At 74.0% G+C, this 54961-nt stretch carries 54 protein-coding genes (1 of these 54 cut by a window edge); 28 read left to right on the top strand and 26 right to left on the bottom strand.

Going from position 1 to position 54961, the window contains the following annotated elements; all coding sequences use genetic code 11:
• The 3 genes from ACZ5D2_RS33705 to ACZ5D2_RS33695 all read right to left on the bottom strand — a co-directional run.
• Window positions 1–552: the start of an FAD-binding oxidoreductase gene (locus ACZ5D2_RS33705; protein ID WP_371680681.1), read on the bottom strand. It extends 819 nt beyond the left edge of the window; 552 of the gene's 1371 nt are visible here — the first part of the coding sequence; the start codon lies at window positions 550–552; its stop codon lies beyond the left edge, outside the window.
• Window positions 553–750: 198 nt separating this feature from the next.
• Complete coding sequence (locus ACZ5D2_RS33700; protein WP_468934729.1) at window positions 751–993, bottom strand: hypothetical protein; 243 nt, start codon at window positions 991–993, stop codon at window positions 751–753.
• Between the two features lie 178 nt (window positions 994–1171).
• Window positions 1172–2821 (bottom strand): Rossmann-fold NAD(P)-binding domain-containing protein, encoded by a 1650-nt coding sequence (locus ACZ5D2_RS33695; RefSeq protein WP_371680679.1) that lies wholly within the window; start codon window positions 2819–2821, stop codon window positions 1172–1174.
• A 359-nt stretch (window positions 2822–3180) separates the two neighbouring features.
• On the opposite strand from ACZ5D2_RS33695, the gene ACZ5D2_RS33690 reads away from it, so the two are divergent.
• From ACZ5D2_RS33690 to ACZ5D2_RS33675, 4 genes are all read left to right on the top strand, one after another.
• On the top strand, window positions 3181–3705 hold the full coding sequence (locus ACZ5D2_RS33690; protein WP_371680678.1) for a cupin domain-containing protein: 525 nt from the start codon (window positions 3181–3183) through the stop codon (window positions 3703–3705).
• A gap of 128 nt (window positions 3706–3833) precedes the next feature.
• Window positions 3834–5324 (top strand): MFS transporter, encoded by a 1491-nt coding sequence (locus ACZ5D2_RS33685; protein ID WP_468934724.1) that lies wholly within the window; start codon window positions 3834–3836, stop codon window positions 5322–5324.
• Window positions 5321–5920, top strand: a complete 600-nt coding sequence (locus ACZ5D2_RS33680) for a TetR/AcrR family transcriptional regulator (protein ID WP_371680676.1) — start codon at window positions 5321–5323, stop codon at window positions 5918–5920. The genes ACZ5D2_RS33685 and ACZ5D2_RS33680 overlap by 4 nt, the downstream gene beginning before the upstream one ends.
• Before the next feature lie 124 nt (window positions 5921–6044).
• Entirely contained in the window at window positions 6045–6602 is a 558-nt protein-coding gene (locus tag ACZ5D2_RS33675; RefSeq protein ID WP_468934721.1) for a pyridoxamine 5'-phosphate oxidase family protein, read from the top strand.
• A gap of 19 nt (window positions 6603–6621) precedes the next feature.
• On the opposite strand, the gene ACZ5D2_RS33670 is transcribed toward ACZ5D2_RS33675, so the two are convergent.
• On the bottom strand, window positions 6622–7509 hold the full coding sequence (locus tag ACZ5D2_RS33670; protein WP_371680674.1) for a LysR family transcriptional regulator: 888 nt from the start codon (window positions 7507–7509) through the stop codon (window positions 6622–6624).
• 124 nt (window positions 7510–7633) lie between these two features.
• On the opposite strand from ACZ5D2_RS33670, the gene ACZ5D2_RS33665 reads away from it, so the two are divergent.
• Complete coding sequence (locus tag ACZ5D2_RS33665) at window positions 7634–8119, top strand: cupin domain-containing protein (RefSeq protein ID WP_371680673.1); 486 nt, start codon at window positions 7634–7636, stop codon at window positions 8117–8119.
• Window positions 8120–8182: 63 nt separating this feature from the next.
• Here ACZ5D2_RS33665 and sigJ read toward each other — a convergent pair whose 3' ends face one another.
• Window positions 8183–9133 carry an RNA polymerase sigma factor SigJ gene (sigJ, locus tag ACZ5D2_RS33660; RefSeq protein WP_371680672.1) on the bottom strand — a complete coding sequence of 317 codons (951 nt, stop codon included), beginning with the start codon at window positions 9131–9133 and terminating at the stop codon, window positions 8183–8185.
• Between the two features lie 167 nt (window positions 9134–9300).
• A complete protein-coding gene (locus tag ACZ5D2_RS33655) occupies window positions 9301–9861 on the bottom strand; it encodes a SixA phosphatase family protein (RefSeq protein WP_468934716.1) in 561 nt (186 codons plus the stop codon).
• Window positions 9862–9967: 106 nt separating this feature from the next.
• On the opposite strand from ACZ5D2_RS33655, the gene ACZ5D2_RS33650 reads away from it, so the two are divergent.
• The 8 genes from ACZ5D2_RS33650 (at window position 9968) to ACZ5D2_RS33615 (ending at window position 15639) form a co-directional block, all read left to right on the top strand.
• Window positions 9968–10363 (top strand): hypothetical protein, encoded by a 396-nt coding sequence (locus ACZ5D2_RS33650; RefSeq protein WP_468934713.1) that lies wholly within the window; start codon window positions 9968–9970, stop codon window positions 10361–10363.
• 50 nt (window positions 10364–10413) lie between these two features.
• Window positions 10414–10800 (top strand): VOC family protein, encoded by a 387-nt coding sequence (locus tag ACZ5D2_RS33645; protein ID WP_371680669.1) that lies wholly within the window; start codon window positions 10414–10416, stop codon window positions 10798–10800.
• A gap of 135 nt (window positions 10801–10935) precedes the next feature.
• Complete coding sequence (locus ACZ5D2_RS33640) at window positions 10936–11610, top strand: YoaK family protein (RefSeq protein ID WP_371680668.1); 675 nt, start codon at window positions 10936–10938, stop codon at window positions 11608–11610.
• A gap of 39 nt (window positions 11611–11649) precedes the next feature.
• Entirely contained in the window at window positions 11650–12204 is a 555-nt protein-coding gene (locus ACZ5D2_RS33635; RefSeq protein WP_371680667.1) for a hypothetical protein, read from the top strand.
• Between the two features lie 112 nt (window positions 12205–12316).
• Window positions 12317–13054: an ArsR/SmtB family transcription factor gene (locus tag ACZ5D2_RS33630; RefSeq protein ID WP_468934708.1), complete on the top strand. Its 738-nt coding sequence runs from the start codon at window positions 12317–12319 to the stop codon at window positions 13052–13054.
• Window positions 13055–13125: 71 nt separating this feature from the next.
• Window positions 13126–14109 carry a DMT family transporter gene (locus ACZ5D2_RS33625; RefSeq protein ID WP_468934705.1) on the top strand — a complete coding sequence of 328 codons (984 nt, stop codon included), beginning with the start codon at window positions 13126–13128 and terminating at the stop codon, window positions 14107–14109.
• Window positions 14106–15038, top strand: coding sequence for a 2-dehydropantoate 2-reductase (locus ACZ5D2_RS33620; protein ID WP_468934699.1), 933 nt, complete (start codon window positions 14106–14108; stop codon window positions 15036–15038). The genes ACZ5D2_RS33625 and ACZ5D2_RS33620 overlap by 4 nt, the downstream gene beginning before the upstream one ends.
• Before the next feature lie 94 nt (window positions 15039–15132).
• The gene (locus ACZ5D2_RS33615; protein ID WP_468934696.1) at window positions 15133–15639 is read left to right on the top strand and encodes a hypothetical protein; all 507 of its coding nucleotides are present in this window, start codon (window positions 15133–15135) and stop codon (window positions 15637–15639) included.
• Between the two features lie 95 nt (window positions 15640–15734).
• Here the strand turns inward: ACZ5D2_RS33615 and ACZ5D2_RS33610 are convergent, their stop codons facing one another.
• Window positions 15735–16082 (bottom strand): STAS domain-containing protein, encoded by a 348-nt coding sequence (locus tag ACZ5D2_RS33610; protein WP_371680662.1) that lies wholly within the window; start codon window positions 16080–16082, stop codon window positions 15735–15737.
• 365 nt (window positions 16083–16447) lie between these two features.
• On the opposite strand from ACZ5D2_RS33610, the gene ACZ5D2_RS33605 reads away from it, so the two are divergent.
• Together ACZ5D2_RS33605 and ACZ5D2_RS33600 are read left to right on the top strand one after the other, a co-directional pair.
• The gene (locus ACZ5D2_RS33605) at window positions 16448–16915 is read left to right on the top strand and encodes an ATP-binding protein (RefSeq protein ID WP_371680661.1); all 468 of its coding nucleotides are present in this window, start codon (window positions 16448–16450) and stop codon (window positions 16913–16915) included.
• 184 nt (window positions 16916–17099) lie between these two features.
• Complete coding sequence (locus ACZ5D2_RS33600) at window positions 17100–17336, top strand: chaplin (protein WP_371680660.1); 237 nt, start codon at window positions 17100–17102, stop codon at window positions 17334–17336.
• A 61-nt stretch (window positions 17337–17397) separates the two neighbouring features.
• Here the strand turns inward: ACZ5D2_RS33600 and ACZ5D2_RS33595 are convergent, their stop codons facing one another.
• From ACZ5D2_RS33595 to ACZ5D2_RS33585, 3 genes are read right to left on the bottom strand one after another with little or no spacing between them, the layout of a single operon-like run.
• Window positions 17398–17751: a UBP-type zinc finger domain-containing protein gene (locus ACZ5D2_RS33595; protein ID WP_371680659.1), complete on the bottom strand. Its 354-nt coding sequence runs from the start codon at window positions 17749–17751 to the stop codon at window positions 17398–17400.
• The gene (locus tag ACZ5D2_RS33590; protein WP_371680658.1) at window positions 17748–19205 is read right to left on the bottom strand and encodes an ATP-binding protein; all 1458 of its coding nucleotides are present in this window, start codon (window positions 19203–19205) and stop codon (window positions 17748–17750) included. The genes ACZ5D2_RS33595 and ACZ5D2_RS33590 overlap by 4 nt, the downstream gene beginning before the upstream one ends.
• Window positions 19202–20878: an NAD(P)/FAD-dependent oxidoreductase gene (locus tag ACZ5D2_RS33585; RefSeq protein ID WP_371680657.1), complete on the bottom strand. Its 1677-nt coding sequence runs from the start codon at window positions 20876–20878 to the stop codon at window positions 19202–19204. The genes ACZ5D2_RS33590 and ACZ5D2_RS33585 overlap by 4 nt, the downstream gene beginning before the upstream one ends.
• Window positions 20879–21181: 303 nt before the next feature.
• On the opposite strand from ACZ5D2_RS33585, the gene ACZ5D2_RS33580 reads away from it, so the two are divergent.
• The 4 genes from ACZ5D2_RS33580 (at window position 21182) to ACZ5D2_RS33565 (ending at window position 24631) form a co-directional block, all read left to right on the top strand.
• A complete protein-coding gene (locus ACZ5D2_RS33580) occupies window positions 21182–21916 on the top strand; it encodes a DJ-1/PfpI family protein (protein ID WP_371681405.1) in 735 nt (244 codons plus the stop codon).
• A 164-nt stretch (window positions 21917–22080) separates the two neighbouring features.
• Window positions 22081–22812 carry a GntR family transcriptional regulator gene (locus tag ACZ5D2_RS33575; protein WP_371680656.1) on the top strand — a complete coding sequence of 244 codons (732 nt, stop codon included), beginning with the start codon at window positions 22081–22083 and terminating at the stop codon, window positions 22810–22812.
• Window positions 22813–22864: 52 nt separating this feature from the next.
• Window positions 22865–24091, top strand: a complete 1227-nt coding sequence (locus tag ACZ5D2_RS33570) for an amidohydrolase (RefSeq protein ID WP_371681404.1) — start codon at window positions 22865–22867, stop codon at window positions 24089–24091.
• A 111-nt stretch (window positions 24092–24202) separates the two neighbouring features.
• Window positions 24203–24631, top strand: coding sequence for a hypothetical protein (locus tag ACZ5D2_RS33565; RefSeq protein WP_371680655.1), 429 nt, complete (start codon window positions 24203–24205; stop codon window positions 24629–24631).
• 56 nt (window positions 24632–24687) lie between these two features.
• Here the strand turns inward: ACZ5D2_RS33565 and ACZ5D2_RS33560 are convergent, their stop codons facing one another.
• Together ACZ5D2_RS33560 and abc-f are read right to left on the bottom strand one after the other, a co-directional pair.
• Complete coding sequence (locus ACZ5D2_RS33560) at window positions 24688–25593, bottom strand: virginiamycin B lyase family protein (RefSeq protein WP_371680653.1); 906 nt, start codon at window positions 25591–25593, stop codon at window positions 24688–24690.
• Window positions 25594–25652: 59 nt separating this feature from the next.
• Window positions 25653–27320: a ribosomal protection-like ABC-F family protein gene (gene abc-f, locus ACZ5D2_RS33555; RefSeq protein ID WP_371680652.1), complete on the bottom strand. Its 1668-nt coding sequence runs from the start codon at window positions 27318–27320 to the stop codon at window positions 25653–25655.
• 124 nt (window positions 27321–27444) lie between these two features.
• Here abc-f and ACZ5D2_RS33550 point away from each other — a divergent pair, with 124 nt between their 5' ends.
• Both ACZ5D2_RS33550 and ACZ5D2_RS33545 read left to right on the top strand, forming a co-directional pair.
• Complete coding sequence (locus tag ACZ5D2_RS33550; RefSeq protein ID WP_468934685.1) at window positions 27445–28155, top strand: TetR/AcrR family transcriptional regulator; 711 nt, start codon at window positions 27445–27447, stop codon at window positions 28153–28155.
• Between the two features lie 159 nt (window positions 28156–28314).
• On the top strand, window positions 28315–29169 hold the full coding sequence (locus ACZ5D2_RS33545; protein WP_468934682.1) for a 2OG-Fe(II) oxygenase: 855 nt from the start codon (window positions 28315–28317) through the stop codon (window positions 29167–29169).
• A gap of 22 nt (window positions 29170–29191) precedes the next feature.
• On the opposite strand, the gene ACZ5D2_RS33540 is transcribed toward ACZ5D2_RS33545, so the two are convergent.
• The 9 genes from ACZ5D2_RS33540 to ACZ5D2_RS33500 all read right to left on the bottom strand — a co-directional run bounded on the left by ACZ5D2_RS33540 (window position 29192) and on the right by ACZ5D2_RS33500 (window position 40967).
• Window positions 29192–29854, bottom strand: a complete 663-nt coding sequence (locus ACZ5D2_RS33540) for a spherulation-specific family 4 protein (protein WP_371680649.1) — start codon at window positions 29852–29854, stop codon at window positions 29192–29194.
• Window positions 29851–30768 carry an NAD-dependent epimerase/dehydratase family protein gene (locus tag ACZ5D2_RS33535; RefSeq protein WP_468934679.1) on the bottom strand — a complete coding sequence of 306 codons (918 nt, stop codon included), beginning with the start codon at window positions 30766–30768 and terminating at the stop codon, window positions 29851–29853. Before ACZ5D2_RS33535 ends, ACZ5D2_RS33540 begins: the two co-directional genes overlap by 4 nt.
• A gap of 7 nt (window positions 30769–30775) precedes the next feature.
• A complete protein-coding gene (locus ACZ5D2_RS33530; protein ID WP_371680647.1) occupies window positions 30776–31489 on the bottom strand; it encodes a nucleotidyltransferase family protein in 714 nt (237 codons plus the stop codon).
• A 93-nt stretch (window positions 31490–31582) separates the two neighbouring features.
• Window positions 31583–32584 carry a GDP-mannose 4,6-dehydratase gene (locus ACZ5D2_RS33525; RefSeq protein ID WP_468934676.1) on the bottom strand — a complete coding sequence of 334 codons (1002 nt, stop codon included), beginning with the start codon at window positions 32582–32584 and terminating at the stop codon, window positions 31583–31585.
• A gap of 51 nt (window positions 32585–32635) precedes the next feature.
• Window positions 32636–34096, bottom strand: coding sequence for a hypothetical protein (locus ACZ5D2_RS33520; protein WP_468934673.1), 1461 nt, complete (start codon window positions 34094–34096; stop codon window positions 32636–32638).
• Window positions 34093–35811 carry a GT4 family glycosyltransferase PelF gene (gene pelF, locus ACZ5D2_RS33515; protein ID WP_468934670.1) on the bottom strand — a complete coding sequence of 573 codons (1719 nt, stop codon included), beginning with the start codon at window positions 35809–35811 and terminating at the stop codon, window positions 34093–34095. The genes ACZ5D2_RS33520 and pelF overlap by 4 nt, the downstream gene beginning before the upstream one ends.
• Window positions 35812–35913: 102 nt before the next feature.
• On the bottom strand, window positions 35914–38058 hold the full coding sequence (locus tag ACZ5D2_RS33510; RefSeq protein WP_468934667.1) for a hypothetical protein: 2145 nt from the start codon (window positions 38056–38058) through the stop codon (window positions 35914–35916).
• 414 nt (window positions 38059–38472) lie between these two features.
• Window positions 38473–38997: a hypothetical protein gene (locus tag ACZ5D2_RS33505; protein WP_371680641.1), complete on the bottom strand. Its 525-nt coding sequence runs from the start codon at window positions 38995–38997 to the stop codon at window positions 38473–38475.
• A gap of 395 nt (window positions 38998–39392) precedes the next feature.
• A complete protein-coding gene (locus tag ACZ5D2_RS33500; RefSeq protein WP_468934761.1) occupies window positions 39393–40967 on the bottom strand; it encodes a purple acid phosphatase family protein in 1575 nt (524 codons plus the stop codon).
• A gap of 299 nt (window positions 40968–41266) precedes the next feature.
• Here ACZ5D2_RS33500 and ACZ5D2_RS33495 point away from each other — a divergent pair, with 299 nt between their 5' ends.
• The 4 genes from ACZ5D2_RS33495 (at window position 41267) to ACZ5D2_RS33480 (ending at window position 43703) form a co-directional block, all read left to right on the top strand.
• Window positions 41267–41641, top strand: coding sequence for a hypothetical protein (locus ACZ5D2_RS33495; protein WP_266844762.1), 375 nt, complete (start codon window positions 41267–41269; stop codon window positions 41639–41641).
• Between the two features lie 241 nt (window positions 41642–41882).
• Window positions 41883–42284, top strand: coding sequence for an ArsR/SmtB family transcription factor (locus ACZ5D2_RS33490; RefSeq protein WP_371681402.1), 402 nt, complete (start codon window positions 41883–41885; stop codon window positions 42282–42284).
• Between the two features lie 105 nt (window positions 42285–42389).
• Window positions 42390–42950, top strand: coding sequence for a DinB family protein (locus ACZ5D2_RS33485; RefSeq protein WP_371680639.1), 561 nt, complete (start codon window positions 42390–42392; stop codon window positions 42948–42950).
• Window positions 42951–43343: 393 nt separating this feature from the next.
• Window positions 43344–43703 carry a subtilase-type protease inhibitor gene (locus tag ACZ5D2_RS33480; RefSeq protein ID WP_371681401.1) on the top strand — a complete coding sequence of 120 codons (360 nt, stop codon included), beginning with the start codon at window positions 43344–43346 and terminating at the stop codon, window positions 43701–43703.
• Between the two features lie 96 nt (window positions 43704–43799).
• On the opposite strand, the gene ACZ5D2_RS33475 is transcribed toward ACZ5D2_RS33480, so the two are convergent.
• Window positions 43800–44639 (bottom strand): class I SAM-dependent methyltransferase, encoded by an 840-nt coding sequence (locus ACZ5D2_RS33475; protein WP_468934756.1) that lies wholly within the window; start codon window positions 44637–44639, stop codon window positions 43800–43802.
• A gap of 151 nt (window positions 44640–44790) precedes the next feature.
• On the opposite strand from ACZ5D2_RS33475, the gene ACZ5D2_RS33470 reads away from it, so the two are divergent.
• On the top strand, window positions 44791–45408 hold the full coding sequence (locus tag ACZ5D2_RS33470; RefSeq protein ID WP_371680638.1) for a TetR/AcrR family transcriptional regulator: 618 nt from the start codon (window positions 44791–44793) through the stop codon (window positions 45406–45408).
• A 74-nt stretch (window positions 45409–45482) separates the two neighbouring features.
• Here the strand turns inward: ACZ5D2_RS33470 and ACZ5D2_RS33465 are convergent, their stop codons facing one another.
• A complete protein-coding gene (locus tag ACZ5D2_RS33465; protein WP_371680637.1) occupies window positions 45483–46259 on the bottom strand; it encodes a PE-PPE domain-containing protein in 777 nt (258 codons plus the stop codon).
• 204 nt (window positions 46260–46463) lie between these two features.
• Between ACZ5D2_RS33465 and ACZ5D2_RS33460 the strand changes: the two genes are divergently transcribed.
• Window positions 46464–48974: a helix-turn-helix domain-containing protein gene (locus tag ACZ5D2_RS33460; RefSeq protein WP_468934661.1), complete on the top strand. Its 2511-nt coding sequence runs from the start codon at window positions 46464–46466 to the stop codon at window positions 48972–48974.
• Here the strand turns inward: ACZ5D2_RS33460 and ACZ5D2_RS33455 are convergent.
• The 3 genes from ACZ5D2_RS33455 to ACZ5D2_RS33445 all read right to left on the bottom strand — a co-directional run bounded on the left by ACZ5D2_RS33455 (window position 48949) and on the right by ACZ5D2_RS33445 (window position 52865).
• The gene (locus ACZ5D2_RS33455) at window positions 48949–50925 is read right to left on the bottom strand and encodes a PE-PGRS family protein (RefSeq protein ID WP_468934658.1); all 1977 of its coding nucleotides are present in this window, start codon (window positions 50923–50925) and stop codon (window positions 48949–48951) included. The genes ACZ5D2_RS33460 and ACZ5D2_RS33455 overlap by 26 nt on opposite strands.
• Window positions 50926–51061: 136 nt before the next feature.
• A complete protein-coding gene (locus tag ACZ5D2_RS33450; protein ID WP_468934655.1) occupies window positions 51062–51949 on the bottom strand; it encodes a TIGR03619 family F420-dependent LLM class oxidoreductase in 888 nt (295 codons plus the stop codon).
• A gap of 100 nt (window positions 51950–52049) precedes the next feature.
• Window positions 52050–52865: a DeoR/GlpR family DNA-binding transcription regulator gene (locus tag ACZ5D2_RS33445; protein WP_468934652.1), complete on the bottom strand. Its 816-nt coding sequence runs from the start codon at window positions 52863–52865 to the stop codon at window positions 52050–52052.
• A 451-nt stretch (window positions 52866–53316) separates the two neighbouring features.
• Here ACZ5D2_RS33445 and ACZ5D2_RS33440 point away from each other — a divergent pair, with 451 nt between their 5' ends.
• Window positions 53317–54843 (top strand): NPCBM/NEW2 domain-containing protein, encoded by a 1527-nt coding sequence (locus tag ACZ5D2_RS33440; protein WP_371681399.1) that lies wholly within the window; start codon window positions 53317–53319, stop codon window positions 54841–54843.
• The last annotated feature ends 118 nt before the right edge of the window (window positions 54844–54961 follow it).

Raw genomic sequence — 54961 nt, 5'->3', positions numbered from 1 at the left:
CCAGTAGAGGTCCTCGTTCTCGTCCTCACTGGCGACCACCAGCCGGCCGTCGGCGGTCACCACGTCCGCGGAGATCAGGTTGTCGCAGCTCAGGCCCTGCCCGCGGCAGAGGTAGCCGATGCCGCCACCCAGGGTGAGACCGCCGACACCGGTGGTGGATATGATCCCGCCGGTCGTCGCCAGGCCGAAGACGTGCGTGGCCGCGTTGAAGTCGCCCCAGGTCGCACCGCCCTCGGCGCGCGCCGTCCGGTCGCCCGGGTCGACGCGGACTCCCCGCATCCCGGACAGGTCGGCGACGACGCCGTCGTCGCAGGTGCCGAAGCCGGGCACGCTGTGACTGCCGCCGCGCACCGCGAGGTCCAGCCCGTTCTCCCGGGCGAAATCGACCGTCGCCATGACGTCGGCGGCGCCCGCGCAACGCACGACGACCGCCGGCTTCCGGTCGATCATGGCGTTGTAGACCGTGCGCGCCTCGTCGTAGGCCGCGTCCTGGGGTGTCACGACCGCGCCGCGCACCCGTTCGCGCAGCTGGTCCAGGGAAATCTTTGCCATGGCCGACGCTCCTCGCAGCACCCGCGCGCACACCGGCGCCGACCGCCGGGGTCCCGGGCGTCTCTTTTCACGCTACGCCGATGGGGCCAGCCCTCAAGCCGGGCCGTGATCGGGGGTTCGGTGAACGGCCCGGAGCACCGTCCGACGGGCGGGTGTTCCGAAGGGCCGTGCGACCGGCTCCGCGCGGGCCGGGACGCCTCACACCCGGGCGGGCGGCCCGCCGAAACACTGCGCGTACTGCTCGTTCGAGAGGACCAGCGGTTTCCCGGCGTCGTCCGGGCAGGGGTCGTCGGCCCCGGCCGGCGGCCGGAACGACGCCGCGGACAGGAAGACGGACAGGCAGTCGGCCAGGCAGAGCGCCCCTACTGCCGCCGTCGGAACGGTCCTTCGGCGGTTCCGGCGGGGCCGGACGCCGTGTGCGTGCGAACGGAAGGGGATCACAGGACGGTTGTAGCCGTCTCCCGCGCGCGGGCGCGGAGGACCTGCCGCCGCGTCACCCGCCCGGCCGTCCCGGGGCCCGGGGGCCGCCCGTGCGGCGGGCGGCCGTACCGTGCGGCGGGCGGCCGTACCGGGCGGCCGGATGCGGGCGCCCGCCCGTCGGTTTCGGCGGTGGGGTGGGTCAGCGGCGGCCTGACGCCGGCCAGGGGGCCGGGCGGGCCGTGGCGGTGGGGCCGTAGCGCTCGTAGTAGTCCTGGAGGAGGCCGGATTCCTCCAGGACGGCATCGGCCCAGGAGCGGTCCAGCCCGGGTGGGGCCTGCCGGGTGGCGACGGCGCAGGCTCCGGTGAGCATGCCGGCGTAGACGAGGTCGGAGTGGAGGTTGCTGATGCTGTCCGTCTCGTGGAAGTTGACCGGTCGGCCGCCCGCCAGCACGGTGACGTCCACGCCGCCGGGGAGCGTGTGGGTACGGGACGAGGGGCCGGCGACGGAGCGGGCCGCCGGGTTCCGGGCCGCCAGGGCGTCGAGTGCGGGGAGGTCGAATTCGATGTCGCGGCTGCTGACGCTCGCGAGGTAGGCGGGGCGCCGGAGGGCTTCGAACTCCCGGGTCGACATGCTGGTGCGGCCGGTGACGCCGAAGACCAGCAGGGGCTCGTGCCGTTCCAGCAGGGTGGCCAGGTCGCGGTCCGTGACGTAGCCGCTCTCGTGGGCGTCGATGAGGTGGAGGATGTCGGCGTCGTGGACGGCGACCCGCATGCGGCGCTGGGTGAGGAGGGAGGCGATCTGTGAGCCCACGTTGCCGTAGCCGATGACCAGCGCGGGCTGTCCCTCCATCTTCAGGACGGGCAGCAGCTCCAGGGCCGTGGTGACGGCCTTCTCGGCGATCCAGTACGACTCGATGCGCCCCTTGAGTCGGGACTGGGCGACCGAGAACACCGGGAAGGGCAGCTCCCGCTCGCGGCCCCGGAGCTTGTAGATCCCGGACATGGTCTGTTCCACCACTCCCGCCCAGTCCGCCGCCCGGCCGCCGCCGGCGCCGACTCCCGCTCCGGCGGACGTCGGGGATCCTTCGCGGGCCCGGTCCAGCAGCGCCGGTGCGACGTAGCCGCCGTCGTCCAGGGCGAGGCAGCGCAGGCCGAGCCGGCGGGCGCGGTCCGTGTGCTCCTCGACGGCCCGGGGGTCGGTGGCGTCGACGACCCGTACGCCCTGATCGACGAGGTGGCCGTGGACCCGGTGGCGCCACTGGTAGGCGTAGTCCTTGCGCAGGACCGTCATCGCCTCCAGCGGGGCTCCGAGCTCGGCGAGGCAGCCGACGAGGTGGACGAGGTCGGTCAGGAAGTGCCCGGTGACCAGTACCGCGAAGCCCGCGAGGGGCTTCCCGTGGCGCAGGCGCCCGACGGCGGCACTCATCAGGGGCAGCTCGCCCGCGACGCGCTCCACTTCGGGTGCGGAGAGGGCCTGGCGGTGCCAGATCTCGGCCCAGTGGTCGAGAGAGGCCGTCGACGGTGCCGCGCCGCGGCCCGAGAGGCGGAGGTTCAGGCGCAGCAGGGACGGTCCCGCACCGGCGCCGCGCATCTCGGTGGAGACGAACATCGACGCCTGCAGCCCCGGTCCGAGGCGTGCCGTGAGTTCACCCCCGGCAGGGACGGGCACGGCTCCCGGGCCGGCGGCCTCGCACAGGCGCCGGGCCGCGCGGTGCAGGAGGTGGGGGCCGTCCTCCGGGGCGGCGGTCACCTCGACCGTGGTCGCCGCGAAGGAGACCGGTCCGTCGGCCTGCGGTGCCGGGTGGCGTTCGGGCCGTCTGACGGTCAGGGTATTCGTTTCCCGTTCCATTCGAATTACATCCGTTCCACCTGGCGGCAGCCGTCCGCCGCACCACACGTTCGATGTCGCCGTGAATTGAGAACGCGGTGTCCGGAATACGGTCGGACGCCGTCCCTCAGATAAATTCGACGGTGCTGGATCGAATACCCTGCAGGGGAAGATGGGCATCGAGCACAGGACCGAGAATACGGGCGGAAGGGAAATTCCCACCGCAATATCGCTGGATCTCTTCTCGAATTCCTCTGGACCGGGAGAGCGCGGGGAACGCTCGGTTCATCCTCGATTCGAATCCATTATCGTGAATCCGACGGCCGCACGCCGTGGGCCGCACGCCGGTCCGGTCAGACACCCGACCAGAGGAGGACACCGTGCCCACGGCACACGATTGGATCGACGCCCTCGGCCTGGAGCCGCACGTGGAGGGCGGCTACTTCAGGCGGACCTTCCAGGCCGACCACCGCCCCCCGATCCGGACACCGCAGGGCGACCGCTACACGATGACGTCCATCCACTACCTGCTCACCCACTGGTCGCCGATCGGGCACTGGCACCTCAACCGCTCCGACATCCTGCACTTCCACCACCACGGCGATCCGGTCACCTACCACCTGCTGCACCCGGACGGCCGGCACACCACCGCCGTCCTCGGCCAGGACCCGGGCCGGGGGCACGTCCTCACGCTGGCGGTCCCGGGGGGCGTCTGGAAGGCCTCGCACCTCACCGCCGGGGACCACGGCCTGATCAGTGAGGCCGTCGCGCCCGGATTCGACTTCGCCGACATGACCCTCGGCCGGGTCGACGACCTGCTGCGGCGCTTCCCGGGGCACCCGGACCTGATCCGCCGCTACTGCCGCCCGGCCGAGCCGGCCGAACCCGCCGACACCGCGGTCTGACGGGAGGGCGGAGCCGGCCACCCGAGGGGGTGCACAATCGTTCACCCTGGGGTGTACAGTCGTTTACCCATGGGGTGAACAGCTGTGCACTCACCCGGCGCCCGCTCTCGCCACCCGTCTGGAGCAGCATGCCCTCCGCGATACCCGCCCCCGGTCCGGCCTCCGCCCACTCCCGGTTCGTCGTCCCCGTCCTCGCCTTCTGTGGCATGGTCGTCGCCGTCATGCAGACCCTCGTGGTCCCGCTCCTGCCGCACGTCCCCGAGCTGACGGGGGCGAGTCCCGGCGCCGCGGGCTGGCTGGTCACCATCACCCTCCTCACCGGCGCGGTCTTCACCCCCGTGCTCGGCCGCGTCGGTGACATGTACGGGAAGCGGCGCGTCCTGCTGGCCTCGCTGGGCGTGCTCACCCTCGGTTCCGTCCTGTGCGCGGTCAGCTCCGACATCGGCGTCCTGATCACCGGCCGGGCCCTGCAGGGCGCGGCCCTCGCGGTGATCCCCCTGGGCATCAGCATCCTCCGCGACGAGCTCCCCGCCGAGCGGGTGCTTCCCTCGATCGCGCTGATGAGCTCGACCCTCGGCATCGGTGCGGCGATCGGCCTGCCGGTGGCCGCGGTGGTCATGGAGAACTTCGACTGGCACACCATGTTCTGGGCGTCGGCCGCCCTCGGTCTGCTCGATCTGCTCCTGGTGCTCCTGATCGTCCCGGAGTCCCCCGTGCGCTCCCGCGGACGCTTCGACCTGCCGGGGACCCTCGGTCTGGCGGCCTTCCTCGTCGGACTGCTGCTCGCGATCACCCAGGGCGCCGACTGGGGCTGGAGCTCCGCGCGCACGCTCGGCCTGCTCGGCGGGTCCCTGGTGGTGGGCCTGCTCTGGGGCCGGTTCGAACTGCGCACCCGCTCCCCGATGGTGGACCTGCGGGTCTCCGCACGGCCCGCCGTCCTGCTGACCAATGTCGCGGCCCTGCTGATCGGCTTCGCCTTCTACGCGAACTCCCTGGTCACCGGCCAGTTGGTGCAGGAACCCACCAGCACGGGGTACGGGCTAGGCGCCTCCCTCGTGGTCAGCGGCCTGTGCCTGCTGCCCGGCGGCCTCGCCATGGTCGCCCTCTCCCCCGTCTCCGCACGGATCTCCGCCGCGTACGGGCCCCGTACCGCGCTCGTGATCGCCGCCGTCGTCATGGCGGTCGGCTACGTGCTCCGGTTCTTCACCAGCCACAGCCTCTGGCTGATCGTGGCCGGGGCCACCGTGGTGGCCTCCGGGACCGCGATCGCCTACTCGGCGCTGCCCGCCCTCGTCATGCGGGCCGTGCCGGTGAGCGAGACGGCCGCCGCGAACGGGCTGAACACCCTGATGCGTTCGGTCGGCCAGGCCTGTTGCAGTGTCGTGGTCGCCGCCGTGCTGGCCCACGTGACCTTCGTGGCCGGCGGCCGTACCGCCCCGACCCTGCACGCCTACCTGTTGATCTTCCTGATCGCCGCCGGAGCGGCGCTGGCCGCCCTCGTCGCCACCCTGTTCCTGCCGTCGGACCGGCCGGGAGCCGACGCCCCGCGGGGCACCGGCGAGCGGGGCGGTACGGTCACGGTGACAGCGTCCGTGACCGCCGCCCGGGAGAGCGCATGAGCACCACCGACGAATCCACCCCGGCCGGGTCGGCCACGGCCGACGGGGCGTCGGTCGCCGAGACCGGACGCGACGCCATCGTGCGGGCCGCGCGCCGGGCGTTCACGCTGCGGCCGTACGCCGAGGTCACCATGCGCGGCATCGCCGCCGCCGCGGGGGTGAGCCCGTCCCTGATCGTGAAGCGGTTCGGGAGCAAGGAGGCCCTGTTCAACACGGTCGCCGACTTCCGGACGGCCGCCGACGAACTGTTCGCCGCCCCGCCGGCCGCGCTCGGCCGGCACCTGGTCCTGACCATGGTCGAGCTGCGGGACCGGTTCCGAGGCGACCCGCTGCTGCGGGTCGTGTTCTCCCTGGGCATCGAGGACGAGCGCACCCTGCTGCGGGCACGTTTCCGCGAGCAGGTCACCGACCGGCTGGCCGCGTCCCTGACCGGCCCCGACGCACAGCTGCGGGCCGAACTGATCGCCGGCCAGCTGCTGGGGCTGGGCGCCACGCTGAGCCTGCACCGGCCGGACGGCGCGGGTGCCCGCACCGGCGCCGACCGGCTGGCGGACCTGTACGCGCCCGGCATCCAGCGGCTCATCGACGGCTCCTGACCCCGCCGCCCCGGTGGCGGCGCGGGAAGGACGGTGCCGGGAGGCGCCAGGAGGGTGGTGTCGGGCCCCCGACGGTTTCGGTACGGGCCGACGGTCGTTGGTGGCGTGAGGAAGGAGATCCGCCATGTCGACACGAGAACCCTCGAAGCAGCCCACGACCGAGCTCGACGCCCGCTACAGTTCCGCGCTCCACCCCCGTCCGGGGGCCGCGGACGTCACCGCCACCGAATGGTCCGAGGCCCGGCGGCACCTGGAGGCCGCCGAGATCTTCTGGGTGTCCACCGTACGGCCCGACGGGCGGCTGCACGTCACGCCCGTGATCGCCGCCTGGCACCGGGGCGTGCTGTACTTCTCCACCGGCCGGGACGAGCAGAAGGCGAAGAACCTCGCCCGTGACGGGCACTGTGCGCTGACCACCGGAGGGAACTCGCTCACCGCGGGGCTCGACCTCGTCGTCGAGGGCAAGGCCGAGCCGGTCTCCGAGCCCGCGGTGCTGGAGGAGGTGATCGCCGCGTACGAGGCGAAGTACGGTCCGCACATCACCTCGCCCGAGGGCACCTTCCACGGCATGGGGGACGCCTTCCGCAGGGGCGACGTGACGGTGTTCGCGGTGGCTCCGGACACGGCGTACGGGTTCGGCCGGGACGACGGGGTCTACAGCCACACGCGGTGGACCTTCTGAGCGACGGGCCCCCGCCCCGTCAGGCGCCGGGCGGGGCCGCCGCCGCCAGGAGCGCGCGCAGGGCGGCCCCCGGTGGGCCGGGCAGGACGGCGAGGGAGGTCGTGACGCCCGGGGCCGCCAGTGGGCGAATGGCCGTGCCGGCGACCTCGGGAAGGCTGCTCACCTGGTAGAAGACCGTCCAGGAGGGAGCCCGCTCGCCTTCCGCCCCGATCGCGGTGAGGGTGTCCTGGAGGTCGGTGAACGGCGGACCGGCCGGCGGGGCGGCGCCCGTGGCCGCCCGCAGCGCGGCCGTCACCAGGTCGTGGAAGGGCGCGTTGCGCTCGCGGGCCGCCAGCCGCAGCGGGAGGTCCGCCAGGTCCCGCAGCGCGGGCCGCGGCAGGGCGGCGGCCGGATGCCCGGCGGGGAGGGCCACGTACAAGGGGTCCTCCCAGAGCGGGAACAGTTCCAGACCGGGGGCCGCGGGCAGGGCGCGTACCAGGGCGGCGTCCAGGGCTCCGGTACGGACGGCGGCGAGCCGCTCGGAGACCGTCAGGCTGCGGACCCGCACCCGGACTTCCGGGGCCAGTTCGGCCAGCCGGGCCAGGAGCCGGTAGACCCTCTGCCCCGGCCCGCGCACGGTGCCCAGGCGCAGGGTGCCGGTGCCCGCGGAGGCGAGGTCCGCCGCCACGCGCCGGGTCCGCTCGGCGGCGTCGAGCACCGCCCTCGCCTCCGGCAGCAGCCGTTCGCCGGCCACGGTGAGGGACACCCGCCGGGTGGACCGCTCGAACAGGGTGAGGCCGAGTTCCCGTTCGAGGCGGCGCACCTGCTGGCTGACCGCGGACTGGACGATGTGGAGCCGTTCGGCCGCGCGGGCGAAACCGCCCTCCTCCGCCACCGCCACGAAGTACCGAAGTTGCCTCAGTTCCATCCCGCTCCCCCTCATGCGTCCATTCGTCACGATCGATGATCGCTGCAGTGCGCAAACGGCTCTGGTTCGCGGCCTCTTCCCCGGGTCGAATGGAGACGTCGAACCGGTACGGAGGAGAGGACCCATGGACATGACGGCGGACGGGAAACGGAGCGCGGGAACGGCCACGGCGGTGGCGGTGGTCGTCCGGGCGGAGGACGCCGAGTACGTGCCCCTGCCGCACGGCGGCGGGTTCACGCTGCTGACGGACGGCGCCCCGCTCGGCGCCAACCGGCTGGCCCTGGGGCCCGGCGCGGCCGGCGCCCGGCCGCACTTCCACGCCCGCTCGGCGGAACTGTTCCACGTACTCGCCGGAACGGTGGAGTTCCGGCTGGACGGCGCCGTCGAGACGGTCGGCGCTGGGGGCACGGTCCTGGTCCCGCCGGGCCTGCCGCACGCCTTCGGCGCCACGGCGGACGGACCGGCCGAGCTGCTGGCCGTCCTGGGCCCGGCGGTCGAGCGGTTCGACTACTTCCGGGCGCTCGGCCGCGTCCAGCACGGCCTCCAGTCCTTCGACGACCTGCTCCCCGAACAGGAGCGGTACGACGTGCACTTCGTCGACCGCGCCTGACGACTGCGGCCGGGGGCGCGGGCGATGTCCTCGATCCGGGCCGGCCCGCGCCTCAGAGCCCCGTCACGCGCTCCACGGCCGGAGCTTCTCGGGGTTGCGCACCACCCAGATGTGCGTGATCCGGCCGTCCGCGACGGCGAACGCGGCGACCGTCACCGTGGCACCGCCGTACTGGGCGACCAGACCGGGGCTTCCGTTGACCGAACGTTCCAGGAGGTCCAGGCCGGGTGCCGGTGCCCGGCCGGCCATCTCCACGATGTACCGGGCGATCCGCTCACCGCCCACGACCGGACGCAGCACCGCGCCGACCCGGCCGCCACCGTCGGCGGTCATCGTGGCCGTCGGGTCGAGCAGGGCGACGAGGGCGGCGATGTCCTTGGCCTCCCACGCCTGCTTGAAGTCCCTGATGACGCCCGCCCGCTCCGTCGCCCGGGACACGGGAGCCGGTGCGGCGCCGATGCGGCGGCGGGCCGACGCGGCCAGCTGACGGCACGCCGCCGGCGTACGGCCGACGATCGCGGCCACTTCGGCGAACGGGTAGCGGAAGACGTCGTGCAGGATGAACGCGACCCGTTCGGCCGGGGTCATCGATTCCAGTACGACCAGGAAGGCCATGTCGACCGACTCGTCCAGGGTGACCCGGTCGGCCGGGTCCGCCGGGTGTCCCCCGCCGTCACCGGGCCGCCCGGCCGCCCATTCCGCGCGGTCGGGCAGCGGCTCCGGTATCCACTCGCCCACGTAGCTCTCGCGCCGCGCCCGCGCCGATCCGAGCACGTCGAGGCAGATGCGGCCGGCCACCTTCGTCAGCCAGGCGCCGGGCGACTCGACGGCCTCCTGCCGCTCGCGGGACATGGCGTACCAGCGGGTGTAGGTCTCCTGCACGGCGTCCTCGGCCTCGGCCAGGGAGCCGAGGAGCCGGTAGGCGAGGTTGATCAGCTGCCGGCGCTCGCTCATGATCGCGCTCAGGGCCGGATCGGTGGGGCACTCGGGCTCGCGGTGGGATCGGATGGTCATGGTCTCGTCGGCTTCCTCGTTCGGTCTGCGGGCGTCTCACCGTCTTCGACGGAACACGGCCGCGAAATGTCAGGCCGGCGCGCCCCGTCCGTCGCGCTCGGACGATCATCACCCGTACGGGGCCGCCCCGGGGAGCCGGTACGCGGACCACGTGAGGAAGGGGCGGATCAGCGGCCCGGTGCCCAGAAGGCCGTCAGGGTCCCCGTGCCGGAGGTCAGGGCGTCCCAGCCGCCCGCGAGGTCGACGACGGCGACCCCCGCCGTCGGGAAGCCCGCCCCCAGTGCCTCCGGCAGTCCGGGGCCGCCGGACCCGCACAGGGCCGAAGCCATCTCCTGCACGCCGGGATTGTGGCCGATCAGGGCCACGCACCCGAGCCCCGCCGCCCGTTGCGCCAGTACGGTGACCATCGCGTTCGGCGCCGCGGAGTACAGCCGCCCGTCGTGCACGGCGTCCGGGGGGTCGGCCAGCGCCGGGGCCATCAGCTGCCAGGTCTGCCGCGTGCGGCGCGCCGGGGAGACCAGGACCAGGGCGGGTGTGAATCCGGACTCCGCCAGCCACCGGCCCGTCCGCGCGGCGTCGGCCCTGCCGCTCTCGCTCAGGGCACGCTCGATGTCCTCGACCGACTCCTCCTTCGGCACGGCCTTGGCGTGCCGCACCAGCAGCAGCCGGCACCCGGAGGCCCCTGCGGAGGCCGAGGACGTCGTGTGTGGCGCGGGGCCCGAGGGCATGGCCGTCTCCTTCGCCGCGGGTACGGGTACACGGTCATGGTGCGGTGGCCCGGGAAGGTGCGCACTCCCACACGCGCTCGACGGGCCCGGGACTACGCTGCGCAGGATGGAACGCGCAGAGGTACTCAAGCGGGTGATCGGCATCCTCACCGAGGCCCAGGACATCCGCCGGGCCGTCGAAGGCGGGCAGGACGCCACCGGTGAGGGCTCCGGAGACGGCCACGGGGACGGTCCGGCGGCCACGGCCGGTGTGGCCACGACGCTGCTGAACGAAATGCTGCCGTCGATCAGCGTCCCCGCCGACGCCTCCCCGCAGCAGGTGGCGGCCCTGGTGGCCCAGGCGCTGGGCCCGGCCCTGCACACGATGGTCTCCGGGTTCAGCCTGGCGTTCACCAGCCTGGCGATCGCGCACGACAACGGCCGTACGGACCTCTCCTCGATCGAGGTGCTCCAGGAACTGGCCCTCGAAATCGAGGCGGGCACCTACGACGAGGGGCCGTAGGGACGTGCCAGGCTGTCGGGAGCACGGGTGAGCGAAGGGAAGTCCGGAGCATGGTGCACGTACTGGGCAGCCGCATTCTGCTGCGCCCCACCGATCCCGAGCGGTCGCGGACCTTCTACGGGGACACGCTCGGTCTCTCCGTCTACCGCGAGTTCGGCACGGGTCCGGAGCGGGGCACGGTCTACTTCCTCGGCGGCGGCTTCCTGGAGGTGTCGGGCCGCGCCGACGAACCGCCCGCGCCCGGGCTCCGCTTGTGGCTGCAGGTCGCGGACGTCCGGGCGGCGTACGAGGAGCTGAGCGGCCGGGGTGCGCAGGTGCTGCGGCCCCCGGTGCGCGAGCCGTGGGGGCTGATCGAGATGTGGATCGCCGACCCGGACGGCGTACGGATCGCCGTCGTGGAGGTGCCCGCGGACCACCCGCTGCGTTTTCGCCCCTGAGCGGCCGCGGGGCACGGCGTCGGGGCCGGGCCGCGGGGCCCGGCGGCGGCGCGCGCGCCGGTCGCGGCCCCCGCGCCCGGATGATCCACTGGTGGGCATGGACGCCGACGCGGGGCCTTCCCGGAGGGGTACGGGGTGAGCGCGCAGCGGCGCCGGCCGAGGGGGTGGCTCTTCCCCGAGGGGCACGCCCACGCGCACCTGGGGCCGCTGCTGTTGGTGCTGACGTTCGCCAGCGGTCTGGTCGACGCGGTGAGTTTCCTCGGGCTCGGCCGGGTGTTCGTGGCGAACATGACCGGCAACGTGGTCTTCCTCGGCTTCGCCCTGAGCGGTGCGGCCGGGCTGTCGGCCGCCGCGTCCGCGACGGCCCTGGCCGCGTTCCTGGGCGGAGCCGCGGCGGGCGGGTGGTGGCGGCGCGACGGGCCGCCGGCCCGGCTGTTCGCCCCTCTGGTGGCCGGGCAGGCGGCGCTGGTCGCGGTGGCGCTGGCGGCTCTGGGGTGGGACCTCGGCCGGTACCCGGTCCTCGTTCCGCTGGCGGCCGGGATGGGGCTGCAGAACGCGGTGGTGCACCGGATCGGGCTGCCCGATCTGACGACGACCGTGGTCACGCGGACGTTGACGGGTCTGGCCGCCGACCGTCGGCGGCCGGCCGCGCGCCGGCGTGCCCTGTCGGTGGCGGTGCTCGCCTGCGGGGCCCTCGCCGGCGGCCTGCTGCACTCCGGGCCCGGGCCGGCGTGGGTGCTGGTGCTCGTACTGGTGCTGCTGACGGCGGTCTCCACGGCGGCGGGCAGGGCGGGCGGGTCCGACGGCTGAACCCCGGAGGGGGCGGACCCGTTCGTCTACGCTGGCGCCATGGGTCACGAGGACGTCGGCGACGACGGACACGGCGCCGGGTCCGACCGGCCCGGCACCGCCGCCACCGCGACGGCCGAGGCGTCCGCCGCGCGGCTGAAGGAACGGCTGTACGCGACCATCACGATGATCTCCGTGGTGATCGGCCTGGCCGCGTCCGAGCACGTCGACGTCCTCGGCGCCACGGCCACCGTGCTCACGGCGGCCGTCGGGCTGTGGCTGGCGAGCCTCGTCGCCGACCAGCAGGCCCACCGGGTGGTCCACGGCCGCCTCGCCACCGGCGCGGAGCTGCGGCGCATGCTGTGGGTCGGCAGCCCGCTGCTGCTGTCCGCGGTCGGCCCGCTGATCCTCATCTGCTCGGCCGCCCTGGGCGTGATGGAGCTGACGACGGCCCTGTACGCCGCTGCCGGGGTGAACGTCGCCAGCCTCTTCGGCTGGGGATGGTACGGCGGGGTCCGCATGGGCAGCGGTCCGACGGTCGCCCTGCTGGCCGGTGCCCTCGACGCGGCGATCGGCCTGTCCGTGGCCCTGGTCAAGGCCGCCGCCGGGCACTGAACCCGGCCGACCGGAGCGGGGCGGCCGGTCCGGGAGCCCCGAGTCGATCCGCCGGAAGCACCCGGTCACCGATCATTCGGCAATTGCCGAAGCGATGGGGCATTCTGGAGGGATGAACGCATTGCCTTTCGGGACACCCTCGGACGACGCACCGGCCCCCGCCGCCCGCCTGGCGGCCTTCGCCGCCGCCCTGGCCGACGAGACGCGGGCCGCCATCTGCATGACCCTGCTGGAGGGGCGCGCCTGGACCGCGGGCGAGCTGGCCCGGATCACCGCCGTGGCCCCGTCCACCGTCAGCGGCCACCTGGTCCGGCTGCTCGACGCGGGCATCTGCGTCACCGAGCGGCAGGGCCGGCACCGTTACGTGCGCATCGCCGACGCGGCGACCGCCCGCCTCGTCGACGCGCTCGCCTCGTACGCGATCCCCGGCCGGGACGCGGCGCACGCCGTCCCCGTGGTCGCCGCGCCCGACCCGCTGGCGCGCGCCCGGACGTGCTACGACCACTTCGCCGGGCGGCTCGGCATGGCGGTGACCGACGCGATGGAGCGGCGCGGACTGCTGCGCACGGACGGCGTGTTCGAGCTGACGGACGACGGGCGGGCCTGGTGCGCCGCGGCCGGCGTCGACCTCACCGGCGAGGGGCGCAGGCCGCAGGTCAGTTCCTGCCTGGACTGGACCGAGCGGCGACGCCACCTGGGCGGCCTGGCCGGGGCCCGGCTGCGCGCGCGGGCACTGGAGGGGCGGTGGGTGGTGCCCGCGGAGGGCGGCGGGCGGGCGCTGGAGGTGACGCCGGCCGGGGAGCGGGCCTTCGCCGGGCTCCTGGGGATCACGCCCGACGCGTGGAGCTGAATCCCCATCCGGAAGCAACGTCCATCAACATTTCGGTCGACACCGAAATGTTCAGCCTCTAGGGTGGGCGCATGACGTTCCGCTCCCGTCCCCTCCTTCCGGCCGGCCTCCTCACGGTCGGCGCCGTCTCCTTCACCGTGTTCGCCTGGGCCTCGGCCTTCGTCTCCATCCGCAGCGCGGGCGCCGCCTACTCCCCCGGCGCCCTGGCCCTCGGCCGGCTGCTGGCCGCCTCGCTGACACTGGCCGTCCTGCTCCTCGTACGCCGTCAGGGCCTGCCTCCCCGCGCGGCCCTGCCCGGCATCCTGCTGTCCGGCGTCGTGTGGTTCTGCGGCTACACGGTCGCCCTGAACTGGGGGGAGCGGCTGGTCGACGCGGGGACGGCGTCCCTGCTCGTGAACACCGGCCCCATCCTCATGGCGCTGCTCGCGGCCCGGTTCCTCGGCGAGGCGCTGCCCCCGCGGCTGCTGGCCGGCATGGCGGTGTCCTTCGCCGGCGCGGTGGTCGTGGGCCTTTCCATGTCGTCCGGCGACGCCGGCTCGACCCCGGTGCTCGGAGTCGTGCTCTGCCTGCTCGCGGCGGTCGCCTACGCGACCGGCGTCATCACCCAGAAGCCCGCGCTCTCGCACGGCACACCCCTGCAGATCACCGCGTTCAGCTGCCTGACCGGGACCGCGGCCTGCCTGCCCTTCGGCGGCCGGCTGCTCACGGAACTGCCCGGGGCACCCGTGTCCGCGACGCTGAACATGGTCTACCTGGGTGTGGTGCCGACCGCGCTCGCCTTCACCGCGTGGACCTACGCCCTGGCGCGGATGCCCGCCGGAAAGCTGGGTGCGACGACCTATGCCGTCCCGGCGGTGGTCGTCCTGCTGAGCTGGGCCCTGCTGGGCGAGGTGCCGGCCTGGCTCACCCTCGCCGGCGGGGCGCTCTGCCTGACCGGCGTGGCGGTCTCCCGGTACGTGCCCCGCTCCCCGCGCAAGGGACCGGACCACGGTCCCGGTGCCGGTCCGGTTCCCCTCCCCTCCCACGTTCCCTCTCACGAAAGGCAGTCCTCATGAGGATCCTCACGGTCGGCGCGGGCGCCGTCGGCGGCTTCTTCGGCGCCCGGCTCGCCACGGCGGGCCAGGACGTCTCCTTCCTGGTCCGGCCCGCGCGCGCGAAGGCCCTGGAGGCCCGGGGCCTGCGCGTCGAGGGCCAGGGGGAGGAGCTCCGCCTCGCGCCGCGGCTGGTGACGGCCGACGCCCCGGGCGGGCCCTACGACCTGGTCCTGCTGTCCGTGAAGGCGACCGCCCTGCACGCCGCACTGGCCGACATCGCGCCCGCGGTCGGCCCGGACACCGCCGTCGTCCCCCTGCTCAACGGGATCGCCCACCTCGACGCGCTCGTCGCGGCCCTGGGGGACGCGGCGGTCCTCGGCGGGGTCGCGAAGGTGGTCACCACGCTGAACGCGGAGGGCGACATCCTGCGCATGGCGCCGCCCGCGGTCATCCTGACCGGCGAGCGGGACGCCCGGCCCTCCGGACGCGTCGACGGGATCCGCAGGGTCCTGGCCGAGGCGGGAATCGACTCACCGGCGACCGAGGACATCGTCGCGGCCATGTGGCACAAGTGGGTGTTCATCTCCACCCTGGTCGCCCTGACCTGCCTGATGCGCGGCACGGTCGGCGAGATCAACGCCGTTCCCGGCGGCGCCGCGCTCGGGCCCGCCCTGCTGGCCGAGGCCGCGGCGGTGTCGCGCGCGGCCGGTCACCCCGTGCCCGAGGCCGAACTCGCCTTCACCCGGGCGACCGTCACGGCCCCCGGCTCCCCGCTCACCCCCTCCCTCTACCGTGACCTCGTCGCCGGGGCCCCCACGGAGGCGGACCACGTCCTGACCGACCTCACCGTCCGCGCCCGCGCGCTGGGCGTGTCCACTCCCCTGCTGGACCTCGCCGCCCTCCACCTGCGCGTCCACGAACACCGCCGCGCGGCGGACCGCCCCCGGTGACGACGGGGCCGTCACCTCACCCGGATGCGCGGACCACTGGGCATCCGGGCCGCCGGACCGTTGACTGGGAGGCCCGGAACCCCTTGGAGGCGTGGTGGCGGCGGACCTGTGGAGGCGCGGTGCGGCAGGCGCGCTGCTGACGGTGCTGGCGTGGGGCGCGGCGGGCTGTTCGGACAGCGGCGGCAGCCCGTCCGGCGCCGTGTCGAGCGCCGCCGCCGCGGTGAGGTCGGCGGGAGAGGCGGTCTCGTCGGCCGCCGCGGAGGCCGGTAAGGCCGCCGCGTCCGCCGCCGCCGTGGCGAAGGAGAAGCTGGCCGAGGTCAAGGGCGGGGTCAATGCCAAGGAGCAGGTGACCCTGGGCCCGGTCGCGAACGACGGCGACGGGTACACGACGGTCCCCGTGACGGTGCGCAACACCGACGACGGCGAGAAGTCCTTCGCGGTACAGGTCGAGTTCGAGGACGAGGGCGGCAACCTCCTGGACACGGTGGTGGTGACGGTGACGGACGTCCCGGGGAAGGGCACCGGGCAGGGCACGGCCCGCAGCACGCACAAGCTGTCCGGCACGGTGTCGGCGCTGACGGGCACGGCGCTGCGCTACTGAGGCACCCCGCGCGGGACGCTCCGCAGGGACCGCGCGGCACACGACCGCGGCGGCCGGGCCGGTGACCGCTCCGGAACCGCAACGGTGGGGCGCGGTCAGGGCCCGCCGACGGCGTCCTCGACGTCCGGGTGGAGGGACAGCACCGTGTCGGCGCCCGTGAGGGCGAAGAGGCGGCGCAACCGCTCACCGGGGGCGGCGACGCGCAGGGTCGTCAGCTGGTGCACCTGCAGCAGCAGGTTCAGGAACGACGAGTCGCCGAAGGTGACGCCCGCGGCGTCGAGCACCACCAGCGGGTACCGGGCGGCGGCGGAGACGAGCGCCTCCCGGAGAGGGGGCAGCGTGTCCTGGTCGAGTTCCCCGCGCGCGGTCACCACCCATCCGGCTCCGGCCGCGCGGCCTGCCGCCACCACGCCGCCGTGGTCCGTGTCCTGTGCCCCGGCCATGTACGCCTCCCGGATCGTCACCTGTAAGGCCCCCGGAGGCGAGTATGCCTGTTCATCGGCCCGACGAGGGCACCGAGGCCCGCGCCGTCCGGCTCCGGCGGCCCGACAGCTCCTCCCCGTGGGGCTGTTGGTGGAGGTGTGCGACAACGGCCCTACGGAACGTGGAAGTCCGGGCGGTCGGCGATGCCGCGGGGCCGGGCGAGGACCAGCCCTCGGACGGCGGCCTCACACTGGGGATGCGCACGGCCACCCGCTGACACGGGTGGTCCCCTACACTGTCACCGGAATTCCCGGGTGTTCCCGGGCGCGGGGGGTACACGAGACGTCCGGAGACCGACGTCGACGGGTGGGGGTGGGAGGGCACGATGGAGACCATCGGCACGGCAACCGGCGATCCACTGCCCGCCGGACCTCCCCCCGTCGTGCGGCAGCGCCGCCGGCTCGCCCTGTCCGGCGTCCGGGGCCACGTGGCCAAGGGCCGCGACTTCACCCGCGAGGCGCTGCGGGACTGGGGCTGGGACGGCACCGAGACCTCCGAGGACGCCCTGCTCGTCGTCTCCGAGCTGCTGGCCAATGCGTCTCTGCACGCCGGGGGCTGCACCGAACTCGCCCTCACGGGCGGCGAGTTCCTGCGGGTCGAGGTCTTCGACGGCTCGACGACCCCGCCCCTGCGCCAGCCCGCCCCGCGGCCGGGCCTCCCGGGCGGCCACGGCCTGTACATCGTGGAGCGCGTCTGCGATCGCTGGGGCACCAGCACCCATGAGGACGGCAAGGCCGTGTGGGCCGAGATCGAGGCGTCGAGGCTGATGTCGGGCAGGCCCACCGGCCGCTGACGGGGGCGGCGGCCGGGGGCGTCGACCGGGGGCTCGGCCGCTCCCGGCCCGGCCCCGGGCGCCCGGCACGCGGGCGCGTCACCCGGATCTCCGCAACACGCCCGGGTCGGGTGAATGCCCGACGGGAGGCCTCCGCACGCGGTGTGATCCTGCTTCGACGTTCCGTCATCGACATTGGAGTGACATGCGCATCCGCACCGCCATCGCCGCAGCCGCCCTCGCCGCGGCCGGCATCCTCGGCGCCACCGGCACCGCCATCGCAGACGCCAACGCCGAAGGCTTCGCCGTCGGCTCGCCCGGCATCCTCTCCGGCAACGTGATCCAGGTGCCCATCCACGTGCCGATCAACCTCTGCGGCAACAGCATCAACATCATCGGCGCCCTCAACCCCGCCGCCGGCAACACCTGCATCAACATCTGATCGCGGTGTGGCCGTCGGGGCGCGGACCTGTCCGCGCCCCGACGGCCCCGGTGGCGGGCGTTCAGCGGTGCAGCAACAGTGTCCAGTCCTCGGGGACGCGGTCGGCCGGGCCCGGTACCGGCTGGTCGGCCGGATGCGCGAGCGGGGGCGTGAGGTCCGGGCCGGACGTGTACAGCTCGGCGCCGTCGTAGTCCCAGAACCAGTCCTCGCCCGGTTCGAAACTCCGCACCAGGGGATGGCCGCTGGCCTTCCAGTGGGCGGTGGCGTGCTGGGCGGGTGAGGAATCGCAGCAGCCGATGTGGCCGCACTGGGCGCAGCGCCGCAGGTGGAACCACCAGCCGCCCGCCGTGTCGCACTCGGCGCAGCCGGTGCCGGTGGGCGGGACGCTCGGGTCGATTCCGTCGATGCCGGTCATACGGGCTCCTCGGTGGTCTCGGGTTCCGGGGTGGTCAGCGGCAGCAGTACCTGGAAGCGGGTGTCGCCCGGCGCGGACTCGACCTGGAGGCTGCCGTGGTGCTTGTTGACGATGATCCGCCAGGAGATGTCCAGGCCGAGACCGGTGCCCTCGCCGACCGGTTTGGTGGTGAAGAAGGGGTCGAAGATGCGGCCCCGGACATCGGCCGGGATGCCGGGGCCGGTGTCGCGGAACTCGACCAGCAGCCGGTCGCCCTCCCGTGCCGTGCGGACGGTCAGTGTGCCGTCGCCGCCGGTGCTCCCGATCGCGAAGACGGCGTTGTCGACGAGGTTGGTCCACACCTGGTTGAGTTCCGCCGGGTAGGCGGGCACGTCGGGCAGGGAGCGGTCGTAGTCCTTGACCACCCGGATGCGGTTGCCGATCTTGCCCGACAGCATCAGCAGGGTGCTGTCGAGGAGCTCGTGGACATCGACGGACCGGTGCGGGGCCCGGTCGAGCTGCGCGTACTGTTTGGCCGCGTCGACGAGGTGGGAGATGCGGGTGGTGGAGTCGTCGATCTCGTCCATCAGCAGCTCGGTCTCGACGGTGTAGTTGAGCCATCCGATGGCACCCGGCAGGATGTCCTCGGCCACGGTGGCCGCGACCTGTTCCAGCCAGTCCGTGTCGAGTCCGGCCTGGACGAAGGTCGGTGCGACCCGCCAGCCCTCCGGGATGCCGTGGTCTTCGAGCCAGTCGGTGAGTTCGTCCTCGCGGTCGGACGCCTCCAGGGGGCTCAGTACCGGCGCCTTGGCCACACGTTCGGCGGTGCGTTCCTGGATGTCGATGAGCTCGGCCAGCGCCTCGCGGGAGTAGGGGCCCCGGGCGATGACGGCGAGCTTGTGCCGCATCTTGCCGACCCGTTCCCGCAGGGTCGCGGTGGCCCGGACGGCCGCCGCGGCCGGGTTGTTGAGCTCGTGCGTCAGTCCGGCGGACAACGAGCCGAGGGCCAGGAGCCGTTCGCGCTGGCCGATGGCCCGCTGGGTGTTCTTCGAGCCGAAGAAGAGCCCTTCCAGCAGGTGCGCGGCCATCGGGAACCATTCCCGCATGACGTCGGCGAACGACTGCGCGGGCAGGACGAAGAACCGGGTCGGCTCGGTCACGCGCATGGAGTTGGTGTAGAGCTGCGGGACCCGGTCGCCCAGGTAGGCCTGCATGGCGCCGGAGTACACCCCGCGCTGGGAGGTGCGGCTCACCTCCACGTCATCGCCGCCGACGCGGCGGTACAGGACGACGGTGCCCTCGATCATCACGTAGAAGCAGGTGGCGGGCTCGCCCTCGGTGTAGACCGGGCCGGGGTCGAAGCATTCGACCCGTCCCTCGGTGCACAGCCTCCCGAGCTGCTCGGGGGTGAGCTTCTCGAACAGGAACAGCGAGGCGATCTCCTGCGGGGCGCAGGGCACGGCCCGGCCGCTCACGACTGCTCCAGGTACCGGTGGACGAGCATCACGGCCATGGCTCCTTCTCCGACGGCGGACGCGACACGCTTCGCGGACTGGGCGCGGGCGTCGCCCGCCACGAACACGCCGGGAATGTTGGTCTCCAGGTGGTAGGGCGGCCGGTCCAGTTCCCACTCGGCGGGCGGCCGTCCGTCGGGGGTGAGGTCCGGCCCGGCCAGGATGAAGCCGTGTTCGTCGCGCAGCACCGTGCCGTCGAGCCAGTCGGTGAGCGGGGCGGCGCCGATGAACACGAACATCCACTGGGCGTCGACGAGTTCGGTCGTGCCGGTGTCCACGTCGCGCAGCGTCAGCTGCTCCAGGTGCCCGTCGCCGTGGGCCTCGTCGACCACGGTCCGGGTCCGTACCGTGATGTTCGCGGCCTCCTCGATCTGCTGGATCAGGTAGTGGGACATGGAGGCCCTCAGGGACTCGCCGCGCACCAGCAGGGTCACCGATTTCGCGCCCCGTGCCAGGTACATCGCGGCCTGTCCGGCGGAGTTGGCGCCGCCCACGATGTAGACGTCCTGTCCCTGGCAGGAGGCGGCCTCGGTGAGGGAGGAGCCGTAGTACACCCCGCAGCCGGTCAGGGTGTCGCAGCCCCGTGCGTGGAGCTGGCGGTACGACACGCCGGTCGCCAGGATGACGCTGTGCGCGGCGACCGCCGTGCCGTCGGAGAAGCGGACGACGCGCGAGGAGCCATTGACCTCTAGCCCGGTGACCTCGCGGGCGGTGAGGATCTCGGCGCCGAACCGGCCGGCCTGGCGGCGGGCGCGGTCGGTGAGCTGCGCGCCCGACACGCCGTCCGGGAAGCCGAGGTAGTTCTCGATGCGGGAGCTCTGCCCGGCCTGACCTCCGGTCGCCGACCGTTCGACGAGTACGGTGCGCAGCCCTTCGGACGCGCCGTACACGGCCGAGCCCAGGCCGGCCGGACCGCCGCCGATGACGACGAGGTCGTAGAACTCGGCGGCCGGGGTCGTCGCGAGTCCCACGTGGGCCGCCAGCTCGGTCGCCTCCGGCTCGACGAGCACGGCCCCTTCCGGGGTGATCACCAGCGGTAGCCGCTCCCCGTCGGCCCCGGCGGCCTCCAGCAGGCGCCGCCCCTCGGGTTCGTCGGAGGAGTACCAGCGGTAGGGCACCTGGTTGCGGGCCAGGAACTCCCGCACCTCGGAGGAGCGCGCCGACCAGCGGTGGCCGACCACCTTGGTGGCGGGCACGGGCCGGTAGTCGCTGGTGCGCCAGGCGGTGAGGAGGTCGTCGACGACCGGGTAGAGCTTCTCCTCCGGCGGGTCCCAGGGTTTGAGCAGGTAGTGGTCGAGGTCGACGACGTTGATGGCGTCGATCGCCGCGTTGGTGTCGGCGTAGGCGGTCAGCAGGACGCGCCGCGCGCCCGGGTACACGGAGAGGGCCTGTTCGAGGAACTCGATGCCGTTCATCTGCGGCATGCGGTAGTCGGCCAGGATGACGGCGACCAGGTCACCCCGCAGCTTCAGCTCGCGCAGCGCCTCCAGCGCCGACTCCCCGGACTCGGCGCGTACGACGCGGTACGTGGCGCCGTAGCGTCGGCGCAGGTCGCGTGCGACGGCGCGGGAGACTCCCGGGTCGTCGTCCACGGTCAGGATGACGGTCCGCGCTGTGTCGGCGACCTCTGCCATACGTCTCCCACCCGCCCGAGCGTCCCGGTCCGGCGGCACGGCGAGCCGCCCGCGCCGGTTGCGCCCATCGTATGTTCGATCGTCCCGGTTCGCCGTGGTACGCCACGGACCGTGTACGGGTGGGTACGTCCCGCGTCGCCCTCGGTTCGCGGCGGGTGGCGTCCCCGGTACGGGGGCACGGTGTGCGGCGCGCCACAGGGCTCCTCGGGAACCGGTGCGCCCGCGCCCCCGACCCCTTCGACGGGGCCGTGGTCCGTCGGCCTCCGACCCGTCCGAACCACACCGAGGAGTGCCGAAATGAGCCTGAACCGCAGAGACTTGCTCCGCGCGTCGACCGCGCTGGGTGCCACCGGAGCGGTCGCGGGGGGCGCCGGGCTCGCGGGCGGCCCGGCCGCCTCCGCGGCCGGGCGCGGCGCCGGCGACGCCGGGAAGCCCCTCAGGGTGCACGTCGTCATGTTCGACGGGGTGGAGGAGCTCGACTTCGCCGCCCCGTACGAGGTCTTCTCGGCCGCCCGCTTCTTCACGGACCGGCCGGTCGAGGTCCGGTACGTCGGCGCGTCCCGCCCCGGTTCCGTCCGGGCCTCGTACGGGACGCGCGTCTTCGTCGAGCACGGCTGGGACCCGCGGCAGGCCGACGTCGTGGTGGTGCCGGGCGGCGGCTACGCCCGTCGCGAGGATCCGGGGGTGTGGGCCGAGATCCGGCGCGGCGTCCTGACGCGTGCGCTGCGCGAGGCGCCGCGTCCGGGGCTCACGATCGGCGCCCTGTGCACGGGCGTCATGCTGCTGTCCGCCGCCGGGCTGACCCGGGGCCGGCCCTGCACGACCCACCACCGGGCGCGTCCTGACCTGGAGCGGGAGGGCGGCGTCCTGAAGGACGCGCGGGTCGTGGACGACGGCGATCTGGTGACGGCCGGGGGCATCACCTCGGGGCTCGAACTCGCCCTGTGGCTCGTCCGCCGCGAGCTGGGCGCCGACGCGGCGACGGGGGTCGAGGCCATGCTGGAGTACGAGGCCCGCGGCACGGTGTGGTCCCGGTAGGCGCGACGAGGCCACGGGCCGGGCCCCGGCTCCGGGGCCCGGCCCGTGGCCGGGCGGGCCTGCCCTGCCCGGGAACGACGGCGGCCCGAAGACCGACGGCGGGCTCGGCGGCGGATGCGGGCCGTATCCTCGCCCGGGGCACGACGAGCGGAGGACGGGTGGGCATGGCGGCCGGCGGAGCGGCATCGGGGCGGGAGCCCGCGGGGCAGGGGCGTGCCCCGGCGGCGCGCACGTCGCTGAGCGCGCAGGCGCGCGAGGCGGTGCGGGAGCGGATCGTCGACCGCCGCTATCCGATGGGCTCGCGCCTGGTGGAGCGGGAGGTCGCCGAGGAGCTGCGGATGTCACGGGTCCCGGTGCGCGAGGCGCTGCGCGCCCTGGTCGCCGAGGGACTGCTGGAACTGCTGCCGCACAGCGGGGTGCGCGTGCGCCGGCTGGAGCGCGCCGACGTGCGGTGCCTGTACGAGGTGTGGGAGCCGCTCGCCGTGCAGGCGTCGCGGCTCGCCGCCCGCGCGGTGGCCTCGGCCCTCCCCGGGGAGCCGGCGGGGCTCACCGCCCTGCGGGCCTCGCTGGAGGGGGCCGAGCGGGCGGCCGCGGTGGACGAGGGGGCGCGGGAGGTGGCCGAGCACGCCGCCTTCCACGAGCGGATCGTGGCGCTGAGCGGCAATCCGCTGCTGGCGCGGACGATGGAGCAGCTCGACTGGCAGCTCCGTCTGCTCTTCGGGTTGCGTGCGGAGCCGGAACACATGCGGGCGCAGCACGCGGACGTCTTCCGGCACATCGCGGCGGGTGACGAGGAGGCGGCTGCCGCGAGCACGCTGCTGCACGTGCGGGACAGTCGCTCGGTGGCGTTGCGGTCGCTCTTCGGGGACACCGGTTTGTATACCAAGACGGACTGAGGCCCATCAGCGCCGGGTCTCGGCCCGGGAATTCTTGCAAGCCGTTCGCTCACTGGTATACAAAAGGGCGCACCAGGCATCCCCTGCCCCCAAGGAGCCCCCCGTGTCCGTGGTCTTCCGCGACGTACGTCCCCTCGGGGTGGGTCGGCCCGTGGACCTCACGGTCGTGGACGGCCGCGTCTCCGGCGCCCCCGCGCCCGAGGGTGCCGAGGTGGTGGACTGCGCGGGCCGCATGGCGCTGCCCTCGCTCGTGGACGCGCACATCCACCCGGACAAGACGAGCTGGGGCGGCGACTGGGTGTCGCGGCGGCCCGCCTCCGGGATCGCCGGCTACTGCGACCAGGACGTGGAGCTCCACCGGGCGCAGCCCCGTCCGGTCGGCGAGCGGGCGTACGGGCTGATGGCGCACGCGGTGACGCGCGGCAGCCGGGCCATGCGCGCGCACGCCGATGTGGCGCCCGCGTACGGCCTGGCCGGTGTCGAGGGCGTCGCCGAGGCCCGTGAGCGCCTCGCCGGTGCGCTCGACGTGCAGATCGTGGCGTTCCCCCAGCACGGCGTCGTCCGCTCCCCGGGCACGGCCGCGCTGCTGGAGGACGCGGCGCGCAGCGGCCTCGTCGACCTGATCGGCGGCATCGACCCGATCGGTTTCGACCACGCCCTCGACGAGCAGCTGGACCTGGTCTTCGGGCTCGCGGACCGCTACGGCGTCGGCGTGGACCTGCACCTCCACGACCGGGACGAGAAGGGCACGCGCGTCCTGCGGGCCGTCGTCGAGCGCACCCGGGCGCTGTCGCTGCGGGGGAAGGTGACGGTCAGCCACGTCTTCTGCCTGGCGTTCCTGTCCGGACCCGACCTCGACGCGACGGCCGCCGACCTGGCCGACCTGGACATCGCCCTGACGACGGTCGCCCCGAGCGAGTCCCTGGTCCTGCCCGTCGCCCGGCTGCGGGAGCACGGCGTCCGCGTCGGCCTCGGCTCGGACGGTGTCCGCGACTCCTGGAGTCCGTTCGGGAACGCCGACATGCTGCACCGCGCACACCTCCTGGGCTGGACCACGGACGCCCGTCTCGACGAGGAGCTGACGTCCTGCTTCGCCGTCGCCGCCCACGGGGGCGCCGACGTGATGGGACTGGCGCGCGCGGACTTCGCCCCGGGCGCCCCGGCCGACTTCGTGCTCGTCGAGGGCGAGTGCGTTCCCCAGGCCGTGGTGGACGTGCCGCGGCGCGACGTTGTCGTGCGCGGCGGCCGGATCGTGGCCCGGGACGGCGCCCTGGTGTAGGCGCGGCCGGCGGCCCCCGCCGCACCCGGGCGGTCCGGTACGGATAATGGCACCGCCCGGGGTTGCGGGCGGCGTGCACCGATCCGAGGGATTCCGAGGGATGAAGTACCGATGACGTTCCAAGAGGGCCTGCGGGTCGAGCTGGCGGCGGACACCAGGCTGAGCGACAACGTCGCGATCACGGACGCCCCGGCGGAGGGCCCGGAGGACGGCCCGCAGGACGATCCGCAGGAAGCGACGGGCGGCGCCGTGGGGTCCCTGTGGCTGGCGGCGGGCACGCGGGGGACCGTGGAACGGGTCGTCCGGCACGACCGGCCGGGCCGGGGCGCCCGCGAGTACGAGCGGCTCGCGTCGCTGCTCGATTCCTTCGGCCGGGACATGCCCACGCAGAGCAGGAAGCAGCTCGAAGAGCAGATCGCGGCCCTGGAGCCCGAGTGGACCGCCTACCGCCGGCAGCGGCTGCGCGTGACGCTCCGCGTCCGCTTCGACAACGGGTTCATCCTGGACGGCGTGCCCGAGGGCTTCTTCACGGCCGCCTGACCGGTTCGGCGCGGCCGCTCCGGTGCCGGCCGTCCGGCTCCGCCGGTGTGCGGGGATCACGCCCCGCCGCGGACGAGGCGCAGGATCTCCCCCGTCTCCAGGGCCGTGTAGAGCGCGCCGTCCGGGCCGAACGCCAGGCCGTGGGGTTCGCAGGCGGGGTCTGGGAGGGCGTGTTCCTCCAGGTGGCCGTCTGGGGTGAGGGAGCCGATCCGGCCGGTCGCCCACAGGGTGAACCACACCGAGCCGTCGGGGGCGGTGGTGATCGCGTGCGGGCGGCAGGCCGGGTCCGGGAGCGGGAACTCGGTCACCTCCCCCGCCGTCGTGATCCGCCCGATGCGGCCCGCCCCGATCTCCGTGAACCACAGGGTTCCGTCCGCTCCCGCCGCGATCCCCACGGGTGCCGCCCCGGGCGTGGGCAGCGGATGGAGGGTCACCTCGCCGGCGGGTGTGATCCGGCCGACGGCGTGGGCCTGGTTGAGGGTGAACCAGAGGGCGCCGTCGCCGCCTGCCGTGATCATGGAGGGGAAGGCTCCTTCGAGGCCTGGCAGCGGGAACTCCACGACGGCTCCCACGGTGTCGATGCGGCCGATCCGGTCGGTGTGCAGCTGGGTGAACCAGAGGGCTCCGTCGGGTCCGGCCGCGATGCCGTACGGGCCCGCGCCCGGTGTGGGCAGCGCGTACGAGCGGGCGTGTCCGTCCACGTCGATCCGGCCGATCCGGTCGTCGCGCATGCGGGTGAACCAGAGCGCTCCGTCGGGGCCCGCGGTGATGAGGGAGGGGCCGCAGGAGTCCGAGTCGAGCGGGAACTCGTCGAGCCGGCCGTCGGGCGTGAGCCGGGCGATCCGGCCGGCGTGCACCAACGTGCACCACAGCGCGCCGTCGGCGCCGGTGGTCAGGGCGTACGGGCCCGAGCCCGGGTGGGAGACGGGGAAGGAACGGTCGGGCGTGAGGGTGCGGGGCATACGGGTCCTCTCGGAGTGGCGGATCGAGGTCGGGCGGCGCGGGCGGTGCTCGATCGAGGTCAGGCGGCGTGGGCGGTGCTCGTCGGGTGTGCCGCGCAGCGGCCGACGGCGGGGGCTGCTGCCGCGAGGTCGAGTCGCGCGCCCTGCCAGCGGGCGCGCAGCATCCGGTCGTGGCTGACGACGGCCACCGCGCCGGGGAAGCCCGCGAGGGCCGACTCCAGCTCCTCCACCAGGGCGAGGGAGAGGTGGTTGGTCGGCTCGTCGAGGAGGAGGACGTCGTACGGTTCGGTCACCAGGCGCGCCAGCGCGAGCCGCTGCCGCTGCCCCGCCGACAGGCTGCCGACGGGGACGCCGAGCCGGTCGCGGTGGAACAGCCCGAGCGCCAGCAGCCGTTCCGCGTGTTCCTCCGGGTTTCCGGCGCGCCCGTACCCGTAGGCGGCGAGGACGGTCCGCCCGTCCGGTACGGGGTCAGGCAGTTGGCGGAGCAGTCCGATCCGGCCCCGGCGTTCGACACGGCCCAGCGCGGGCTCGGACGTGCCGGCGAGCAGGTTCAGCAGGGTGCTCTTGCCGACGCCGTTCGGTCCGCCGATCAGGAGGCGGTCGCCGGGGCCGAGGGCCAGGCTGGTGGGCGCCAGACGCCCCGGGACCCCGGCGGAGTGCGCGGCGAGGAGCGTTCCGCGCGCTTCGCCCCCCTGCGGCACGGCGGTGAAGCGGAGGGGTTCCGCGGGCCGGGGCGCCGGCTGCGCCAGCAGCCGGCCGAGGCGTTCCTCGGCCTGGCGCACGCGGCTCGCGAGGGACTGCTGCACCCGGCCCGCGGCCCGGTCGTAGGCCATCTTGTTGCCGTCCTTGCGGGCCCGTCCGGGCGCCACCCGCCGCGCGGTCCCGGCGGCGGCTTCGCGCAGCCGGGCGACCTCGGTGGTCCAGGCCTCGTGGGCCCGCTCAGCGCGCTCGCGGGTGGCGGCCCGTTCGGCGCGGTAGCCGGTGTAGCCGTTGCCGTGGCGTACGACCGTGCGGGTGTCGGTGTCGACCTCCAGGAGGGAGGTGGTGACGCGGTCGAGGAAGACGCGGTCGTGGGAGACGGCCACCGTGGTGCCGCGGCGCGTGCGCAGGTGCTCCTCCAGCCAGGTCAGGGCGGCGTCGTCCAGGTGGTTGGTCGGTTCGTCGAGCAGCAGCACCTCGGGCTCGGCGGCCAGCAGCGCGGCGAGGCGCAGCCGGACCCGGGCCCCGCCGGACAGCGCGCCGACCGGGCTGTCGCGGCGCAGCCGCAGCAGGCCGAGGCCGTGCAGGGCGCGTTCGACGCGTGCGTCGGCTTCGTATCCGCCGCGGAGTTCGTAGGCGGTCAGCAGGTCGGCGTAGGTGTCCAGGACGGAGGTGTCGCCGTCTTCCATCCGGCGCTCCAGCCGGCGCAACTCGGCTTCCATGAGGCGCAGTTCGTCGAGAGTCCGGTCGATGACCCGCTGGACGGTGAGGTGTGCGGGCAACTCCTCCTCTTGGGCGAGGTGGCCGACGCGGCCGCGGGAGCGGATGAAGACCCTTCCGCTGTCGGGCTGTTCGGCGCCCGCGAGGATGCGGAGCAGGGTGGACTTGCCGGAGCCGTTCTCGCCGACGATGCCGAGGCGGTCCCCTGCCGTGACGGAGCAGGTGACGGAGTCGAGGACGAGGCGGCCGTCGTAGGCCTTGGTGACGTCAAGCGCGGTGAGCCGTGCGGAGGTGTCGGTCGCGGTCATGGAGGGTCTCCGGGAGGTGGGAGGGGCGGGCGGGGGCGGAACGGGGGCGGCGGCCGGCGGGCCGGATGCGACGGATGACCATCGGAACTCCTTAAAGCGACGGATGTTGCGTTAAAATCGTGACATGACATCCCCCGAGAACGCAAGCGATCTTCCCGAGTCCGGCCCCGAGGGCGTCCGACGCCGGACGGGCGGCCGCAGCGCCCGCGTCCGGGCGCAGGTCGTCGAGGCGGTCGGGGCGCTCCTCGTGGAGTCCGGGTACGACGCCCTGACGGTGGACGCCGTCGCCGAGCGGGCCGGGGTCCACCGCACCACCGTGTACCGGCGGTGGCGCGACGTCGGAGGGCTGCTGGCCGACGTCCTCGACGCGGCCGCCGACGACGGCTGGCGCCCGGCCGACACCGGGTCCCTGGAGGACGACCTCACCGCCCTCAACCAGGAGGTCTACGACGCCCTGCGGCCGGCCGGGACCGACCCGACCGACGGCTCCGGCTCCGGCTCCGGCTCCGGCTCCGGCTCCGGCTCCGGCTCCGGCTCCGGCTCCGGCGGGAACCTCACCACCGCGCTGATCGCCGCTTCCTTCCGCTCGGCGCAGGCCGCGGGCGCGCTGACCCGCTTCTGGGAGGGCCGCTACGCCCGCTCGGCGCCGGTCGCCGACCGGGCGGTGGACCGGGGCGAGCTCCGACCCGGCCTGGACACCCGCGCGTTGCTGGTCACGGCCACGGCGCCGCTGTACCAGGAACTGCTGCTCCTGCGCAGCGCCCCCGACCCGCGACTCCCGCGCCGCGCCGCCCGCGCCGCGTGCGCGGCGGCCCGCGCGGGCGTCTTCCACTGACCCGCCCGCCCCCTGGCTGACCGTCCGCCGAACGGAGTCGGGCCGGATCGGCCGGCTGAGCCCGCGCCGGGGCGCACGTACGGGGCACCGTGGACGTTCCCCCGTGCGCCCCCCTGTGCCCCTTCGCCGTGGCCCGCGGCGCGCGTACGGTTCCGGGCCATGAGCGGATTCGCGAAAGAACCGGCCACCGCGTCGGAAATCGGCACCCGGGTCCTCCCTCCCTCCGACCGGTGGTCCCCCGCGCTCGTGATACCGGCGCCGGTGTGCCGCTTCGAGAACTTCCTCGGCGCCGAACGCGCCGACGCCCTGCTGGAGTACGCGATCGGGCGCCAGGGCGACTTCACGGCGGGGACGGTGCTGGACCCCCTGACCGGAGAGGAGTCCCACAAGGGGAGGGAGTCACTGGTGCTTCCCGTGACCAGTGAGGTGTTCAGCCGGCACCTCGCCGACTGCCTGCCGCTCGTCCGGGAGTCCCTCGGCCACCGGGCCGCGCTCGACCGGTCCCTGACGGTCCTGACGGCGCACGGCGAGGGCGGCCACTACGGCATGCACACCGACGCGTCGCGGGTCCGTGACGTGAGCACGGCCGTGTCCGCGGTCTACTACCTCCACCGCCGGCCCCGCGGCTTCGGCGGCGGCCAGCTCCGCCTCCACGACACCGTGGTCGACGGCCACCGGGCGCGGCCGGCGGAGACGTACCGAACGATCGAGCCCGAGCACGACACGATCGTCTTCTTCCCCGCCGCCGCCTTCCACGAGGTCGTCCCGTCGACCTGCCCCAGCAGGCGGTTCGCCGACCACCGGTTCACCCTCACGACGTGGCTCTCCGGCCGGGGGGCCGCACCGGGGCCCTGCGACGCCGGGGCCCGGATCTGGCGGTGGCTGGCGGGTGCCGCCGAGGGCACCCGCCCCCTCCACGGGGTCGCGGCGGACCTCGGGGGCGCCGGCGCCGCCCCGCTGCCGGCCGCCGGACCCGCCACCCTCCGGGTCGCCGGGGGCCCCGCCGCGGGGTGAGGCGGAGCCGCCCGGCGGGACGTCAGGTGCCGGGGGCGGTCAGGGCCGGGGTCGGCTCGGTCCACGGGTTGGGGAGGTGGCCGGTGACCGGGCCCGAGACCGCCGCGCCCCGCTCGCCCGCGGTGCGCACCGCGAGCGGGACGAGGGCCTCGGGGACCCCGTAGACGAGGTGGCAGAAGCGCTCCGGCGGGTGGCGGGCGGTCCACCCGGGCCGGCTGAACGCCGACACGTACGTGCTCCAGTCGCCCTCGAAGGTGACGACCAGGTCCGCCAGCCGGAGGTAGCCGGGGTCCGGGTGGACGCCCGGGTTGAGGACGACGGTGCTCGCCCCCAGGCTGCGCAGCGACCGGACCAGGCGGCGGCAGGCGCGCAGCCCCCCGCGTTCCGCGGTCACCCGGTCCAGGAAGCAGCCGTCGACCCCGTACCACTCCCGGTAGCGGAGGATCTCGTAGTTGACCTCCGCCCCGTCCCGCCGCCCGTACGCGGTGTCGACGTATCCCAGCAGCCGGGCGCCGGCCGCGTGCAGGGCCGAGGCCGCCGCCGTGAACGCCGGATCGGGGCGCGGGCCCGGACCGCTCGCGGGGTTGAGCACCACCGCGTAGGTCCGGGGCGCGGCCCCGATCAGCCGCGCCCAGGCCCCCGGGTCCTCCGCGGGATGCACGTACAGCGGAACCAGCAGGGTCATCGTGCGGGGCTGCCGCTCCGGGGGACGGCCTCCCACAACGAGGCGAGCATGTCGTCCAGTTGGCGGGCGGGTCGCCACCCCAGCACCCGGACCGCCGCCGTGACGTCGGAGCACTGCCAGGACACCTCGGCCGAGCGGGCCGAGCCGGGCGCGCCGCCCGCGTTCTCCTCGATCCGCCCCCGGAATCCCGCCCGGCGGGCCAGTCCGTGCACCAGCTCGCGGACCGGCGCGGCCTCGCCGGTGCTGATGTTCAGCACCGACTGCAGGGGACCGGGGGCGGTCACCGCGAGTTCCACCGCCCGGGCCACGTCCCGTACGTCCACGAAGTCGCGGTACGCGGACAGGTCGCCCAGCCGCAGCACCGCCGCCGGGTCCGGACCGGCCTCGCGCAGCAGGGCCGTGAGCCTGCCGGGCAGGCCGGTGGCCGGTGCGCCGGGCCCGACCGGGTTGCCCACCCGCAGCACGACCGCGTCCAGGCCGGAGGTGGCCACCGTGACGGTGCCGGCCAGTTTGGTGGCTCCGTACGGGGTGACCGGGCGGGTGGCCGCCGACTCCCCCACCCGGACGCCGAACGCGCCCGGCCCGTACTCGGCCGCCGAGCCCAGGTGGACCAGGCGGGCCTGCGGGGCGGCCTCCCGCAGGGCCGCGCACAGTACGGCGGGGCCGCGGGAGTTGACCTCGGCGAGGGTGACCGGGTCGCCGCCGGTCGCCCCCGCGCAGTTCACCACTGCGTCGGGGGCCGCCCCCGCGAGGGTCTCGGTCAGCCGTTCGGTCCGGTCGGTGGCGAGGTCGACGCCGAACCCGGCGCCGGGCGAGCGCCCGGCGTCGAGGACCCGTACATCCGGCAGGGCGCCCAGCCGGTCGGCGACGTGCGCGCCGAGATAGCCGGTGCGTCCCAGGACGAGAATGCGCATGACGTGCTCAGGCTCCCTTGAGCAGCAGGGACTTGCGGCTGGTGAACTCGGCGTTGGCCCGGTCGTAGTCGTCGGGGCGGCCGATGTCCAGCCAGTAGCCGTCGAACTCGTAGGCGTGGGGCGGGTTCTGGGTCTTGAGGAGGTCGAGGACGAGCTCGTCGAAGCCGAGCGGCAGGCCGGGAGTGTACCCGTCGAGGGTTTCGCGGCTCAGGCCGTACACGCCCATCGACACGCGGTAGTCCATGCTGGGCTTCTCGGTGAAGCCGACGACGCGGGTGGCGTCGGTGGTGAGCACCCCGAAGTCGACGTGCACCTTGCGCGGGTAGGTGGCGATGGTCAGCGGCGCGCGCGAGGCCTCGTGGCGGCGCAGCACGTCGGCGTAGTCGAGGTCGGTGAGGACGTCGCCGTTCATCACGAGGAATCTTTCCGGAAGCCGCTCGCGGAGGTTCAGCAGCGGGCCCATGGTCCCCAGCGGGCTCTCCTCGGTGGCGTAGTCGATGCTCATCCCCCACTGGGCGCCGTCGCCCACGTAGGCGCGGATGATCTCGCCCAGGTGGCCGATGGCGATGGTGCAGCGGGTGAATCCGGCGGCCGACAGCTGGCGCAGCACGATCTCCAGGATGGCGTGCTGGTCGCCTATGGGGACGAGCGGCTTGGGGAGGGCAGTGGTGTAAGGGCGCAGCCGGACGCCCTTGCCGCCCGCCAGGATCACTGCGTACATGGGGAGTTCCTCCATCAGTCGTGTGACGAGCCGTGGTGGGGGGACGTGGGTGTGGCGGTGGGGTGGGCGTGGGGGGGGTGGGGTCCGCAGGGGTCAGACGTTGTAGATGCCGGTCTTGTACCGGGCGAGGTTGGCCGGGTCGCGGAAGAACCCGACGGTGTGCGCCAGGCCTTCCTCCAGGCTCTGGGCCGGTTCCCAGCCGGTGGCGGCGGTGAGCCGGCTCGCGTCCGCGACGAGCCGCATGACCTCGGAGGCGGCCGGCCGCAGCCGCTCGGTGTCCTCGCGCACCTCGATCGGAACGTCCATCACCTTGCCGATCAGCGCCACCAGGTCGCCGACGGAGATCTCGGTGCCGGTACCGGAGTTGAAGGTGCGGCCGACCACCTGCGCGGCGGGGGCGGTGCCCACCGCGAGGAAGGCCGCGGCGGTGTCCTTGACGTAGCTGAAGTCCCTGGTGGGGCGCAGGTCGCCGAGGGTGATGACGCGCTCCCCGGCCGCCACCTGGCCGATGACGGTGGGGATCACCGCGCGCATCGACTGGCGCGGGCCGAAGGTGTTGAAGGGCCGCAGGGTCACCACGGGGGTGTCGAAGCTCGCGTGGTAGCTGTCGGCGAGCCGGTCGCCGCCGGCCTTCGAAGCGGCGTACGGGGACTGCGTGTTGATGGGGTGGTCCTCGGTGATCGGGACGGTCTGCGCGGTGCCGTACGTCTCGCTCGTGGAGGTGTGCACCAGGCGCGGTGTGCCGAGCGCGCGGACGGCCTCCAGCACGTTGAGGGTGCCGGTGACATTGGTGTCCACGTAGCTGTGCGGGGCCCGGTAGGAGTACGGGATCGCGATGAGGGCGGCGAGGTGGTAGGCGCAGTCGGCGCCTTCCAGGAGCCCGCGGACCGAGCCGGGGTCGCGGACGTCGCCGAGGACGATCTCCACCTGGTCGAGGACGTCGGGGTCGAGGGTCTCCAGCCAGCCGTAGGAGGAGAAGGAGTTGTACTGGGCCATGGCCCTGACCCGGTAGCCGCGGGCGACGAGGGATTCGGTGAGGTGGGAGCCGATGAAGCCTTCGGCTCCGGTGACGGCGGCGAGCGGTGCGGAGGTCAACCGACCTCTCCTTTCGATGGGTGGTACGGGTACGGGGCCGGGCGCGGGTCGTCAGGCGTGGGAGGGGGGCCGGCCGAGGAGCCGCAGCGTGCACCCGATCAGGCACAGGGCGGCGCCGGCGCAGCAGAGCGGCAGGACGGACGGTCCCGGGGGCAGGCGGAACAGGGTGACCGCGCCGGCGGTGCCGGCGGCCCCGAGGCAGATCAGGGCCGGGGTCCAGGCCACCGCGAAGGCCTGGAGCAGCAGGGCGGTCCACAGGGTCGCGGCGAGCAGGGGCAGGGTGGCGGGGCCCGCGCCGGTGAGCAGCGCGGCGGGCACCAGCGGGAGCGTGTAGAGCAGCAGGCACAGGGCCAGGACTCCGGCCGACCGCAGCCGGAAGCCGACGGGGCTCCCGGACGCGCCGAGCGCGGCGGCCGACAGGCCCCGGTAGCGGTAGAGCAGCCATTCGGCGGGGCCCATGCTCACGGTGAGTACGATCACCGCGTACGGCTCGCGGCGGCCCGCGAGCAGCACCAGCAGGGCGGCGGCCAGGCCGAACAGGCCGTAGGGCAGGGAGCGCGGCAGCGGGGGCCCGGCGCCCCCGCCGGCCGCGGGCGCGGCGGCGTACTCGGTGCGCAGGGTCCGGCCGGCGGCGGCGACCGTGGCGGCGAGGGCCAGAAGGGTGAGCCCGGCGCGCAGCAGTGGGCCGGGTTCCCACCAGGGCAGTACGGCGGCGCCGGCGAGCGGGGCGAGGGCGGCGAGCAGCAGCGGTTCCCGGCCCAGGACGAGCAGTACGCCCGCGGCGGCGAGGTAGAGGGACTGGGCGGCCGCCGCCCAGATCACCGGGGAACCGTGGGCGGGGACGGCGGCGGCCGCGGTGGCGAGCGCGGCGCCGAGCGGTGCCCCGCGCAGCAGGGTGCGGGCGGCCTCGCGCCGGCCCGCCACCATCCACAGGTAGGCGCGGTGGCCGAGGGCCTGGCCCCAGGCCCAGGAGAAGACGCCCGCGACGACGAGCGCGGCGGCGTGCTTGCCGGGTTGCCACAGCGGTGCGGTGAGCAGGTAGGCGAGGGCGGGCAGGGCGAACAGCACTCCGCGCAGCAGGCAGCGCAGGTGGTCGGGGCGCCAGGGGTCGGCCTCGCGGGCGGGTTCCGTGAAGACGCGGGGCACCCGCTCGTACAGCGCCGTGGCGAGGGAGAAGATGTCGGGGTGGCCGTAGCGCTGCCGGATGGTGTCGGCGGAGAGCCCGTCCGCCTCCAGCAGCGCGGCCACCTCGTAGGGGTGGACGGCCGGTCCCACGCGGTCGGCCATGTCGGCGGCGAGCCCGTTGACGGCCTCGTCGGTCCGGGCGGGTCCGGGCAGTCGCAGCCCCAGGGTGACGGCCTCGCCGTCGTGGCCCGGGGCGGTCCCGCGCGGGCCGGGGGTGACCGGGTCCGCGCCGCGGCGGCGGGTGGCCGGGCGTTTGGGCACGGCCAGCCGGAGCGTCAGGGTGTCGTCCTGCCCGCGGCGCGGTTCGAGGTCCATGGGTCCGCTCATCCGGCGAGGCTCCCCGTGCCGGAGACCGCCGACGCGGTGCTCTCCTCGGAGGCGTCCGCCCTGGCCCAGGACGGTACGGGACGACGCGGGCGCGCACCCGCCGGGGCGGCCGGCTGCGGGACGGGCGCCTGTGCGACGGCCGGTCCCGTGACGGCCGCCGGTGCGGAGGCGGCCGTCGGTACGGAGGCGGGTACCGGTACGGAGGCCGGTGCCGTGGACGTCTGCGCGGGCACGGGTGCCACCGCGATGCGGGGCGGGGCCGCGGCGGACCGGGCGAGGGCGGGCAGTTCCAGGTAGATGGAGCGGAAGGTGTCGATGGTCTGGCGCAGTGTGAACTGCTCGATCACCCGCAGGCGGGCGGCCTCGCCCATCGCCGCGCGCCGCTGGGCGTCGGCGAGCAGTTCCACGGCGGCGGCGGCCATGGCGGCCGGGTCCCGCGGCGGCACCACGAGTCCCGCGTCGCCGACGGCCTCCCGTACGCCGCCCACGTCGGTGGAGACGGTGGCCCGTCCGCACGACATGGCCTCGATGAGGGTGAAGGGGAAGCCCTCGCTGATGCTGGAGAGCATCACGACGTTGCCGGCGGCGTAGGCGTCCTTGATGTCGTCGACGCGGCCCTCGAAGACGACGGCGTCGGCGTGCCCGAGCTCGGCGGCCAGTGCCTCGCAGCGTTCCCGGTAGGCCTCCCCGCCCCGGGGGGTGCCGCCGAAGAGCCGCAGCCGGGCCTCCGGTACCTGACGCCTGACCAGGTCGAAGGCGCGGATCAGGGTCTCCAGGTCCTTGATGGGGTCGACCCGGCCGGCCCAGCTCAGCGTGGGGACCTCGGGCTCGGGCCCGGCCGGTGGGAAGGCCGCGGGGTCGACGCCGTTGTACACGGTGCGTATGGACTCCGGGGCGGCGCCTCCCTCCTCCTCCCACAGCCGGTTGTAGCGGTTGCCGGGGGTGATCAGGGCGGCCCGGCGGTAGCTTTCCTGCGCCAGCAGCCGGAAGAAGCCGAGCACGAGGGCCTTGACCGGCCAGCGGTAGGGCGCGGTGCGGTAGCCGATGTAGCGTTCGCGCAGGTAGACGCCGTGCTCGGTGAGCAGGAGCGGCACGTCGTGGCGTTCGAGTCCGGCCAGGCCCGGCAGTACGGCGACGCCTCCGCTGACCGCGTGCGCGACGCCCTCCCTCGGCGGTGGTGCGGCGAGCGGGCGCAGGGCGTGCTCCAGCAGGGTGGTGGCGGTGAGCGCGTCACGCAGGGTCGGACGGGCCTCGCGGACGGCCAGTCCGGGCCGGTTCCACACCGCGGCGAGGATGGTGATGGCGCGGTGGCCGCGCAGGAACGGACTCAGCTGTCCGTCCGCGGCGGCGCGCGCCATCGTGTAGAGCGCGGGGGCGAACCCGTCCTCGGCCTGCGGGTCGAGGAGCGCCGTCAGGAACCGTTCGTACGCGGCGGCCAGCCGCCGCTCGGCGCGCCCGCGGGGCCGCCGGCCTTCCGGCGGGGCACCCCACATGGGGACGGAGCGGACGCTGTGGACGTGCGCGGGCAGGTCCCAGGCGAGGGCTTCGCGGCCGGTGCCGGTGACCGCGATGACGTCGAAGTCGAGGTCGGGCATGCCCTGGACGAGCTGGTCGCACCAGACGCTGACGCCGCCGTGGCTGTGCGGGTAGGTGCCTTCGGTGAGCAGGGTGACGCGTGTCGCTCCGGGGCGGCGCGCGCCGTGGTGAACGTGCATGGGTGGGCTCCACGGCCGGAAAGATGTGGGGGTGGCCGCGGTCGGTGGACCTGGCCGTCCCGGCCGCGCAGGGGCGGCCGGGACCTGACGTGCGCCGGTCGGTCAGCCCCGGGGGGCTCGGGAGCCGCCTTCGCGCACGGCCGCGGGGACCTCGGTGCGCGGGGCGGGGGCGGTCTGGGGAGCCGGCCGGGCGAAGGCGGCGGCTCCGTTCCGCGCTCCGGTGGCGGCGGCGGACGCCGGAAGGGTGAAGGCGAGCGGCGTCCCGGCCGAGGCCGTCCAGCCGGAGGCCCGGCCCGCGTAGGGGCTGCCGAAGGCGGCGGTGCCCTGGCGGCTGCCGGCGAGCAGGGTCGCGGGTACCGCGAGGCCGTTCGGGGCCTGGACGGTGACGGTGTCACCGATGCGGTAGGCGGTGACCTGACCGGCCCTGACGGCGTCCTTCCAGGCCGCGCGGCGCTGGAGTTCGACGCCGATGTCCTTCATCCGGAGGTTCTCCACGGGGGTGTTGTCCGCGAAGAGGGCGTCGTACCCGTCGAGGACCCCGTCCAGGACGGGGTAGGCGATGCGCTCCTCGGCGAGGTTGGACTGGTGGATGAAGTGCGGCTTGGGGTCGTTGGAGAGGACGTGGCCGAGGGCGGTGCGGATCTCCTGCGGAGCGATGTACTGCGCGTACCCGGTGGCCGTGTCCAGCGGGGCGGGCAGGCAGGTGGTGGTGTCGGCGTGGTCCTCGCAGATGCCGCTGCCGCCCTGGGAGCGGCGGGTGTAGATCCAGTTGTACTCGTCGGCCTGCTCGACGGCCTTGCCCGCGTTGTAGAAGACGTTGATCGGGTAGCGGGCGACGGTGGCGGCCGGGCCGACCGGCCGCTGGTCGGGGTCGCGGGAGTTGTCCGAGGCGAGCCACTTGACGCCGTTGTCGGCGAGGGCGAGCGCCAGGTTGGGGTTGTCCTGCGGCTGCTGCGGGAGCAGTTTCATGCCCGAGTGCTCACCGGTGACCAACTCGTCGTTCTGCAGGGGCAGTCCGGAGGTCTGGCCCCAGACGCGGTTGAGCGCGATCTCGTCGTTGATGGCGGCCCTGGTGACCCACTTGGTGGCACCGCCCGGGAGGGTGGCGCACTTCCACGGCACGGCGCTGACGTCCTGCTCGCAGCCGAGGTAGGCGTGCGTGTAGGTGTGGTTGACCCAGCGGAAGCGGTCTCGCTGGGCGATGAGGGTGTCCGCGAGCTCGTCGGCCCCGTTGTTGTCCTCGCGCTGGTCCAGGCTGCCGGCCCCGTTGTAGACCATGTCGAGGGTGAAGCGGTGGGCGGTCTGCCACTCGGCGGCGTACGTGGCGTCCGCGCCGGTCATGCGGATCGGGCTCGGGGTGCCGGCGCCGTTCGCGCAGTCCACGTCGCCGGGGGTGCAGTTGAGGACGCTGTCCCAGCGGTCGTCGGCGGCGAAGACGTCGTCGACGTGCACGGCGAAGTAGTTGCGCGAGGCGCCCAGGTGGACCCCGCCGGTCATCCACTCGACGATGCCGCGGGCCAGCAGGCGGAACTGCTGCTGGTACTGGTTGTAGACGAAGGTGACGACGAGTTCGCGCCGTCCGTCGTGCCGGTACTCGCCGACCAGCGAGCCTCGTCTCGGCGTGCCGGGTATGGGTGCGTCGACGTAGGTGGTGAAGTCGGCGCCGGGGGCGGGCTGGGCGAGGTAGGCGTAGCTCTCGCCGACGGTGGGCGAGTTGTCCTCGAAGGGGACGGCCCCGTCGAGGTAGCCGAACGGGCCGCCGAGGCCGGCGGCGGTGACCCCGGCGCGCACGCCGTCGAGGCTGCCGGCGTAGCCGCCGGAGGCGAAGTACTGGAGGCCGACCTGGGGCCGGGAGTAGGTGTAGGCGTCGACCTGCGGGATGCCGTACGTGCGCTCGTAGGCGCTCAGGGCCGCCATTTCGGCCGAGCCGGCCGGGAAGGGGTTGTCGTTGGGCATCACCACGGCCTGGTACTTGGCGCGCGGCCGGCCGTCCACGGTGTCGGCGAGGAAGGCGGCGTCGATCGTGGGCCGCCCGCCCCGGGTGAGGTCGACGGTGGTGTACGGCGTTCCGGCCGAGTCCAGTTCGGCCGCGATGGCGGCGGTCGACGGACCGCCGTCGCTCACCACCAGCACCCGCAGGTCGGTGCGGGGCGCGGGGTCGTCGGCGTGTGCCGATCCGGCCGGTAAGCCGAGCGCGGCGATGAGCGTGCCCGCCGTGAGCACAGCGGTGCGAATGGTCCGCTTCATGCGGTGAAGTCCCCTCCCAGGCAGGGGTGAGCACGGCTCGCACGGAGCGGACGCACCCCCTCGCGCGACGCCGGCGCCCCCTCAGAAGCCAGTCGTCGACGCATCCGTCGCGTCACATGGTGATGTCTCTGTGTAGCGTTTGTGATGGTGTCGCGAAAACCGGCGGAAAACCGCAGGCGCACAATGGGGGCGCAAACAAGGGACGGACGAGGGGACCGGATCGGGTTCCGGTTGTCCCGTGCGCGAGGGCCCGGAGCCGCGCGGGCATTGCGCGCTGGTCCGGGCCCCGAGTGGTGCACCTTCGCGGACCGTGGCGGTCCGCCGGCCGGGCTCCGATGGTCGAGACCACCCGAACACCCGATCTCCGGTTATTTCAAGCCATCGCCCTCGACGACGGGGCGGGCGGGCGGTTCGTCAGGCGCAGAGCACGCGGGTCTCGGGCGTGTACACGGGACCGCCGGTGGCGTTGCTGCTGTCGCTGAACTCCGCGTAGTAGTAGCTGTAGAAGCCGATGTTGCCGTTGCAGCCGGAGTCGGCGGCGACCTGGAGGGTCAGCGTGACGGTGCGGCTCTGGCCGGGCGGGATGGTGGCGCCGTAGTTCCCCCCGAGGTTGGCGGGACCGGTGCCGGCGCAGGCGGTGCTGCCCGAGGCGGTGGCGACGGAACAGCCGGTGAAGCTGTACTTGAGGTCGGGGCGCTGGGTGGTCAGCCAGGTGGGATCGATCGTCTGGTAGACGAACCAGACGTCGTAGCTCTTGTTGTTGGTCAGCGTCATCGACAGCTGCACGGTGCCACCGGGCGTGGTGGTGGCACTGCTCGTGCTGAACGTCAGCGCGGCCGGCGCGGGGTCGGCGCTCGCGGCGGGAGCGAGGCCGAACACGGCGAGGACGAGGGCGAGGACGGCGGCGAGGCCCAGACGGCCCGTCAGAGGTGATCTCATGGCCCGGGAGGCTAGGCAGAACACACGTACGCCGTCTGCCCCGTCCGGAAGGGCGCGTCCGCGGATCGGCCGGAAGTGCCCCTCCCGCGAAGGGTCTGCGGGGAACCCGTGAAGGAAGATCACACACCGTATACCGGCAGCACACGCACCGTCCGCAATGTGGGGGGCGGGATCGGCCCCCGGGGGGCCACGGGGTCCGGTGCTTTGGCTCACACCCGACGCACGGGCGGGCCCGGAGCCGCTTCCCGGCCCGCCGCTGCCCCGGCATTCCCGGCCAACCCGGCGGGTTCCGGCCTGCGGCACGTGCCGGGGGCCCGTGCGGCGGGCCTGACCGCGTCCGGCGACCGCACCCGGCTGCCCGGGGCCCTGGAGTACCGGACTGCCGGACCGCCGGACTACCGGCCGCGCTGGATCTCGAAGTGGTCGACGCGCTGCCCCGTCTCGGCGAGGGCGCTGACCTTCAGCCGCGGGTGGGAGCCGGTCTCCACCTCCACCGCGAGGAACGAGTAGTTGGTGTACCGGACCCGCGACCACTCGACGGTCTCGGTCGCCTTCGCACCGCCCTTGGCCCAGTGGTAGGTGTCCACGCTGTCGCGGTCCGCGACGTGGCCCTCGTAGGAGTCGGGGACCGGGAAGCCGTACAGCGAGCGGCCCGCCGCGCCGGCCGTGACGTACACGATGCCGTCCCGGGTCGGGTCGGTGCGCTCACCGATCGGCACCTTGCGGCCGACGCGGTTGGCCCTGATGGCGTCGGTGCGCTCGTACACGTGGTTGTGGCCGTTGATGACCAGGTCCACCGTGTGCTTCTCGAACAGCGGCACCCACGCGTCGCGGACACCGCCTTCGGAGGCGTGCGAGCTGGTGGTGGAGAACGCGCAGTGGTGGAAGAAGACCACGATGAAGTCGACGTCGCGGTTGTGGCGCAGTTCGCCGAGGCGCCGGTCCAGCCAGGCGGTCTGCTTGCCGCCGCTGATGCCGAAGTTGACGGGGATCTCGTACGAGACGTCGTTGGCGTCGAGCGCGACGACGCCGACGTTGCCGTGCACGAAGGAGTAGGCGCCGGGCAGGTTGACCGGGTCCGGGCCGTTGTCGGGCAGGGACCAGCGGGCGTTCTGGCCGCCGTAGCCCTGCGGCGAGTACCAGGCCTCCATGTCGTGGTTGCCGGTCGTCACCATCCGCGGCACGCTCTTGGCCACCGACTCGGTCTGGGCCAGGAACTGGTCCCAGGCGCGGGCGTCATAGGTGTCGCCGGGGGCGCCCGCGCCGGAGGAGTCGGCGTAGCAGATGTCGCCCGCGTGGAGGTGGAAGGCCGGGTTCTGGGCCAGCAGCACGGCGTCGTTGGCGAGGGCGTGATAGCTCACGCCCTGGTCGCCGAAGGCGGTGAAGGTGAAGTTCTCGGCGCGTGCGGGTGCGGTGGTGAAGGTGCCGAGCGTGCCGAGGTTGCGGTGGTCGGCCGGGTCGAACCCGTCGTGGCCGACGCCGTAGTAGTACGTCTGGCCGGGCCGCAGCCGGTCCAGGCCCACGTGCAGGTAGAACTGCTCGGCGGCCGCGATCTTGCCGCCGTTGAAGACGGGGGTGCTGAGGTGGCGCACCTCGGCGTCGATCTTCCGGCTCAGCGCCCACGGGCTGGTCCCGATGCGCAGGTACGGCTTCTTGACGGCGAAGGGCACCTGCCACGAGACGCGCATCTGGGTCTTCGGGTCCGCGCCGTACTGCAGGTGGCGTCCGAAGGGGGCGGTCAACGAGCCGTCGACGCCGCGCCGCTCGGAGGAGGCCGGCAGCGCGGCCGGGGCCGCGTAGGCGGGCGAGGCCGCGCCCGCACCGAGGCCGACCCCGGCCACGGCGGCGGTGACCGCGCCCGCACGCAGTGCGCCGCGCCGGGTGAACCGGGCGCGCAGGTAGTCGTGCTGCTCGGCCATGCTCATGCCGGAGGCCAGCTTCTGAGGGATACCGAAATCGGGTACGTCCAGGTCCATGGCGCGAACATCCTCTCCTCGGGCGACGTGAATCCCACCACCGGGTGAACGAAGGGCATACGGACACCCATGTGACGTCCAGAATCTTCGCGAGCGAGCCGAAGATCACGCGGGAGACAGGCCGTGGAACGGCGTACGTGGCCCGCACGGGGGCACGGGGGAGGTTTTCCGCCAGTTCCGTCATTCCCCGCCCGTCGTGGAGCACGCTCAGTAGCGTGAGCCCCGCTAACAGTCCGGCCCCGCCTACGACATGGGTGCCGGGCACAGACGTGCGAGTGAGGGAGCGGGCGCCGATGGCGAATGTGGAAGTGTCCCTGAAGGAGATCATGACCTCGGTCGAGGGCGCGCTGGGGGCGGCGCTCGTCGACTACACCAGCGGGATGGCGCTGGGCACCCTCGGCGGCGGCAAGGACCTCGACCTGATGGTCGCCGCCGCGGGCAACACCGATGTGATCCGGGCGAAGGTCCGCACCATGCAGATGCTGGGGCTGCAGGACGAGATCGAGGACCTGCTGATCACGCTCGGCAGCCAGTACCACCTCATCAGGCTGCTGGGGGGCAACGGGATGAACAGCCTGTTCCTGTACCTCGTGCTGGACAAGGGCAACTCCAACCTGGCCATGGCCCGCCACCAGCTGAAGCGCGTCGAGGCGGCACTGGAGCTGTAGCCGGGGTGCTCCGGGCCCACGCATGCCCACGAGTTGAAGATTTCTTCAACTCGGCATATCTGAAAGCAGTCAAACTCGGGCAGGCGTGGGCCCCGCGGGCGCAATGATGGGCACGACGACGGACATGACGACGGACACGACGGGCACGACGACGGGCACCCGGACGGGCACGAGGGCTGTCCGAACGGAACGCCGGTGCGGAGGAGCGCCGTTGCGGGCGATGGCAGGAGCACGCGTGGGAATCCAGGTACCCCTGTACCAGGCGAAGGCCGAGTTCTTCCGCATGCTCGGGCACCCCGTCCGCATCCGCGTCCTGGAGCTGCTGCAGAACGGTCCGCGGCCCGTGCGCGAGCTCCTCGCCGAGATCGACGTCGAGCCCTCCAACCTCTCCCAACAGCTCGCCGTGCTGCGCCGGTCGGGCATCGTCGTCTCCATCCGCGACGGATCGACGGTGAGTTACGCGCTCGCCGGCGGCGACGTCGCCGATCTGCTGAAGGCGGCCCGCCGCATCCTCACCGAACTCCTGGCCGGCCAGAGCGAACTCCTCGCCGAACTGCGGCAGGGCGACTCCAGGCCGGCCCGCACCGGCGTGGAGACCCGCACGGGCGTGGAGACCGGCACGGGCGCCGGCACCGCTTCGTGATGCGGCCGGGGTGACGGGGCACCCCGTCGGCCGACGCCGTCGTGCCACCGCCCCCGCCCCAGAACTCGGTGGCGGGCCGGACCGGTGCGGGCGATCATCGATCGCATGGACGAACAACCCGAACGATGGACCCAGGCGACCGTCTACCCCGACATGTGGGCCGACCCGGACGACGACCCCCGCAACAACGAAGGGGTGAGCCCGGACGGCGAGTTCGCGAACCTGCTGGACTTCCTGACCAACTACCGCATGACCCTGCGCATGAAGTGCGAGGGCCTGGACCCGGAGCAACTGGCCCGCCGGTCGGTGCCGCCGTCGACGATGTCGCTGCTCGGCCTGCTCCGGCACCTGGCCGAGGTGGAACGGGACTGGCGCAACTGGATCACCGACGGCGACCCGCTGCCGAAGCTGTACGGCGCGCGTGACTCCGACTTCCACGGAGCCGTCGCCGAGCAGGCCGTGGTGGACGCCGCGTACGCCGATCTGGAGCGCGAGCAGGCCGCGACCGACGCCGCGCTGGCCGAACACCCGGACCTGGGCGAGCGCGTGGGCAAGGACAAGATCGCGATCCGGGAGCTGCTGGTGCACCGGGTCGAGGAGTACGCCCGCCACTGCGGCCACGCCGACCTGTTGCGCGAGTGCGTCGACGGAAGGGTCGGTCAGTAACACCCGCGCGCCGGGTGGGCGGCGGCGAGGACCGCGCTATCCGGACAAGCTGCATGGCCGCCCGGTGAATCACGGGCGGCCGACAGTACGCCGACGCGCCAAAGACAGCAGGTCACCGGCCACGAAGCCGGGCGCCCGCGCGCCCGCGCGCGCTCGGCGCACCCCGACTGAGCTGCCCGAACGACCATTCGGTTGCCGCTATGCGGATGGTGTGTCCGTAAATCGGTCATCGATGTGCACCTCCCCTTCGGATCAGTCAGGCTCAAGCACGTAAGGAAGCGGTTCCGAAAAGCAGAATCGCATCCAGCCTTTGAATCGAAAGAGAGTCTTGTCGTGCGTCGCATCGCTACCGTCTCCGCCGCCGCCCTCCTCTGCCTGGCCGGAGTGACCGGCATGGCCGAGGCCCGGCCCACCAGCCTGTACGCGCCGTCCGCCCTGGTGTTCGCGGTCGCCCAGGGCGACGACGCGGCGGCCACCGTCTTACGGGCGTCCACCCTCAGCTGTGCGCCGACCGCCACGGGCACCCACCCCGACCCCCAGGCCGCGTGCGCCGCCCTCAAGTCCGCCGACGGCACGCTCGACCGCCTGCTGACCGCGCCGAACCCGGACCGCGCCTGTCCCATGAACTACGCTCCCGTCACCGTCACGGCGGACGGCGTGTGGCAGGGCACCCGCGTCGCCTGGAAGCACACCTTCGCCAACGCCTGCGCGATGTCCGCGACGGTCAACGGAAACGCCGTCTTCGCGTTCTGACGGGTCGCACTCAGGAGGGGGCGGAGGCGGACCCCTGACGCAACACCGCGGCTCCGCCCCGCCGTCACTCCGCCACTCCGTCACTCCGTCACTCCGTCACTCCGCAGGCTTCCGGGCGGTGACCAGCCAGGAGGAACTGCGCAGCCGCACGGCGCCGCCGCTCTCGTAGGGGCGCAACGCGTCGGCGAGGGTCCGGCGGGCGCGTTCCGCCTCCGTCGGCCCGACCTGGTCGAGGAGGTGACGGCCGGGGCCGGAGTCCAGCAGGAACGCGGCCGCGTCCCCGGCGTCGCGCCCCCAGTCCCCGTACGCCTCCACGCGTACGGACTCGACGGCCTCGAACCCGGAAGCCGCCAGGATTCCGGAGGCCCGTCCGGGGGCCGCGAGGGAGAACATGCCCGGGGCTCCCGGAGCGCCGAACTCCCCCACCGGAAGGATTCCGCGGAGGGTGGCCAGCGCGCGGAGCCAGTCGTTCTCTTCGGACGACGCGGCGCAGACGAAGGACAGGCGGCCGCCGGGACGCAGGGCGCGCCCGATGTTCGCGAAGGCCGCGTGCGGATCCGCGAAGAACATGACGCCGTACCGGCTGAGGGCCACGTCGAAGCCACCGGGGGCGAACGGGTGGACCTGGGCGTCACCGCGCGAGAAGACGACGTTGGCCGTCCGCTCGTGTGCCGCGCTCGCCCGCGCCCGTTCGAGCATCGGGGCCGACAGGTCCAGGCCGAGGGCCGTGCCCTCCGCCGCCAGGCGGGCGGCGAGCCGGGTCGTGCGCCCGGCTCCGCAGCCGATGTCCAGGACCCGGTCGCGGGGCGCGATCCCGGCGGCGTCGAGGAGCGGCTGGTTGAAACCGTCGTTGACGGCGTCCCAACGGTCCTGGTGCCGGGCCCAGTAGGCACCTTCGTAGCCGTTCCAGGCCTGCTCCTGGTCCTTGTTGGCCACACCGCCGGCCTGCTCCGCCCGAGCGGCCCCGTCCGCCCGATCGCCTTGGTTCGCCTGATCCACCGGGTGCCTCCACGCCATAGAATGGGCAAGTGCCCAAAGAGTATGGGCGGATGCCCATACTGGCAATCGGCTTACGGAAAGAGGTTCCATGTCTCCCCGTGGAGTGGCGATCCCCGACCTGCGCGAGCGGCTCTTCGCCGCTGCGGAACGGGTCGTGGCCCTGTCCGGCGCCGCTGCCCTGACCAGCCGGGCGGTCACCGACGAGGCACAGTGCGCGAAAGGGGTCCTGCACGCGCACTTCACGGGGCTGGACGAGTTCGTCGCCGCGCTCGTCCTGGACCGTTTCTCCCGCAGCGCCCGCGGTGCGGAGGCCCTGGCAGGCCTGGTGGGACGGGGCACCGTCGCGGACAACCTCGTCGACTTCGCGGCGGCGCTGCTGGACTCCCTGGACCCTGCGGTCGTCGGCCTCGCGATGACCCGGCCCGCCGCTTCCCTGCACACGCGGCGGGCGCTGGAGGCCGGGGAGCCGGGGTTCGCGGCGATGCAGGAGTCGGTCGCCGGCTACCTGGAGGCCGAACGGGAAGCCGGCCGCGTGCCGAGGGGCGCCGACCCGCACATCCTCGCCCTCGCGCTCGTCGGTACCGTCCACCACCTGCTGATGACGCGTTCCCCGGACGCCGGATTCGACGCACGCGCGACGTGCGGGCGTCTGGTCACCGCCCTGCTCGGCACACCGGGCGGCACGCCGGGCGGCTCCCCGGCCTGATCCCGGCCGGCACGTGCCGCGGCCCGGCCGGAGGGCCGGGCCGCGGCGGGGCCTCGTGGTTCAGCGGGCCCGGGTCACTCCGCCGGGTACCAGACCGTCCCGCTGCCCCCGTGCCGGGCGAGGGTTTCCTCGATGATGCTGCCGGCCTGGAAGTACCGGGGATGCTGCCGCAGGAAACCCGAGAAGGAGTCCAGGGACGTGGCGTCGCAGACCCCGTCGGTCCGGATGCAGAAGCGCTGGACCGGGACTCCGGGGAACTCCTCCGGCCCGGTGCCGGGGGAATAGGCGACGAACGGTACGAGCACCCCCTCGGGAACCAGGTGCCAGAAGCCCGTGCCGGGCTGCATCGGGTCGGAGTAGAGCATGCCGTCGACCTGCGAGCGGGGCACCGCGGTGCCGTTGTCGGCGATCGTCCGCAGCAGCAGGTCGCCGACCCACGCCCCCTGGGAGTAGCCGGCGATCGTGAAGCGTGCCGTGGGGTCGGCGCGGTAGGTGCTCTCCAGCGCCGACAGGGCGTTCCAGTACCCCTCGTTGACGCTGTCGCCGAAGCTCGGGGTCCCCCAGGGGGCCGGCGTCTCGTTGTGGCTCCCGACGAACGGGCCGCCGCTGGCGGCATAGCAGACGGGAACGGCGGTCCCGCCGTTCAGGTGCTCGTTCGCCGCCGTGAAGCTGCTGGTGCACCCGGGGGCGTCCGCGGCCGCGCCGGTGCCGCCGATCTCGATGTAGTAGTGGTGCACGGGGTCGGCGTGCGCGGCGGGCGGTACGGCGGCGGCGCCGGCGAGCAGCAGGACGGTCGACGCGATGACGGACTTGAGGCGGCGGGCGAGCCCGCGCGGCTTCGTGGTGGTCATGGGACCGGTCGTCTCCCTCGGTTCGGGGTGGACGCCGCGTCGGATGCGGCGACCGGTTCCCATCGTGGTGTTCTCGCTGGTGGGCGGACCATGCCAACGACCGGCCATATCTGGCCGGTTGCCCGCGCCCCGTGTTTCCGGGGGGAATCCGGCAGGGCATCCGTCACCGGTGGCCGGAGTCGCGGCCGGGTGAGGGGGGTCCGAGTGAACGACCGGTTCGGCGCGTTGCTCCGCGGGTTGCGGCTGGAGGCGGGGATGACCCAGGAGCAGCTGGCCGAGCGGTCCCGGCTGGGCGTGCGCACCATCCACCGGCTGGAGACCGGCAAACCCACCGATGCCCGGATGGGAACGGTGAAGCAGGTCGCCCACGCGCTGGCCGACGCGCTGCGCCGCGACCGGGACGGCGTCTGGACGGATCTGCTGGCCGCCCAACGCGGCACGGGTACCGGTACGGATGCGGGCACCGGCACCGGCAAGGCCGCGGGTACCGGTGCCACCGCCGGGGACGCCGGGGCGACGGCCGGTCCCGTGCCCGGGCGTCCGCCCGAGCCGCCCGAGCCGCCCGAGCCGCCCGAGCCGCCCGAGCCGCCCGCGGCCGTACCTCCCCGGTCCCTGCGGGCCGGCACTCTGCCGCCGTCGTCGGGAGCCCTGGCCGCCGTCGCCGACGCGCTGGCCCTCGACGTGTACGGCCGCTGCGTCCGCGAGGAGGAACAACGGCGCGTCCACGACCCGTTCCCGCTGCCCGTGCGGTGGCGGCCGGCCCCGGAAGGCCTGCTGGACCGCGGGGACGACCTCGGCGGCCCCTCGTCCCCGCGGGGCGGACCGGCCGGCATCGCCGACGTCTACCGGCGCGTCCGGTCCGGGCGGCTGCTGGTGCTCGGCCGGGCCGGCTCCGGCAAGACGGTCCTGGTCCTGCGGTTCGTCAGCGACTACCTGGCCGGGCGCTCCGAGGGCGAGCCCGTACCGGTGGTCTTCAGCATCGGGTCGTGGGATCCGGCCGTCACCACGCTGCGCGACTGGCTGATCGAGCGCCTCCTGCGCGACCATCCCGGCCTCGACGCGCGCGCACCCGGCGGATCCCCCCTGGCCGCCGCGCTGGTGGACGCCGGGTGGATCCTGCCGGTGCTCGACGGCTTCGACGAGATCGCGCCGGGGCTCCTCGGTCCCGCCCTGCGGGAACTCAACACGAGCGCGCTGCCGCTCCTGCTGACCAGCCGTACCGAACGGTTCACCGAGGCCGTCGCGGTGGAGGGCCTGCGCCGGACCGCCGGCATCGAGCTGATGGACCTGGACGCCGAGGACCTCGTCCACTACCTGCCCCGCACCGCCCGGCCCGCCGCACCGGCCGCCCCCGGCGGAGGGGCCACCACCGTGTGGGACCCCGTCCTGGACCGGCTGCGCACGGACCCGGACGACGTGCCCGGCGCCCACCTGGCGGCGGTGCTCGGCACGCCGCTGATGGTCCTGCTCGCCCGGACCGTCTACAGCGACTCCGCGGCCGAGGACCCGGCCGTGCTGCTGGACGCCCGCCGCTTCCCGACCCCGCAGGCCATCGAAGAGCACCTGCTGGCCGGCTTCGTGCCGGCCGTCTACCGCCGCCGTCCCACGAGCGCGGCCGGGCCCCGCGGCTGGGACCCGCAAAGCGCCCGGCACTACCTGGTCCACCTCGCCGGACACCTGGACGGGCCCGGTCGGCTCGAACGCCAGGACCTGGCCTGGTGGCAACTGCGCGACTCGGTACGGCTGTCCTCCCGCGTCCTGGCCGTCGTCCTCGCCTGCTCCCTGGTCACCGGCGTCGCCGACTGGCTGGTGTTCCCGGCCAAGAACCTGGCCGCCGGTCACAGCGCCGCGTACGCGCTGGGCGCGGGCCTGTTGGACGCATTGCTGTTCAGCCCCGTGGTCGGCCTCTCCTTCGGGCTGGTCTACGCGCTCCTGGCCGTGTTTCGCGTCAGGGCGTTCGCGCCGTCCCGGGTACGGATGCGCCTGCCCGGCCGCGGACGGGTCCGCCGGGCCGACGGCCCGGCCGCCCGCAGGTTCGCCACGCTGTTCTCGGCAGGACTCCTGGGCGGCTTCGTCATGGGCCTCGGCTGCGGGCTCGGCTTCACCACCGGAGCCCTGCTGACCGGCGCCCGCGGAACGCCCGAAGCGGTGGTGTTCGAGGCGACCGTCGTCAACTCCCTCGTGTACGGGCTCACGTTCGCCCTGGCGGGCGGCCTGGTGCTCGGGCTCGTCGCCGCCCTGGAGACCCCCCTGGACCTCGGATCCGCCGCCACGCCGACGGACCTGCTGGCCGTCAACCGCAGCATCGTGGTGCGCCAGGCCCTGTTCCTCGCGCCCATGCTCACGCTGGTCATCGCCTTCGGCGGCCGTCTGATCACCGAACTCCTCCAGGGAGTCGCCGGTCCCCTCAGCTGGCCCCTGGCCGACGGGCTCGCGCTGGGCGCCGTCGGCGGCCTGGCCGGTTCGCTCTCGTACGCCCTGGCGTTCACCGCCTGGGGCCAGTGGGTGCTCCTGGCCCGGCTCTGGCTTCCCCTGACCGGCCGCCTCCCCTGGGCCACCGTCGACTTCCTCGACGACGCCTACCGGCGCGTGCTGCGCCGGGTCGGCGCCGTCTACCAGTTCCGCCACGCACGCCTCCAGCACCACCTGCTGGAGGAGGCCGCCGCGCAGGACCCGCGAGGGGCGGCCCTCAGGCTCCCTTCACCGGTGCGGTGAAGGTGGCGCAGCGGGCCGCCATGGCGCGGACCACGTGGGGCGGGATGCCCGGGTTTCGGGCGGCGTGGACCACCGTATCCCGGTCCATCAGGCTCTCCGCCAGCACGACCGCGGGGAGCGGCCCGTGCCGCAGGACGGCCGCGCGGACGGAGCCGACCGGGTCGTCGCTCAGCCGGATCGCGTCGGCGACGGACAGGCGCGGGTCCTCGGCCGCCCGGTACCGCACCTCCGGATCGCGGTCCCCGGCGAAGCGGGAGACGAGCTCCGGGGGCGACTGCGGATCGTCCAGGGCGAGCCGGCGCATCCGTCCGTGCGGATCGTCCGCGAACCGCAGCAGGCCTTCGCGGGGGAAGTTGGGGTGCGTACGGGGGCGCCCGGGGGACGACAGGCTGCCGGTCCACCAGGTCCACACCCGCAGCAGCATCTCGGCGGGGGCGTCCTCGCAGGACTCGGCGAGGAACAGCTGCACCACCCGGTCGGTGTCCCACGCCAGCCGTTGGACCACGTCCGGCGGGAGCCGCCGGGCGCGGGCCACGCTCCGGCGCACCAGGACGTGCGAGGACGCGGCGAGCACCCGCATGGCCTCCGGGTCCTCGTGGCGGTCCGCGACCCACGGCAGGGCGGTGGACATACCGGACGGATCGACGTCCACGCGGATCGCGGCCCGCTGTTCCTCGGTGATGTCCGCGCGGAGCGCGACCGCGTGGCGGACGCGGTCGTCCGGGTCCTCGGCCAGCCGGGCCACGTTCTCCGGGTCGAGGCGGGGATTGGCGGCGAGTACCCTGCGCAGGCGCACGTCGCCGCCGGCGAGGAGGTGCTCGACGAGCTCCGGGGCGAGGCGGCATGTCTCGACGGCCCGCTCGCCCGGCTCCTCGCGCAGGAAGGCCTCGCGGGAGAGCGGCCGGTCCTCGGCGCGGCGCAGCAGCGCCGCCTTCCGTACCGCGGCCGACCCGTCGGCGAGCAGGGCCCGGCGGCGCTCGTCCGACAGTACGGACCAGGAGGTCCGGCAGATTGTCGCCCGGATCCCGGCGTCGGGGTCCTCGGCCAGCAGGGCGGCCCGGCGCTCGGGGAGTCCGGTCAGGCCTGCGACCGCGGCCCGGACGCGGGTGGAGGGATCGGCCGCCAGCAGGGCGCAGGTGCTTTCCTCCAGGGCGGCCCGCCATTCGACGGCGAGCATCGTGAGCAGCCACCGTTCGCGTTCGGTCGCGGCCGCGTGGACGAGCCGGTCCCAGTGGGCGGGGGTCAGCCGCAGCCCCCTCTCCAAGCCCCTGAGCACGGCCTTCGGATCGGCCTGCGCCAGGGCCGTCTCCACGAATTCGTCGGGTGGCAGCCGCCCCCACAGCTCGGGGAAGGGGAGCACCAGCTCCCGGCGGACGGGTCCGGGGGTGCTCGGGTTGGAGGAGAGGCCCTCGGCCCAGGCTTCCAGGAGTGCCGGGGACGGGTCGGGGCCCGCCAGGAACGCGTCCCAGGCCGCGGCGGCGTCCTCGGCGCCCTGCCGGGCCCCGGCCTCGGCCGCCGCGTCGATCCGCGCGCCCACCCCGGTCAGGACCAGCGGCCGTGGGGCGCCGGGACCGGCGGTCACCCGTGCGACGGTGTCACCGTCCGTCGTGGCGAGGAGCAGGCCCCGCGGATCGGGATCCGCACCGGCGAGGGCCGCGACGGGATCGGCGGCGCCGATCCGGACCCGGCGCCACGCCTTGCCCGTACAGCCCCGTGGGGCCCGGGGCCCGTCGAACGCGAGCAGGAACTCGCGGCCGCCGCCGAGGAGGAGTCCGGCCGTTTCGGCCGGGCCGGCGGCGGGTTCGCCGGCCGCCGCCGCCACGGCGAGGAGCCGTCGCGCGGTGGCGGCCTCCCGTATGCCCGGGAGCCACCAGTTCCCCAGGGGCTCCAGCCCCATGGAGGCCAGTAGCGCCTCGTAGCCCTCGCGATCCCGCAGCCTGTCGTCGCTCACGTCCCCCGCGCCCCTTCGTCCTCGTGCTCCCGGCCATCCTCTCCCGAGGGGTTCCGGGCCACGGGCACAGGGTGCCGGGACCTGGGGGCCTGGGTGTGGGGGCGCCGGGGTGTGGGGGCGCCGGGGTGGCGGACCGCTATCCGGCCCGTACGAGCTCCAGGACCTTGGTGCCCAGCTCCAGCGCCTCGTCCGGTTCGCGCACGCACTGCTGGTAGTCGACGAAGCAGCCGTCGGCACCGGTGTCCCTGATCCCCGCGAGGACCGCCGCGATCTCCTCGTACGACACCCCCGGCTTGGGGTTGAAGCGGATGCTGCGGCGCAGCAGGCCGGGGTCGCGGCCGGCCTCCTCCGCGGCCCGCCGGGCGGTGTCCCAGAGAGCCGCCAGGCTCTCGGGCGGCAGGACGGCTCCGACCCAGCCGTCGGCCCGGCGTCCGACCCGGCGCATCGCGGCGGGCGAGAAGCCGCCCAGGTAGACGGGCGGGTGGGGCTGCTGCGCCGGCCGCAGGCCCACGTGGGCGCGCGGGATGCGCCAGTGCGGGCCCTCGTGCTCGAACTCCTCCCGGGTCCAGATGCCCTGGAGAATGTCGAGGATCTCGTCGAGGTGTTCTCCGCGCCGGCCGAAGTCGGCGTTGACCGCGGTGTATTCGTCGCGCAGCCACCCGATGCCGAACCCGACGTCCAGTCGGCCGCCGGAGACCAGGTCCAGCGAGGTGAGGGTGCGGGCCAGCAACAGGGGCGGGTACCAGGGGGCGTTGAGCGTGCTCGTGCCGAGCCGGGCCCGGGTGGTCGCGGTGGCGGCGACGGTCAGGACCGTGAGCGGGTCCAGGAAGGTGCGGTACTCGGGCGGGTACGGGTTGCTCGGCGTGTGGCCCGGGTAGAGGTCGCTGGGCTCGACCGGGGTCAGCGACCGGTCCCCCGCCCAGAGCGAGTCGAAGCCCGCGTCTTCCGCGTCGCGCGCGAAGCCGGCGATCCGGGCGGCCTGCGCGTGGGTGCCGTACTGGGGCAGTGCGATGCCTATCTCCATGGCCCCATCGTGGACGCGGGGTGGCCCCGCGACCCAAAGGCGCCACATGTGACGCGCGACACACGGATCCGGGGTGCGGGATCTTCCCCCGGGCCGGTCCTCACCACGGGCGCTCGTCGGCCACTCCGGGGGCCAGCAGCACCTCGGCCACCTGCTCGGTGGCGGCCGTGGCCTCGTCCTTGGGGAGGAAGTCGGTGACCAGTACGTCGATGTCCTCCAGCGTGGCGAAGGTGGTGAGGCCGACGGCCGACCACTTGGTGTGGTCGGCGAGGAGCACGGCGCGGCGCGCGGAGCACAGGAAGGCCCGGTTGGTCTCGGCTTCGGCGAGGTTGGGGGTGGTGAGGCCGGTGACGGCGCCGAGCCCGTGGCAGCCGAGGAAGAGCAGGTCCACGTGCAGGGACCGGATGGCCTGGTCGGCGACGGGCCCCACGAGCGCGTCCGAGGGGGTGCGGATGCCGCCCGTGAGGATGACCGTGGTGCCGCTCCCGGCGCTGCGGGCGTCCTCGAACACCTCGGCCGTACGGACCGAGTTGGTGACCACCGTGAGGCCGGCGATCCGGGTGAGTTCTCCGGCCAGCGCGTGGGTCGTGGTGCCGGCGGAGAGGGCGATGGCGGAACCCGGGGTGACGAGGGTGGCGGCCGTCCGGGCGATGGCGGTCTTCGCCGCCGTCTCCCACTCGGACTTGGCCTCGAACCCGGGCTCGTGACTGCTGGGTTCGCCGCCCGGCACCGCGCCGCCGTGCACCTTGCGCAGTCGCCCCTCGCGGGCGAGGACGTCGAGGTCCCGGCGGACGGTCATGTCGGAGACGTTCAGCGTGCGGGTCAGCTCGTTCACCCTCACCCCGCCCCGCCTGCGGACCTCTTCCAGGATCAGGGCGCGGCGCTGGTGGGCCAGCAGACTGCCGGGATCGGTCATGCGTCGGACTCCTCTCCTCGGGCACGCGCGTCCCCGGTCGTCCACAGCATCCTGACCGATCCCACAGACGTCAACAGGTTTCAACACCGCCTCTCCGAAGGGGCCGGCGGGCAACTCGTCCTGGGATTGGCCCGGTTCCGCACCTTGACATGCTCCTGGCAACCGCAGTGTGATGTGGGCGTTCCCGTTGAAATCCGTTCGGTTCTGACGGCTTCCACCGGGCATCAGGACCCATCAGCGCATTTCCGCACACGTTCTCCCGCACCCCCACTCCGAGGAGCCGTCCGTGCCCACGTTACGAAGCGTTCTCTCCCGCCGCCTCACGGCGGTCCTCGCGGCACTGCCGTTACTGGCTCCGGCGGCGGGAGCCGGCGCGATCGCCGCCACGGCGATCGTCGCCGGAGCCTCCCCGGCCGCCGCCGCGCCCGACGGCCAGGCCCTCACCCCTCCGATGGGGTTCAACAACTGGAACTCCACCCACTGCCGCGCCGAGTTCAACGAGACGATGGTCAAGGAGATCGCCGACCTCTTCGTGGCGAAGGGGCTCAAGGCGGCCGGGTACCGGTACGTCAACCTCGACGACTGCTGGGCGCTGCCGAACCGGGACGCCTCGGGCAACCTCGTCCCCGACCCGGCCCGCTTCCCGAACGGCATCAAGGCGCTCGCCGACTACGTGCACGGCAAGGGCCTCAAGTTCGGGATCTACACCAGTGCCGGCACCAAGACCTGTGACACGGCGGGGTTCCCCGGCGGCCTCGGCCACGAGCAGGCGGACGCGAACCTCTTCGCCTCCTTCGGAGTCGACTACCTCAAGTACGACAACTGCAACAACTGGGGCGTGGACGCCAGGAAGCGCTACACCGACATGGCCGACGCCCTGCGCAACACGGGCCGTCCCATCGTCTTCTCCCTGTGCGAATGGGGCGAGAACAAGCCCTGGGAGTGGGCGGCCCCCCTCGGACACCTGTGGCGCACCACCGGTGACATCGGTGACAGCTGGTCCTCGATGATCGACATCGCACACCGGAACCAGCCCCTCGCCCCGTACGCCGGGCCCGGCCGGTGGAACGACCCGGACATGCTGGAGGTCGGCAACGGGGGCATGACGGCCGCCGAGTACCGGACCCACTTCACCCTCTGGTCGATGATGTCGGCGCCCCTGCTGATCGGGACCGACCTGCGCAAGGCGAGTGCCGAGACCTTCGAGATCCTGTCCAATCCGGACGTGATCGCCGTCGACCAGGATCCGCTGGGCCGCCAGGGCACGGTGGTCTCCGACTCCGGCGGCCTGGTGGTCATGGTGAAGGAGCTGGAGAACGGGGACCGGGCGGTCTCCCTCACCAACGAGACCGGGTCCGCGTCCACCGTCTCCACCACCATGGACGCCCTGGGCATCGGCAGCCGCGGCCCTTACGCCCTCAAGGACCTGTGGACCAAGGCCGTCTCCACGAACACGAGCGGCACGATCAGCGTCTCCGTCCCCTCCCACGCCACCGTCGCCTACCGGATCACGCCCGGCCCGCTCCCCCTCCCCCCGTCCGGCACCTCCCACCTGTCCGACCTCTCCTGGACGGGTGTGAGCAGCGGCTGGGGGCCGGCGGAGAAGGACCGCAGCAACGGCGAGCGGGCGGCCGGTGACGGCCGGGCCCTGACCGTCAACGGAGCCGTCTACGCCAAGGGCCTCGGCGTCCACGCGCCCAGCACCGTCACCTACCACCTCGGCGGCCGGTGCACCCGGCTGACGGTGGACGTCGGCGTCGACGACGAGAGCGCCTTCATCGGCGCGGTCGCCTTCCAGATCTACCGGGACACCGTGAAGGTCGCCGACAGCGGCGTGGTCACCACGGCGGACGCGGCCAGGAGGCTCACCGCCGACCTGACCGGCGGGCAGACGCTGAAGCTCGTCGTCACCGACGGCGGCAACGGCGTCGACCACGACCACGCGGACTGGGCGGGCCCGAGGCTCACCTGCGCCTGACGCGGCGTCCGGCCCCGGGGGGGGGGGGGGGGGGGGGGGGGGGGGGGGGGGGGCGGGGGGGGGGGGGGGAAGGGGGGGGGGGGGAGAGAGCTGGTGGTCACCGTCCAGGATATTCTCC

Source organism: Streptomyces sp. NPDC031479, assembly GCF_055581065.1.
The sequence above is the reverse complement of the archived record's forward strand: the minus strand, read 5'-3'. Positions and strand labels throughout refer to the sequence as shown.

Bases quoted from the DNA above. Each gene is read 5' to 3' on its own strand.
- ACZ5D2_RS33665 (WP_371680673.1), top strand. From the start codon at position 7,634: ATGGACATGACGGCGGACGGGAAACGGAGCGCGGGAACGGCCACGGCG.
- ACZ5D2_RS33600 (WP_371680660.1), top strand. From the start codon at position 17,100: ATGCGCATCCGCACCGCCATCGCCGCAGCCGCCCTCGCCGCGGCCGGC.
- ACZ5D2_RS33680 (WP_371680676.1), top strand. From the start codon at position 5,321: ATGAGCACCACCGACGAATCCACCCCGGCCGGGTCGGCCACGGCCGAC.
- ACZ5D2_RS33485 (WP_371680639.1), top strand. From the start codon at position 42,390: ATGGACGAACAACCCGAACGATGGACCCAGGCGACCGTCTACCCCGAC.
- ACZ5D2_RS33450 (WP_468934655.1), bottom strand. From the start codon at position 51,949: ATGGAGATAGGCATCGCACTGCCCCAGTACGGCACCCACGCGCAGGCC.
- ACZ5D2_RS33695 (WP_371680679.1), bottom strand. From the start codon at position 2,821: ATGGAACGGGAAACGAATACCCTGACCGTCAGACGGCCCGAACGCCAC.
- pelF (WP_468934670.1), bottom strand. From the start codon at position 35,811: ATGCACGTTCACCACGGCGCGCGCCGCCCCGGAGCGACACGCGTCACC.
- ACZ5D2_RS33670 (WP_371680674.1), bottom strand. From the start codon at position 7,509: ATGGAACTGAGGCAACTTCGGTACTTCGTGGCGGTGGCGGAGGAGGGC.
- ACZ5D2_RS33535 (WP_468934679.1), bottom strand. From the start codon at position 30,768: ATGCGCATTCTCGTCCTGGGACGCACCGGCTATCTCGGCGCGCACGTC.
- ACZ5D2_RS33510 (WP_468934667.1), bottom strand. From the start codon at position 38,058: ATGAAGCGGACCATTCGCACCGCTGTGCTCACGGCGGGCACGCTCATC.
- ACZ5D2_RS33610 (WP_371680662.1), bottom strand. From the start codon at position 16,082: ATGGCCGGGGCACAGGACACGGACCACGGCGGCGTGGTGGCGGCAGGC.
- ACZ5D2_RS33685 (WP_468934724.1), top strand. From the start codon at position 3,834: ATGCCCTCCGCGATACCCGCCCCCGGTCCGGCCTCCGCCCACTCCCGG.
- ACZ5D2_RS33650 (WP_468934713.1), top strand. From the start codon at position 9,968: ATGGAACGCGCAGAGGTACTCAAGCGGGTGATCGGCATCCTCACCGAG.
- ACZ5D2_RS33505 (WP_371680641.1), bottom strand. From the start codon at position 38,997: ATGAGATCACCTCTGACGGGCCGTCTGGGCCTCGCCGCCGTCCTCGCC.
- ACZ5D2_RS33565 (WP_371680655.1), top strand. From the start codon at position 24,203: ATGACGTTCCAAGAGGGCCTGCGGGTCGAGCTGGCGGCGGACACCAGG.
- ACZ5D2_RS33445 (WP_468934652.1), bottom strand. From the start codon at position 52,865: ATGACCGATCCCGGCAGTCTGCTGGCCCACCAGCGCCGCGCCCTGATC.
- ACZ5D2_RS33625 (WP_468934705.1), top strand. From the start codon at position 13,126: ATGACGTTCCGCTCCCGTCCCCTCCTTCCGGCCGGCCTCCTCACGGTC.
- ACZ5D2_RS33605 (WP_371680661.1), top strand. From the start codon at position 16,448: ATGGAGACCATCGGCACGGCAACCGGCGATCCACTGCCCGCCGGACCT.
- ACZ5D2_RS33550 (WP_468934685.1), top strand. From the start codon at position 27,445: ATGACATCCCCCGAGAACGCAAGCGATCTTCCCGAGTCCGGCCCCGAG.
- abc-f (WP_371680652.1), bottom strand. From the start codon at position 27,320: ATGACCGCGACCGACACCTCCGCACGGCTCACCGCGCTTGACGTCACC.
- ACZ5D2_RS33530 (WP_371680647.1), bottom strand. From the start codon at position 31,489: ATGTACGCAGTGATCCTGGCGGGCGGCAAGGGCGTCCGGCTGCGCCCT.
- ACZ5D2_RS33585 (WP_371680657.1), bottom strand. From the start codon at position 20,878: ATGGCAGAGGTCGCCGACACAGCGCGGACCGTCATCCTGACCGTGGAC.
- ACZ5D2_RS33495 (WP_266844762.1), top strand. From the start codon at position 41,267: ATGGCGAATGTGGAAGTGTCCCTGAAGGAGATCATGACCTCGGTCGAG.
- ACZ5D2_RS33560 (WP_371680653.1), bottom strand. From the start codon at position 25,593: ATGCCCCGCACCCTCACGCCCGACCGTTCCTTCCCCGTCTCCCACCCG.
- ACZ5D2_RS33480 (WP_371681401.1), top strand. From the start codon at position 43,344: ATGGCCGAGGCCCGGCCCACCAGCCTGTACGCGCCGTCCGCCCTGGTG.
- ACZ5D2_RS33440 (WP_371681399.1), top strand. From the start codon at position 53,317: ATGGGGTTCAACAACTGGAACTCCACCCACTGCCGCGCCGAGTTCAAC.
- ACZ5D2_RS33620 (WP_468934699.1), top strand. From the start codon at position 14,106: ATGAGGATCCTCACGGTCGGCGCGGGCGCCGTCGGCGGCTTCTTCGGC.
- ACZ5D2_RS33655 (WP_468934716.1), bottom strand. From the start codon at position 9,861: ATGCCCTCGGGCCCCGCGCCACACACGACGTCCTCGGCCTCCGCAGGG.
- ACZ5D2_RS33465 (WP_371680637.1), bottom strand. From the start codon at position 46,259: ATGACCACCACGAAGCCGCGCGGGCTCGCCCGCCGCCTCAAGTCCGTC.
- ACZ5D2_RS33520 (WP_468934673.1), bottom strand. From the start codon at position 34,096: ATGAGCGGACCCATGGACCTCGAACCGCGCCGCGGGCAGGACGACACC.
- ACZ5D2_RS33645 (WP_371680669.1), top strand. From the start codon at position 10,414: ATGGTGCACGTACTGGGCAGCCGCATTCTGCTGCGCCCCACCGATCCC.
- ACZ5D2_RS33575 (WP_371680656.1), top strand. From the start codon at position 22,081: ATGGCGGCCGGCGGAGCGGCATCGGGGCGGGAGCCCGCGGGGCAGGGG.
- ACZ5D2_RS33595 (WP_371680659.1), bottom strand. From the start codon at position 17,751: ATGACCGGCATCGACGGAATCGACCCGAGCGTCCCGCCCACCGGCACC.
- ACZ5D2_RS33630 (WP_468934708.1), top strand. From the start codon at position 12,317: ATGAACGCATTGCCTTTCGGGACACCCTCGGACGACGCACCGGCCCCC.
- ACZ5D2_RS33675 (WP_468934721.1), top strand. From the start codon at position 6,045: ATGTCGACACGAGAACCCTCGAAGCAGCCCACGACCGAGCTCGACGCC.
- ACZ5D2_RS33540 (WP_371680649.1), bottom strand. From the start codon at position 29,854: ATGACCCTGCTGGTTCCGCTGTACGTGCATCCCGCGGAGGACCCGGGG.
- ACZ5D2_RS33635 (WP_371680667.1), top strand. From the start codon at position 11,650: ATGGGTCACGAGGACGTCGGCGACGACGGACACGGCGCCGGGTCCGAC.
- ACZ5D2_RS33470 (WP_371680638.1), top strand. From the start codon at position 44,791: ATGTCTCCCCGTGGAGTGGCGATCCCCGACCTGCGCGAGCGGCTCTTC.
- sigJ (WP_371680672.1), bottom strand. From the start codon at position 9,133: ATGACCATCCGATCCCACCGCGAGCCCGAGTGCCCCACCGATCCGGCC.
- ACZ5D2_RS33545 (WP_468934682.1), top strand. From the start codon at position 28,315: ATGAGCGGATTCGCGAAAGAACCGGCCACCGCGTCGGAAATCGGCACC.